The 54,570-nt window shown below is 64.9% G+C and carries 57 protein-coding genes and 4 pseudogenes (1 of these 61 only partly in view); 32 read left to right on the forward strand and 29 right to left on the reverse strand.

What is annotated here, in order from left to right; all coding sequences use genetic code 11:
* Positions 1-321, reverse strand: a pseudogene (locus QTI45_RS31240) (hypothetical protein); the annotation flags it as partial.
* 543 nt (positions 322-864) lie between these two features.
* Between QTI45_RS31240 and QTI45_RS31245 the strand changes: the two are divergent.
* The 10 genes and pseudogenes from QTI45_RS31245 to QTI45_RS31290 all read left to right on the forward strand — a co-directional run bounded on the left by QTI45_RS31245 (position 865) and on the right by QTI45_RS31290 (position 7,735).
* Entirely contained in the window at positions 865-1,131 is a 267-nt protein-coding gene (locus QTI45_RS31245; RefSeq protein WP_286374432.1) for a hypothetical protein, read from the forward strand.
* 14 nt (positions 1,132-1,145) lie between these two features.
* Positions 1,146-1,886: a DUF3047 domain-containing protein gene (locus tag QTI45_RS31250; RefSeq protein ID WP_286657125.1), complete on the forward strand. Its 741-nt coding sequence runs from the start codon at positions 1,146-1,148 to the stop codon at positions 1,884-1,886.
* Positions 1,887-2,024: 138 nt separating this feature from the next.
* Positions 2,025-2,609, forward strand: a complete 585-nt coding sequence (locus QTI45_RS31255; protein WP_286374430.1) for a hypothetical protein — start codon at positions 2,025-2,027, stop codon at positions 2,607-2,609.
* Positions 2,610-2,667: 58 nt separating this feature from the next.
* Positions 2,668-3,435 carry a DUF2092 domain-containing protein gene (locus QTI45_RS31260; RefSeq protein WP_286374429.1) on the forward strand — a complete coding sequence of 256 codons (768 nt, stop codon included), beginning with the start codon at positions 2,668-2,670 and terminating at the stop codon, positions 3,433-3,435.
* Between the two features lie 322 nt (positions 3,436-3,757).
* Positions 3,758-4,081, forward strand: a complete 324-nt coding sequence (locus tag QTI45_RS35550; RefSeq protein WP_444813231.1) for a hypothetical protein — start codon at positions 3,758-3,760, stop codon at positions 4,079-4,081.
* Between the two features lie 291 nt (positions 4,082-4,372).
* Positions 4,373-4,748 (forward strand): annotated as a pseudogene (locus tag QTI45_RS31270) (hypothetical protein).
* 94 nt (positions 4,749-4,842) lie between these two features.
* Entirely contained in the window at positions 4,843-5,235 is a 393-nt protein-coding gene (locus QTI45_RS31275; protein ID WP_286374427.1) for a hypothetical protein, read from the forward strand.
* A gap of 647 nt (positions 5,236-5,882) precedes the next feature.
* Entirely contained in the window at positions 5,883-7,016 is a 1,134-nt protein-coding gene (locus tag QTI45_RS31280) for an AI-2E family transporter (protein WP_286657126.1), read from the forward strand.
* Between the two features lie 49 nt (positions 7,017-7,065).
* Positions 7,066-7,278, forward strand: a complete 213-nt coding sequence (locus tag QTI45_RS31285) for a hypothetical protein (protein WP_286374425.1) — start codon at positions 7,066-7,068, stop codon at positions 7,276-7,278.
* A 16-nt stretch (positions 7,279-7,294) separates the two neighbouring features.
* The gene (locus QTI45_RS31290; protein ID WP_286374424.1) at positions 7,295-7,735 is read left to right on the forward strand and encodes an ion channel; all 441 of its coding nucleotides are present in this window, start codon (positions 7,295-7,297) and stop codon (positions 7,733-7,735) included.
* A gap of 122 nt (positions 7,736-7,857) precedes the next feature.
* On the opposite strand, the gene QTI45_RS31295 is transcribed toward QTI45_RS31290, so the two are convergent.
* A complete protein-coding gene (locus tag QTI45_RS31295) occupies positions 7,858-8,151 on the reverse strand; it encodes a hypothetical protein (protein WP_286374423.1) in 294 nt (97 codons plus the stop codon).
* A 110-nt stretch (positions 8,152-8,261) separates the two neighbouring features.
* Here QTI45_RS31295 and QTI45_RS35555 point away from each other — a divergent pair, with 110 nt between their 5' ends.
* Positions 8,262-8,837: a DUF8612 domain-containing protein gene (locus QTI45_RS35555; RefSeq protein WP_444813333.1), complete on the forward strand. Its 576-nt coding sequence runs from the start codon at positions 8,262-8,264 to the stop codon at positions 8,835-8,837.
* Positions 8,838-8,882: 45 nt separating this feature from the next.
* Positions 8,883-9,011 carry a DUF4143 domain-containing protein gene (locus QTI45_RS35580; protein WP_506555406.1) on the forward strand — a complete coding sequence of 43 codons (129 nt, stop codon included), beginning with the start codon at positions 8,883-8,885 and terminating at the stop codon, positions 9,009-9,011.
* A gap of 597 nt (positions 9,012-9,608) precedes the next feature.
* Here QTI45_RS35580 and QTI45_RS31305 read toward each other — a convergent pair.
* Positions 9,609-9,785, reverse strand: a complete 177-nt coding sequence (locus QTI45_RS31305) for a DUF3606 domain-containing protein (protein ID WP_286374421.1) — start codon at positions 9,783-9,785, stop codon at positions 9,609-9,611.
* A gap of 111 nt (positions 9,786-9,896) precedes the next feature.
* On the opposite strand from QTI45_RS31305, the gene QTI45_RS31310 reads away from it, so the two are divergent.
* From QTI45_RS31310 to QTI45_RS31320, 3 genes and pseudogenes are all read left to right on the forward strand, one after another.
* Positions 9,897-10,523: an ATP-dependent DNA ligase gene (locus tag QTI45_RS31310; protein WP_286657128.1), complete on the forward strand. Its 627-nt coding sequence runs from the start codon at positions 9,897-9,899 to the stop codon at positions 10,521-10,523.
* A gap of 1,182 nt (positions 10,524-11,705) precedes the next feature.
* Positions 11,706-12,989, forward strand: a complete 1,284-nt coding sequence (locus QTI45_RS31315) for a phospholipase D-like domain-containing protein (RefSeq protein ID WP_286374419.1) — start codon at positions 11,706-11,708, stop codon at positions 12,987-12,989.
* Between the two features lie 629 nt (positions 12,990-13,618).
* A pseudogene (locus QTI45_RS31320) lies at positions 13,619-13,948 on the forward strand (DUF3597 family protein); the annotation flags it as partial.
* Here the strand turns inward: QTI45_RS31320 and QTI45_RS31325 are convergent.
* The 4 genes from QTI45_RS31325 to QTI45_RS31340 form a co-directional block, all read right to left on the reverse strand.
* Positions 13,863-14,237, reverse strand: coding sequence for a type II toxin-antitoxin system VapC family toxin (locus tag QTI45_RS31325; protein ID WP_286374418.1), 375 nt, complete (start codon positions 14,235-14,237; stop codon positions 13,863-13,865). The pseudogene QTI45_RS31320 and the gene QTI45_RS31325 sit on opposite strands and share 86 nt — an antisense overlap.
* Positions 14,234-14,440 (reverse strand): type II toxin-antitoxin system VapB family antitoxin, encoded by a 207-nt coding sequence (locus QTI45_RS31330; RefSeq protein WP_286374417.1) that lies wholly within the window; start codon positions 14,438-14,440, stop codon positions 14,234-14,236. The genes QTI45_RS31325 and QTI45_RS31330 overlap by 4 nt, the downstream gene beginning before the upstream one ends.
* A 717-nt stretch (positions 14,441-15,157) precedes the next feature.
* Positions 15,158-15,571 carry a type II toxin-antitoxin system VapC family toxin gene (locus tag QTI45_RS31335; RefSeq protein ID WP_286657129.1) on the reverse strand — a complete coding sequence of 138 codons (414 nt, stop codon included), beginning with the start codon at positions 15,569-15,571 and terminating at the stop codon, positions 15,158-15,160.
* Positions 15,568-15,834, reverse strand: a complete 267-nt coding sequence (locus QTI45_RS31340; protein ID WP_286374415.1) for an antitoxin — start codon at positions 15,832-15,834, stop codon at positions 15,568-15,570. The genes QTI45_RS31335 and QTI45_RS31340 overlap by 4 nt, the downstream gene beginning before the upstream one ends.
* Before the next feature lie 220 nt (positions 15,835-16,054).
* On the opposite strand from QTI45_RS31340, the gene QTI45_RS31345 reads away from it, so the two are divergent.
* The gene (locus tag QTI45_RS31345) at positions 16,055-16,435 is read left to right on the forward strand and encodes a hypothetical protein (protein ID WP_286657130.1); all 381 of its coding nucleotides are present in this window, start codon (positions 16,055-16,057) and stop codon (positions 16,433-16,435) included.
* Between the two features lie 303 nt (positions 16,436-16,738).
* Here QTI45_RS31345 and QTI45_RS31350 read toward each other — a convergent pair whose 3' ends face one another.
* Complete coding sequence (locus QTI45_RS31350) at positions 16,739-17,206, reverse strand: RES family NAD+ phosphorylase (protein ID WP_286657131.1); 468 nt, start codon at positions 17,204-17,206, stop codon at positions 16,739-16,741.
* Positions 17,203-17,724: an antitoxin Xre/MbcA/ParS toxin-binding domain-containing protein gene (locus QTI45_RS31355; protein ID WP_286657132.1), complete on the reverse strand. Its 522-nt coding sequence runs from the start codon at positions 17,722-17,724 to the stop codon at positions 17,203-17,205. The genes QTI45_RS31350 and QTI45_RS31355 overlap by 4 nt, the downstream gene beginning before the upstream one ends.
* Positions 17,725-18,064: 340 nt before the next feature.
* Between QTI45_RS31355 and QTI45_RS31360 the strand changes: the two genes are divergently transcribed.
* The 4 genes from QTI45_RS31360 to QTI45_RS31375 all read left to right on the forward strand — a co-directional run bounded on the left by QTI45_RS31360 (position 18,065) and on the right by QTI45_RS31375 (position 20,677).
* Positions 18,065-18,328, forward strand: coding sequence for a hypothetical protein (locus QTI45_RS31360; RefSeq protein ID WP_286657133.1), 264 nt, complete (start codon positions 18,065-18,067; stop codon positions 18,326-18,328).
* 404 nt (positions 18,329-18,732) lie between these two features.
* Positions 18,733-19,728: a 2-hydroxyacid dehydrogenase gene (locus QTI45_RS31365; protein WP_286657134.1), complete on the forward strand. Its 996-nt coding sequence runs from the start codon at positions 18,733-18,735 to the stop codon at positions 19,726-19,728.
* Between the two features lie 189 nt (positions 19,729-19,917).
* Entirely contained in the window at positions 19,918-20,502 is a 585-nt protein-coding gene (locus tag QTI45_RS31370; protein ID WP_286657135.1) for a serine hydrolase, read from the forward strand.
* 46 nt (positions 20,503-20,548) lie between these two features.
* The gene (locus QTI45_RS31375; RefSeq protein WP_286657136.1) at positions 20,549-20,677 is read left to right on the forward strand and encodes a hypothetical protein; all 129 of its coding nucleotides are present in this window, start codon (positions 20,549-20,551) and stop codon (positions 20,675-20,677) included.
* Positions 20,678-20,987: 310 nt separating this feature from the next.
* Here the strand turns inward: QTI45_RS31375 and QTI45_RS31380 are convergent, their stop codons facing one another.
* The 9 genes from QTI45_RS31380 to hisD all read right to left on the reverse strand — a co-directional run bounded on the left by QTI45_RS31380 (position 20,988) and on the right by hisD (position 30,157).
* Positions 20,988-22,208, reverse strand: coding sequence for a TAXI family TRAP transporter solute-binding subunit (locus tag QTI45_RS31380; protein ID WP_286657137.1), 1,221 nt, complete (start codon positions 22,206-22,208; stop codon positions 20,988-20,990).
* 375 nt (positions 22,209-22,583) lie between these two features.
* On the reverse strand, positions 22,584-23,078 hold the full coding sequence (locus tag QTI45_RS31385; RefSeq protein ID WP_286657138.1) for a Fic/DOC family N-terminal domain-containing protein: 495 nt from the start codon (positions 23,076-23,078) through the stop codon (positions 22,584-22,586).
* 359 nt (positions 23,079-23,437) lie between these two features.
* Positions 23,438-24,232 (reverse strand): HpcH/HpaI aldolase family protein, encoded by a 795-nt coding sequence (locus QTI45_RS31390; RefSeq protein WP_286373771.1) that lies wholly within the window; start codon positions 24,230-24,232, stop codon positions 23,438-23,440.
* A gap of 18 nt (positions 24,233-24,250) precedes the next feature.
* The gene (locus QTI45_RS31395; RefSeq protein ID WP_286657239.1) at positions 24,251-24,949 is read right to left on the reverse strand and encodes an RraA family protein; all 699 of its coding nucleotides are present in this window, start codon (positions 24,947-24,949) and stop codon (positions 24,251-24,253) included.
* A 7-nt stretch (positions 24,950-24,956) separates the two neighbouring features.
* Positions 24,957-25,994 (reverse strand): Bug family tripartite tricarboxylate transporter substrate binding protein, encoded by a 1,038-nt coding sequence (locus QTI45_RS31400; RefSeq protein WP_286657139.1) that lies wholly within the window; start codon positions 25,992-25,994, stop codon positions 24,957-24,959.
* Between the two features lie 25 nt (positions 25,995-26,019).
* Positions 26,020-27,012 carry a Bug family tripartite tricarboxylate transporter substrate binding protein gene (locus QTI45_RS31405; protein ID WP_286657140.1) on the reverse strand — a complete coding sequence of 331 codons (993 nt, stop codon included), beginning with the start codon at positions 27,010-27,012 and terminating at the stop codon, positions 26,020-26,022.
* Between the two features lie 48 nt (positions 27,013-27,060).
* Positions 27,061-28,074, reverse strand: a complete 1,014-nt coding sequence (locus tag QTI45_RS31410) for a LacI family DNA-binding transcriptional regulator (RefSeq protein WP_286373768.1) — start codon at positions 28,072-28,074, stop codon at positions 27,061-27,063.
* Positions 28,071-28,832 (reverse strand): SDR family NAD(P)-dependent oxidoreductase, encoded by a 762-nt coding sequence (locus QTI45_RS31415; RefSeq protein ID WP_286373767.1) that lies wholly within the window; start codon positions 28,830-28,832, stop codon positions 28,071-28,073. The genes QTI45_RS31410 and QTI45_RS31415 overlap by 4 nt, the downstream gene beginning before the upstream one ends.
* A 2-nt stretch (positions 28,833-28,834) precedes the next feature.
* Positions 28,835-30,157, reverse strand: coding sequence for a histidinol dehydrogenase (gene hisD, locus QTI45_RS31420; protein ID WP_286657141.1), 1,323 nt, complete (start codon positions 30,155-30,157; stop codon positions 28,835-28,837).
* Here hisD and QTI45_RS35405 point away from each other — a divergent pair.
* On the forward strand, positions 30,156-30,506 hold the full coding sequence (locus QTI45_RS35405; RefSeq protein WP_353621353.1) for a helix-turn-helix transcriptional regulator: 351 nt from the start codon (positions 30,156-30,158) through the stop codon (positions 30,504-30,506). The two genes, hisD and QTI45_RS35405, sit on opposite strands and share 2 nt — an antisense overlap.
* Positions 30,400-30,729: a hypothetical protein gene (locus tag QTI45_RS31425; protein ID WP_286657142.1), complete on the forward strand. Its 330-nt coding sequence runs from the start codon at positions 30,400-30,402 to the stop codon at positions 30,727-30,729. Before QTI45_RS35405 ends, QTI45_RS31425 begins: the two co-directional genes overlap by 107 nt.
* 87 nt (positions 30,730-30,816) lie before the next feature.
* On the opposite strand, the gene QTI45_RS31430 is transcribed toward QTI45_RS31425, so the two are convergent.
* Both QTI45_RS31430 and QTI45_RS31435 read right to left on the reverse strand, forming a co-directional pair.
* The gene (locus QTI45_RS31430) at positions 30,817-31,128 is read right to left on the reverse strand and encodes a type II toxin-antitoxin system RelE/ParE family toxin (protein ID WP_286657143.1); all 312 of its coding nucleotides are present in this window, start codon (positions 31,126-31,128) and stop codon (positions 30,817-30,819) included.
* Positions 31,125-31,412 carry a YlcI/YnfO family protein gene (locus tag QTI45_RS31435; RefSeq protein WP_286657144.1) on the reverse strand — a complete coding sequence of 96 codons (288 nt, stop codon included), beginning with the start codon at positions 31,410-31,412 and terminating at the stop codon, positions 31,125-31,127. The genes QTI45_RS31430 and QTI45_RS31435 overlap by 4 nt, the downstream gene beginning before the upstream one ends.
* A gap of 219 nt (positions 31,413-31,631) precedes the next feature.
* Between QTI45_RS31435 and QTI45_RS31440 the strand changes: the two genes are divergently transcribed.
* Genes QTI45_RS31440 through QTI45_RS31445 form a run of 3 tightly spaced genes read left to right on the forward strand, consistent with a single transcriptional unit; the run spans position 31,632 to position 32,643 of the window.
* Positions 31,632-32,207, forward strand: a complete 576-nt coding sequence (locus tag QTI45_RS31440; protein WP_286657145.1) for a GNAT family N-acetyltransferase — start codon at positions 31,632-31,634, stop codon at positions 32,205-32,207.
* Positions 32,147-32,380, forward strand: a complete 234-nt coding sequence (locus QTI45_RS35410) for a GNAT family N-acetyltransferase (protein WP_353621354.1) — start codon at positions 32,147-32,149, stop codon at positions 32,378-32,380. The genes QTI45_RS31440 and QTI45_RS35410 overlap by 61 nt, the downstream gene beginning before the upstream one ends.
* The gene (locus tag QTI45_RS31445; RefSeq protein ID WP_286657146.1) at positions 32,377-32,643 is read left to right on the forward strand and encodes a hypothetical protein; all 267 of its coding nucleotides are present in this window, start codon (positions 32,377-32,379) and stop codon (positions 32,641-32,643) included. Before QTI45_RS35410 ends, QTI45_RS31445 begins: the two co-directional genes overlap by 4 nt.
* A 3-nt stretch (positions 32,644-32,646) precedes the next feature.
* Here QTI45_RS31445 and QTI45_RS31450 read toward each other — a convergent pair whose 3' ends face one another.
* Positions 32,647-33,996, reverse strand: coding sequence for a type II toxin-antitoxin system HipA family toxin (locus tag QTI45_RS31450; protein WP_286657147.1), 1,350 nt, complete (start codon positions 33,994-33,996; stop codon positions 32,647-32,649).
* Positions 33,997-34,000: 4 nt separating this feature from the next.
* On the reverse strand, positions 34,001-34,273 hold the full coding sequence (locus tag QTI45_RS31455; RefSeq protein ID WP_286657148.1) for a helix-turn-helix domain-containing protein: 273 nt from the start codon (positions 34,271-34,273) through the stop codon (positions 34,001-34,003).
* 189 nt (positions 34,274-34,462) lie between these two features.
* On the opposite strand from QTI45_RS31455, the gene QTI45_RS31460 reads away from it, so the two are divergent.
* A complete protein-coding gene (locus QTI45_RS31460) occupies positions 34,463-35,419 on the forward strand; it encodes a class I SAM-dependent methyltransferase (protein ID WP_286657149.1) in 957 nt (318 codons plus the stop codon).
* 90 nt (positions 35,420-35,509) lie between these two features.
* Positions 35,510-36,565, forward strand: a complete 1,056-nt coding sequence (locus QTI45_RS31465) for a competence protein CoiA family protein (RefSeq protein ID WP_286657150.1) — start codon at positions 35,510-35,512, stop codon at positions 36,563-36,565.
* Here QTI45_RS31465 and QTI45_RS31470 read toward each other — a convergent pair.
* The 5 genes and pseudogenes from QTI45_RS31470 to QTI45_RS31490 all read right to left on the reverse strand — a co-directional run bounded on the left by QTI45_RS31470 (position 36,487) and on the right by QTI45_RS31490 (position 40,342).
* Positions 36,487-37,410: a hypothetical protein gene (locus QTI45_RS31470; RefSeq protein WP_286657151.1), complete on the reverse strand. Its 924-nt coding sequence runs from the start codon at positions 37,408-37,410 to the stop codon at positions 36,487-36,489. The genes QTI45_RS31465 and QTI45_RS31470 overlap by 79 nt on opposite strands.
* 177 nt (positions 37,411-37,587) lie before the next feature.
* Complete coding sequence (locus QTI45_RS31475; RefSeq protein WP_286657152.1) at positions 37,588-38,232, reverse strand: hypothetical protein; 645 nt, start codon at positions 38,230-38,232, stop codon at positions 37,588-37,590.
* Positions 38,233-38,321: 89 nt separating this feature from the next.
* Positions 38,322-39,350 (reverse strand): annotated as a pseudogene (locus QTI45_RS31480) (ISKra4 family transposase); the annotation flags it as partial.
* A gap of 51 nt (positions 39,351-39,401) precedes the next feature.
* Positions 39,402-39,755 carry a hypothetical protein gene (locus tag QTI45_RS31485; RefSeq protein ID WP_286657153.1) on the reverse strand — a complete coding sequence of 118 codons (354 nt, stop codon included), beginning with the start codon at positions 39,753-39,755 and terminating at the stop codon, positions 39,402-39,404.
* A 5-nt stretch (positions 39,756-39,760) separates the two neighbouring features.
* A complete protein-coding gene (locus QTI45_RS31490) occupies positions 39,761-40,342 on the reverse strand; it encodes a plasmid pRiA4b ORF-3 family protein (protein WP_286657154.1) in 582 nt (193 codons plus the stop codon).
* Positions 40,343-40,397: 55 nt separating this feature from the next.
* Here QTI45_RS31490 and QTI45_RS31495 point away from each other — a divergent pair, with 55 nt between their 5' ends.
* The 3 genes from QTI45_RS31495 to QTI45_RS31505 all read left to right on the forward strand — a co-directional run bounded on the left by QTI45_RS31495 (position 40,398) and on the right by QTI45_RS31505 (position 44,105).
* A complete protein-coding gene (locus QTI45_RS31495; protein WP_286657155.1) occupies positions 40,398-40,592 on the forward strand; it encodes a hypothetical protein in 195 nt (64 codons plus the stop codon).
* A 131-nt stretch (positions 40,593-40,723) separates the two neighbouring features.
* Entirely contained in the window at positions 40,724-42,088 is a 1,365-nt protein-coding gene (locus QTI45_RS31500; RefSeq protein ID WP_286657156.1) for a lipase/acyltransferase domain-containing protein, read from the forward strand.
* A 7-nt stretch (positions 42,089-42,095) separates the two neighbouring features.
* The gene (locus QTI45_RS31505) at positions 42,096-44,105 is read left to right on the forward strand and encodes a CHAT domain-containing protein (RefSeq protein ID WP_286657157.1); all 2,010 of its coding nucleotides are present in this window, start codon (positions 42,096-42,098) and stop codon (positions 44,103-44,105) included.
* 1 nt (position 44,106) lies between these two features.
* Here the strand turns inward: QTI45_RS31505 and QTI45_RS31510 are convergent, their stop codons facing one another.
* Positions 44,107-48,498 (reverse strand): CHAT domain-containing tetratricopeptide repeat protein, encoded by a 4,392-nt coding sequence (locus QTI45_RS31510; RefSeq protein WP_286657158.1) that lies wholly within the window; start codon positions 48,496-48,498, stop codon positions 44,107-44,109.
* 3 nt (positions 48,499-48,501) lie between these two features.
* Positions 48,502-49,926 carry a tetratricopeptide repeat protein gene (locus QTI45_RS31515; protein WP_286657159.1) on the reverse strand — a complete coding sequence of 475 codons (1,425 nt, stop codon included), beginning with the start codon at positions 49,924-49,926 and terminating at the stop codon, positions 48,502-48,504.
* Between the two features lie 1,144 nt (positions 49,927-51,070).
* Here QTI45_RS31515 and QTI45_RS31520 point away from each other — a divergent pair.
* Entirely contained in the window at positions 51,071-54,220 is a 3,150-nt protein-coding gene (locus QTI45_RS31520; protein WP_286657160.1) for an ATP-binding protein, read from the forward strand.
* Positions 54,217-54,570, forward strand: partial view of a cytochrome P450 family protein gene (locus QTI45_RS31525; RefSeq protein WP_286657161.1) — the start only. Its footprint extends 954 nt past the window's final position; the window shows 354 of its 1,308 coding nt (coding positions 1-354); it begins with the start codon at positions 54,217-54,219; its stop codon lies off the right edge, out of view. Before QTI45_RS31520 ends, QTI45_RS31525 begins: the two co-directional genes overlap by 4 nt.

Below are 54,570 nucleotides of genomic sequence, written 5' to 3' on the forward strand. Positions count from 1 at the left end.
ATCGAGCGTGCCGCTCCAGTTCTTGTATTTGTCGGTGCTGTTGAAGGCGCCGAAGCCGGTGCCGAACTTGCCGTCGAGTTCCTCGTACTGGCCGCGCAGCTCGATGTTCCAGCTGGGACTGATGGGCTTGCCGACGGCCAAGCCGCCGCCCCAGCCGTTGTCGGCGTTGCGGTCACCGTCCGGATGGACATAGCTGCCGAAGGGCGTGATGTACCAGCGGTCGTCGAAGTACTGCTCGGCGCTGAACGTGGTCTGCGCAAGGCAGGCCCCGTACGGGACGGCTAGCGCGCAGCAAGCGGCAAGGGTGCGTCGGTGGAACATGAAAGCCTCCTCACGGAGTTATGGAGCGGTCAGTTTTGGTGTGACCTTCGATCGAGGCCAATATGCCGAAGGATAGATAGGCAAGCCGAAGAAACGGCGTATATGACTGAAGCAGGCGCCGAACAGGTGATGTGCCAGCGGCTGTAGTCGTACGGCCCGGATGCGAACGTGGTCCGGGCGGTTGGACTTCCTCGCCTTGTCAAGGGTCGGTGAGTTGACCTGCGAGTGGGCGCAATACCTTCAGTTTCAATTGATACGGCGATCGGGTGGCTCGAGTTGCGCTTCAGCAACTTCCAGTGAGTTCGTGGTCCATGCTGGATGTCGAGTAGAAGACGCGCCCGCCCGTGGACTGGCGTCAAATCAAGTCTCCAGTACCCGCGTTGACTGACAAACGTCAATGCGCGGATCTGCGAGGGAAAGACAATTGCTGTCCGCCGGCTTTCCCCCCAAAGCGGCGTCGAGTGTGTCTCACTGCTTCTCTTCGAGGTCGTCATGGAACCCCGGGACAACCACTGTCGCAATCGAAAGAAAAGGAGAATTTAAATGGTCGAAGGATATGGACTTTGGAGCCGGCCCGCTGGCTTGTTGGCCGCAGCCGTGCTCCTGGCGCTTTCGAGCGTTGCCCTGGCCACCGATCAGTCGCAACAGCGACAACAGGGCAGGAGTGCCAATCAGGCCACCAAACAGGACGCCCGGTCGGACAAGGTGGACTGCCGGGCCGAAAACCAGAAGAGCAACGCCGCGTGCCGGCAGGACAAGCGCAACACGAAGCAAGACGGTCGGCAGGAGAAGCGAGACATCAAGTACTGACGGATGTCGATCCCGTGACCAAATCCCCGCGCGTCCTTGTGACGTTGATGTCGACGGTTTTCGTGACGGCCATTGCCGCGACGCCAGACCCGGGATCGCCTTGCCGGTCCCGCGATCTCGCATTCGATGACAAGAGCGCGGCCTGGACGCACGTTCCTCTATCCAAGTTGAAGCGTGACACGAAATACGACGTTGTGCACGAGGGCGATCGCTCAGTGGTACTGCGTGCCACCGCAGACCGTTCTGCCTCGCTATTCGTGGCGCGGCTCAAGCCCTCGCTGCGCCCGTCCATGACCCTCAACTGGGAATGGAAGACCGACGCATTGATTGCGGGCGCTGACAACCGCGACAAGGACCGCGAGGACGCGCCACTGCGTGTGCTGGTGGCCTTCGACGGCGATATCGCCAGCCTCTCCGAGGCGGAGCGAAAGCGATTCAGTCGGGCGAAGAATCTGACCGGGCGTGAAATACCCTATGCCGTGCTGATGTACATCTGGACCGATCAGGTCCCGGTTGGCACGTTGATCCCCTCTGCGCACACGAGCCGGGTCAAGATGCTTGCCGTCTCCTCAGGGTCAGGCGACCTGGGCCGCTGGCAATCGGTTCGGCGCAATCTTGCTGACGACTACAAGAAGGCTTATGGCGCCGACCCCGGCCCAGTGTCGGGTGTCGCCGTGATGACCGACACGGACAACACCGGCACCATGGCGGTGGGAAGCTACTCCAACATCCGCATCGACTGCGAGGGCCGCTGACTTTTGTGGCGCAGGCTCTCTTTGACACACCGGTGCGGCATGGCTGGATAGTTCCCGTGGATTGACGAAAGTCAATGTGGAGGCCGCACAGACGCCCAAAATTCCGGCGTGGCTGTCCACTTCGGGAAAGGAATTCGCATGAAGCTCCTCACATCGCTCACGGTCTCGGTGGTGCTCGGCACGTTGCTGCCTGTCGCCTTCTCGAAAGACCAATCCGGGACCGAGATCACCGCTTCGACCAAGCCCGGCACAGGAACCATCAAGGAATTGGTCAAGGTCACTGGTGTCGTCGAGGCCATCGATCTCCAGACTCGCCATGTCACCGTCAAGGATGCGACTGGCAAGCTGATCCCGCTGGCCGTCGGCCCTGAGGCGCGCAACCTCGAACAGGTCAAGGTGGGCGACCGGGTCACGGTCCGCTACGCGCAGGCCTTGACGCTCACGTTGGTGAAGGACGGCAATGAAATACGCAGCAGGGTCGACTCTCCTGTGACCGGCAGCAGGACCGTGAAAGGTGAACGCCCGGGCGGGTCGTTGGGCAGGCAAGTCGAAGTCACTGCGAATGTGGTCGCCGTGAACCGAAAGACCAAGATGATCACGCTGCGCGGGACGGAGTATGAGGTCGACCTGAAAGTGCGAGATCCAGATCAACTGAAGATGATCAAGGTCGGCGATCAAGTCCACGCCACCTACACCGAAGCAGTGGCGCTCTCGATCGACTGACAAGCGCATCAACGTGAGAAGGGCGCCGGGGAGGGCACGCATCCCTCAAGGAGTACCAATGAACACCGGAAGACTCGCAGCCTCCGTGCTCGCGCTGGTGCTGACGGCACCTGTCATCGCACAAACCGCGTCAGCCCCTGCTGCCCCGCCCGCCGGCAACGCCGTCGACCCGGCGTCAATCCAGGCCCTCAAGGACATGGGCGCCTACCTGCAGACGCTGGATCGCTTCCGGACATCGACGTCGCTGACGGCCGAACGAGTGCTGAGCGATGGCCAGAAACTGATGCACACCGCATCGGCTACGGTCGAGGCGGCGCGTCCGAGCAAGCTGCGCGCCCGTATGTGGAGCGCTCGCTCAGAGCGCGAAATCCTCTATGACGGCAAGACGGTCACGCTGTACGCGCCCGCTCAAAAATACTACTCGACCGTCGAGTTCTCCGGGCCCAACAGCGTGCTCGTCGACCAGCTCGAAGTGCAATACGGTGTCGAGGTTCCCATGTCCGATCTGTTCACGTGGGGTACCCCCGCGGCGCCGGTCGACAAGATCGAGTCGGCCATGAATGCCGGGCAGGACATTATCGGAAACAGTCTCTGCGACCACTACGCGTTTCGCCAGGGCGACTTCGATTGGCAGATATGGATCGCGACCGGCGGAAAACCATTGCCGCTCAAGCTCGTGATCACCAATCGCGGTGACGATGCGCGCCCGCAATCGATCAGTCTCATCGAATGGAAGGTGGATCCGTCGTTCAATGAAGCGACGTTCAAGTTCAAGCCACCGAAGGGTGCGACGCGCATCGAAATTGTCCCGGTCAAGGCCAGGTAGGGGAGGGGTAACCATGAGGCGATCATTCAGCAGGGTGCTTGCGGTTCCCGCAGGCGTACTGTTTCTTCTGAGTCTTGCGTTGACCCCTGCGGCCGAGGCGGCGCGCGACGGCAGCGGAGGAGGGAGAGGCGCAGGAGGTGGTGGAGGTGCTCGCGCAAGCGCGGGCGCAGGAGGAGGGGGCGGTGGTGCCCGCGCGAACGCCGCGGGCGGCGGTGCTCGCGCCGGTGGCACTGGGGCTGCATCGTCTGGCGCAGGCAGGCAGGCTGCCCAGATCAACAACAACAGGGCCGACGTGCGGACCAACGACGTCCGCAGCACCAGCGTGAACAATGTCAACAGCAATCGCAGTGCCAACGTCAATGCCAATCGCAACACAAACGTCAATGCCAATCGGAGCGTCAACGTCAACGTCAGCGGCAACAACAATTGCTGTGGCGGGTGGGACAATGACTACCATCCTGTAGCGGGTGCGGTGGCCGTTGGGGCCGCTGTCGCCGTGACCTCGGCAGTGGTCGGCTCCGTCGTGCGCTCCGTGCCGGCCAACTGCGTCCCCGTCAACTACGGCGGCATGGTGTACCAGCAATGCGGCAGCCAGTGGTATCAGCCTCAGGGGTCTCAATTCGTGATGGTGAATCCGCCCTATTGAGGTTCCGGGCACGCAGGAAGGAGCGACCATGAGCGCGAGGCAAGAAAAGTACGATCGCCTGATAGAAGCCTGCGAGGCGCTGCCGCCACACCGACGCCCGTAGTGCACCCCTTTCGACCAAAGTTCACCCGAAGGCATGCGAGAGGCGATGAGGCTGGGCTTGATCGCACCGATCGTCGTCGGTCCGCGTGCCCTGATCGAAGCTGCGGCAAGGACTTTCAATGTGGACATCGCCGGCATTCCGATCGTCGATGCGCCCGACAGTGTGCATCGCGCCGATGCTGGGACAAGATGGACATCGTGCAGAAGGCCATCGACCTGGCGCGCGCCCTGGGGCGGGAGGAAGCGCGCACCCACAACGTGGGCTATGCCCGGTCCGCGGTCGGCCACCGGGTCGAGCACGGCGGAATCGCGTTCTCTCAGGCGGTACGGATCACACGGACGTGGTCTCCGAGCGCACCAAGCCGAATCCCCCTGGCGCCTCTGTACCTGCCGCACGACCTCAAGCCCATACAGATCCTCGCGCAGCAGCGGCCGGATGCCCCAGGTGGCCTGCGTCGACACCGCGTTCCATCGCTCGCAGCCCGAGTCGGGCCAAGCCGTTGCCCTGCCGGCTTCGTTCACGCGGCTCGGCGTGCGGCGATTAGGATTCCACGGTCTGTCCTAAAGTACATCGCGAGCGTTCTGGCCCAGTCGACCCGAGAGCAGCGGCGGGCCGCACCACCGTCGCGCACCTGGGCAATGGCGCCAGCAGGTGTGCCATGGCCGCCGGACGGAGTCTCGCCAGTACTATGAGAGGTTCATGCCGTCGACGGGCTGCCGATGGGCACGCGCTGCGGCAACCTGAACCCGACCCCGGCGTGATCCTCTACCTGATGGACGAGCTGCGAATGGTTGCGCGTGCGACCCAGGACCTGATCTACAAGGTGTCCGGCCTGCTGGGCGCGTCGGGTTTCTCGAGCGAAATGCGAGCCCTGCTGGCCAGCGATGACGCGCGCTCCCGCTTCGCCAGCGACCTCTATGTCTACCGAATCGGCCGCGAACGCGGCTCGCTCGTCGCGGCGGCGCCGGGTATTGATGCTCTCATGTTCACCGCGGGCATCGGCGGACATGCAGCGGTGCTGCGCGAGCGCCTGTGCCGCGAAGCCGCCTAGCTCGGAGCGGAACTCGACTCGGCGGCGGATCTCGCGGATGAGCCGCTCATCAGCACGGCGTCGAGCAAGGTGGCGGCGTGGGTCCCCCTCGAACGAAGAATTGATGATTGCGCGGCATTCCCGCGAGGTGCTCGGCCAGAAGGAGTGACCGAGACGGGTCGTAGCCATATACAAGCCACACCCTTGCGGACCCGGCGCTTCTGGCGACACTGCGACGCACGGAATGTGACCGTGCGCGAAATCCACACGACCCCAAGGACGCGCTGACGGCGGCAGTCAACAGGATGTCGGCCGACTCGCGCTACTCGCGCTTCATGACCAGTATGCGCGAACGTCCGACGATGTCGACGCCGCTATCGTCCGCGGCGCGCGCTACGGCGTCGGAAGCCGGCTGCGGCACCTGAGAGTTCGCAACCACGGTGGTCGATGACTGGCAGCACCTCGACCTGGCGCCGCGTCTGACGTAAACGCCAATAGATCAACGCGGCCGTTCCTTGAGCCATCGCGGCGGTCCCTGGATCGCGCCTGATTGCCGGGAACTGCGCGCGCCCAGGCAGGGATGAATACCGCGGTGTTGAGAGTCGTCAACTCGAAGGCAAGGAAACTCAGGAAAATTCCTACGTCGTCTACTTTTCGAAGGTCGACCCATGAACATGCTCGCAAGGCCCGATCTCGTCCTCGAAACCCGGCTGTCCAGGAAGCTCATGGATGTGTACATCCGGGTTGGTCTGGTCCTGGCCCTGACGCTGCTGTGCTATCGGATCTTCGCGCCATTCATCACGATGATGGCCTGGGCGCTGATCCTGGCCGTGACGATCTATCCGGGCCATCAGGCGCTAGCCCGCAAGCTGGGCGGCAAGCAGGGGCTGGCAGCCACCTTGCTCGTGCTCGGCGGCATTGCGCTGATCGTCGTGCCTACGGCGGTGGTGTTTGGCTCGATGGGCGATTCGGTCCACGGGACGATCGAGCGCGTAAGAGCCAACGCGTTTGCGGTTCCCGCGCCGCCGGCGCGCGTCGCCGAATTGCCAGTCGTTGGCCCGAAGCTCCATGGCTTCTGGTCGCTTGCGCATACGGACATGCCAGCGGTCATTCAGAGGATGCAGCCGGAACTCGGCGAACTGGCCGCCAAGGCGCTGGGGATGGTGGCGAGCATCGGCGGAACCATACTGCTCTTCATGTTTTCGTTCATCATCGCCGGCATCATCATGGCCTTTGGTGAGTCGGGTGCCAAAGCCGCCCAGTCCATCCTCGGGCGCATTGTCGGCAGCCGGCGAGGCGAGGAGTTCGCTGTTCTGGGCACCTCGACCATTCGCGCAGTGGCGCTGGGCGTCGTCGGCGTGGCCTTCATCCAGGCGATGGCTGTGGGCATCATCATGATCCTTGCCGAGGTTCCCTTCGCCGGCGTGCTGGCCGTGATCGTGCTGGTGCTGGGCGTCGCGCAGGTGCCGGCGCTGCTGGTCACCGTGCCGGTGATTGCCTACGTCTGGCTTAGCAAAGACTACGAGACCGTGCCGGCCGTCGTCGATACGGCGCTTCTTCTGGTCGCCGGCATGCTCGACAACGTGCTGAAGCCGCTGCTGCTGGGCCGGGGCGTCGATGCGCCCATGCCGGTGGTGCTGATCGGTGCGCTGGGCGGCTTGGCGGGCGCCGGCATCCTGGGCATGTTCCTCGGCGCCACGGCACTGAGTCTGGGCTACCAGATCCTCATGCGGTGGGTGGCGACCGACCCCGACATCGTCGACATCGCCGAATTGGAGGGCGAGTTGCCGATCGTCTCTTGAACCGATGCCCGCGATGCCTTCGAGGGGGTCGAGCTTGCGAGCCCAGGCCTTGGCCGGTGCCGCCGCCGCGACGCTCGGAGGCTGCACGACCGTGGGCCCTGATTTCGAGCGCCCCCGCGTCCCCTGGCTGTCCGGCGGGAGCAGCGGTTCAATCGATGCCCTCGCCGCCGACCTCCAGCGCCCGCGCCAGGGCGCGATGCCGCAGTGGTGGCGCAACTTCAACGACCCCGTGCTCGACACGCTGTTCTTCAAACGGAGCTGAGCGGAGGAATCACGCGATGCTGATCAATCTCGCGATCGGGCTGCCGACCGTCCTGCTGTGCCTGGTACTGCAGGCGGCCTTCACCTTCTGGAGCGTTCGCTACTACTACCGCCAATCGAACCGCGAGACCGCCGTCGCAGGACCCTTCGTCCAGATCCGCTCGCTGCTGGCCGTGATGGTTGTACTGGTGCTAGGCAACTTCCTCCAGATCATGATCTGGGGATCGCTGTTCATCGTGCTGGGCGAGTTCAGCGAGTTGTACGAGGCGGTGTACCACTCCGCGGTGAACTTCAGCTCGCTCGGCTACGGTGACGTGGTGATGACCAAGCGCTGGAAGCTGCTCGGCCCGCTCGAGGCCGCGAACGGCGTGCTGATGTTCGGCCTCACGGGCGCCGCATTGATGGCAATCTTGCAGCAGATGGTCAGGACGCTGACCGAAAGGGCCGGGGAGAAGTAGGGCCTGCGCTGCCACTGGTCGTGCGGCCCCGGTGCTCGGAGCCAAGTGCTTTCGCTGCGCACGCGTGCTCATCGTCGGCATCGAGGCGCTCGTCTGTCCGGGCGCTCGGATCCGCCGCGCGACTATTTCTTGAAGTGCCCTTTCTCGCACCAGAACTTGGTTCTGATATCAGGGTGGGCCTGGAACACGGCCCTTGCCGCTTCGCAGTTATCGCGGTTGTATGCGTCGCCGTCGGCCGCGTCAAAGGTCGCGACATGGACGCGCTGGGTGGGGTCTACCACGCTATCACGGTACAGCGTATATCGATCGTCACGGCCAGTGCAACCGACAGCGGCAGCGCACAAGGCGATGCCGATAGCGGCGCCTGCGGCGGCCTTGCGGCTGCGGTCAATGGTGCGGGGATCGCGGATGCTCATGAGGGGCGGTGTCCTGGCTGCTATCGGGAGTCGGAAAAGGCGCATCTGCACGGAATCGTACTTGGCGGCGGGTGAGACTGCCGGCATCTTGGGCTCCCGGCGGGAACCTGATGCACAAGGCCGGAGTTTCCCAGACGTGTTCGCAAACGAAGAGACTGCAAGCAAACGCACCGAGTCGCACGAAAAGTACGACAACCCCGTGCCGCGTGCAAGCCCGCGGACTCGAGAGCCCTGCCTTTCTCTCTAGCCGAAGTTGCGCGCCTGCACCCGGTCAGTCGCTGCCACAAACGCTCCTGACGGGCATCTTTCCGCGCCTCCACGACCAAAGCCTGGACCCTTCGCAGGCGCTCGGTGACTATTTCGCGACCTACGTCGGGCGCGACCTTCGCCAATTGGCCGCCGTCCACGACCTTCAGCGCTTCGAGCGCTTCGTACGGCTGTGTGGCGGGCGCGTCGGCCAACTCGTCAATCTCACGAGTCTGGGCAATGAAGCCGGTCATTCACACGCCACCGCCCCGGCGTGGCTTGATTTGCTCCACACCAGCTACATCGTGCAAGTCCCGCCCCCCTGGTTCACCAACACGTCGAAGCGGCTGGAGCCCAAAGTTTTCCTTTACGACGTGGGTCTGGCCTGCTGGTTTGTCGGGGTTGCGCAGCGCCGAACAGGTGGCGCGCGACCCGGGTGATCATGGAGGCTCTCAAGACCCGATTCAACCAGGGACTCGGCTGAGATGTACTTTTTCCGCGATGCGACCGGGCACGAGGTCGATCTGCTGATTCCTGAAGGACGCCAGCTTCGGGCTGTCGAGATCAAGGCGGGTGACACCCATCAACGTCGAGTACTTTTGGGGCCTTCGTAGTTCTGCTGCTGCCTTTCCCGACGCGCTGGAGGAGGCAGCGTCGTTTACGGCGGCGATACGGATCAAGCGCGAAGCGACTGGCCGGTCGATGGCTGGCGACGCCTGCAGCATCCGCCCTGACGATAGCTTGACGGCGCTAACGTCGAGCAGCATCGAGCGCCCGGCGCAGCGGGTCACTTCGGGATGGAGAAGCCGCCGGCGCCTTGGCGGCTGGCCAGCGAGTTGTCGCATCAAGGCGTTTCGGCCAATCGATCCGCGAGTCAGTTCGTTGCCACCTTCCATTGCTCTTGACCGGATCGCGCTTTCGATTGGAGGAGCCATTCCTCGCCCCAGAGCTTCTGATCGAGTCCGATCAGCAAGTGCTAAACGGGCGCTCAAGCCCTAAGTGCAACTTTTATGGTCGACGACCGCGGGCGGGTGACTTCGACTTGGCGCGGGCCAGCGCCTTTTGCCCCAGCGCAGTGACCTTCGCTGCACTGTCGGTGGAGCCTTCCTTCGGCGCGCGCCGCACTGGCTTGCGCGGCGTTGCCTTCAAGGATGCGGCGGCCTGTTCAAACGCCGGGCCGCCCGGGCCCGCGCTCGAGGCTCGGCCGCCGGTCATTTGTTCCGGAGGTACTCGCGCACCTTCTCCGCTGAGTTGCCGACCGCCGCCACGGCCGCCTTTAACGTCTTCTCGTCGACGCCGAGCGATTCGGTCCAGCTGCGGATCTCGTGGGGTTCCGTCAGGGCGATCAGTTTCCGATCGAGACCGGTCTTCTTGGGGTCATCTGCCATGTGAGTCTCCTAACAAAGACGTCATTTCGACCCGCGCGCGACGACTTTGCATTCAGCAGAATGCGCCTATTGCTGACAGCCAGTGCCCTACATGCGTCGCACTGTTCGCCCATGGACCTCGATGACTACCCGCCGATGCTCCTCGACCACCGTCCCCTCCCGCTGACGGCGCCTGGCTGGATCTACGAGATCAAGTATGACGGGTACCGGCTCACGGCGTTGTTTGGAGACGGTCAGTGTCGGCTGCGCACGCGCGGCGGCGCCGATGCCACCCGCTGGTTTCCAGAGGTGGCCGAGTCGCTGGCCGCGGTGCGCGGCGGGCCGTATGTGACGGACGGGGAGATCTGCGTCTTCGATGACATCGGCCGGTCGGACTTCAAGCGGTTGCAGGACCGCGCGCGCCGGCGCCGCTGGTCCGAAGGCTGCGCCCCCGTGTCCTACGCCGTCTTCGACCTCATGGTAGACCACGGCATCGACATTACCCAGCGGCCGTTGTTCCAGCGCAAAGCACTCCTCCGCGAGCTGCTCGACCCCAGCCCCAACAACGTGCTGGCCGTGGGCCACTTCGACTCGGACATCCCGCGCATCTTCAACGACGCCGTTCTGGGCCTGAAGCTTGAGGGCCTGGTTGCCAAGCGGGACGACAGCCTCTACCTGCCCGGCACGCGCAGCCGCGACTGGGTCAAGGTCAGGCGGACGGGTGCGGTGCCCGCAGTGCGGTTCAAGCGGCCGCGGTGATTCAACTGCCTGGTTTCATGCGAGCCAGCCCGCCAGCCGGCGTAGCGCCTGACGCCTGAAGCGCGGCATCTCGTTCGGGCGTCCCGCCGGCCCGGGCCTCGAGATCGCCAGCGCCTTCGAAGGCAGGGCGGCATCGTCTACCTTCGGTGTCTCCTGAGGAGGCGGGGGCGGGTCATCGTGCTCCGGAACACTTGGGCATCAGCCATGGCCGTTGTTCCTGGCCGTCCACGGGCGCGAGGCAAGCCGGTTTTGGACGTCCTCATCAGCAGCGTGCCGCGCCGCCAGAACCGAGACTTGGCGCCGACGCTAGCTCAGCGAATTGCACTCCCGCGTCCCTTTCAGACCACCACGAATTCGCGGCGGCGCCGCGCGCCTGGTCGCCGCCTCCTGCCGGAGGATGGCGCAGAGCGCCTCCAGTCGTCCAGCCTCCACTCTCGCCCGCCCGGCATGCGCGGCCGCACTCCAGGGCGCCCTTGGATTTCTGACCGAGGATTTGCCTGGTGCTCGACGGAGACGCCGGCCGAGCCTGGGACCACGTCGGGCCAGGACGGACAGCGCCATGAGGTCAGGCACCAGGGTCTAGCGCACCATGGGCCTCGCTGAGACGCCCTCCGGCAGCAGGTGCACGGCGGCCGCGGCCTCTTTCATGAAGTCGTCCCATCAGGCGAGGTCTTGACGCCGCAGCGTCGTTTTCGGGTCTGATGACTTAGGAGCCTGCCTGCGATGGGAGCGGTCCTCTGCAAGAAAAAGCCCGCCGAAGCGGGCAACCCGACACTCGTTCGGGGTAGGAGGACCTGATGGTGGATGCGTTGGCAGCGAATGTCAAAACCCATATTGCAGAACGGTCTCTACGGCTTGAACTCCCAATAAGCTCCTGCCTCGGTACTCCGCTTGAGCAAGCCAAAGCGAGCGTTTGCGCTCTGGCCTCTCCATGACGCGTGAGTCTCCATACATGAAGTGCCCGAGGAAGTCGGTATTGCCATTCGTCGCATCGAGGGTCTCTATGCCACTCATCTCAATATCGCGTCCTCTCTCGATCGTGGGAAGTGCCATCCCGACCCTCTCGCGGCGGCGTCCTACCGACATTGGAGACCCGCCGGTTGCCAAAGGCCAGACATTCGGGGCGAAACTTCCGTGGAGGCGTCGTTCCTCTCAAGACCACAAGACACGTCGCACGCCACCATGAACTCCCTGAGAAATCGTACGCAAGTCATCCTTTGGACGCTCGTGCTGTCGGTGGCCGCGACCACACTTGTGCTCGCCTTCACCGGCGGTGAGAAGAAACTCGACGAGCAGGTGAGCCGTGAATACGCGCTGCACGACGCCCAGTACCAGCGAGCTCTCGGCGTCATGCTTGGACCGCCCATCACGGAGGGCAATCGATTCGAAGCGCTGCACAACGGCGACCGGATCTTCCCTCCCATGCTGGCTGCCATTCGAAGCGCTCGGCAGAGCATCACTTTCGAAACCTACATCTACTGGTCGGGCGACATCGGGCGTGCGTTTGCCGATGCCTTGTCCGAGCGGTCGCGAGCCGGCGTCAAGGTGCACGTGCTCCTCGACTGGGTCGGCAGCGCAAAGGTGAACGAGGAGTTCGTGAAGGAGATGGAGGACGCGGGCGTACAGATCCGCAAGTTCCACAAGCCGAACTGGTACGACATCACCCGCATGAACAACCGCACTCACCGTAAGCTTCTGGTGGTCGATGGCCGTGTCGGCTTCACCGGCGGAGTCGGCATCGCCCCCGCATGGACAGGCGATGCTCAGGACGCGGAACACTGGCGCGATTCCCACTTCAAGGTCGAAGGGCCCGTTGTCGCCCAGATGCAGGCCGTGTTCATGGACAACTGGATTAAGGTTTCGGGCGACGTGTTGCACGGCGAACGGTACTTTCCGCCGATCGCCAGCATGGGTAGCGGTCGAGCTCAGATGTTCAGCAGTTCTCCTTCCGGGGGGAGCGAGAGCATGCACCTGATGTACCTGCTGTCCATCGCCGCGGCGACGAAGAGCATCGATCTCGCCAGCGCCTATTTCGTGCCGGACGATCTGACAGTCAAGGCCCTTGTCGCGGCGATGCAGCGTGGTGTACGGGTGCGCATCATCACGCCGGGCCCGATCATCGATTCCAAAACCGTTCGCGGCGCGTCACGTGCCGCCTGGGGCCCACTACTCGAAGCTGGCGCAGAGATCAGCGAATACCAGCCGACCATGTTCCATTGCAAGGTCTTCACGGTCGACGGGTTATTGGTCTCGGTCGGCTCGACGAACTTTGACAACCGTTCGTTTCGTCTCAACGACGAGGCGAACCTCAACATCTACGATGAAGCGTTCGCATCCATGCAAAGGATCCAGTTCGAGGCGGATCTGAAGCAGTCGAGACTCATCACTCTCGACGAATGGCGCGAGCGCCCCTTGTCAGAGAAAGCACTTGAGCATCTGGCCTCCCTGCTGTCCGCGCAACTTTGAAGCGATTCAAGTCTCGACACGATGCGTTGGCTGGCCCCGATCGGGCGGCGCACCTGCTGCCCGTTCCTCAACGCGGCGGTGGCGCGTTTCGCCCCGACATCTTGGAGATCGCGATGCCGCATCCGTGCCCGTGGGATCCGCTGGTCAAGCTCACCAAGCTGTCGAGCAGGTCGAAATGGGTCTTGCACCCGCCGTACCCATCTTCGACGATCACCTGATAGACCCCGTACCCACGTGACCCAGCCGAAAGCGTCTTCGTGATTCTGAAGGGGTGCGGGTGGAGGGGCGGCGCGCTCATGTCTGACTCGATGGATCGACGGATCCCAACGTGAACCATGGGCCCGATCACCCACCCAATGAACGAGGCGGCGCTCATCGACCTTCCTTGTGATGCAGTCGACCAGCGCAGGCGCGATTGCCGTCCAGGGCGCGCTTGCCGGCCAAGGGAAGGCCAAGTCCCACACGCCTCACGGCTCAGGCGACCAGACTCGGCGTTTTTCAAGGAGAACACCATGGATTTCCTCGGCAACATCTTCAGCAAGATATTTCCCTCTTAGCATGCCGCGAACGCGCCCACGTCGGGCGCCCCAGCCAGCCCGCCTGCGGCGACGCCAGCATCGGCGGGCGCGTCAGGCGCCGCCGCCTCGGCGGCCCCCGCCGCCATGGCCGAGGTCGATGTGCAAGCGCTGCTGGACGGCCTGGCCAGCAAGTCGAGCGAGAAACACAACTGGAAAACCTCGATCGTCGACCTCATGAAGTTGTTTGAACTCGACAGCTCGCTGGCCGCCAGAAAGGAATTGGCGCAGGAGCTTCACTACACGGGTGAAAACGGAGGAGCAAAGGTGAGAGAAACCCAAACGACCGACTGGACTTTCAGTGGAGGCCATGCGCGACCTCGAATCGCTGCGCCAGTTCCAACAAGCGCCTGTCAAGGGTCCATAGCCGTGCGCCTGGGGTGATGAGGGTCGACGCAAGTAGCGCCATGTCGACCAATCCGCACCCGAGTCCGTACAGCTTTTCGCGCTCGATCAATTCGTGCACTTCGTCCAACGTGGCCTGATTGCACGACCTCAGCAGGCTCAGGCTGCCAAGCGTTTGCTCTCGCGGAGAGGGCGGAGTTCCGCACGCCAGTTCGACGATCACCATTGGATGGGTCAAGGCGAGGTCCAAGCCGACCAAGTTCACAAGGGCGGCGTTGCCGCTGCGGAAATGGTCGATCCAGACGGAGGTGTCCACGATCACGCTCATGGCGAGATCAACTCGCCTCGACGCCGCGGGACGTCCTTGATGTCGGGGGCGGCCCCTCCGAGCGCAATGAGGCGCTTGCCTGCCTGAACACGCACGAACGTACGGATCGCTTCTCGAAAGATCTCCGCCTTGTCCATGTCGGGATCGGCCAATTCCAAGGCTTTCTCGAACAGAGAGTCTTCGATGGTGACGGTGGTGCGCATGGCTGGTCCTGAATCACTGATGAGTCAATTTTGCATCAACTTTAGCATCTCTGTCAGAGCAGCCTTCCAACGGGAGGCGCGTCGTGCTTTGGCTGGATGTAGAAGTCACAACCTCGTTTGGGCCGTTCGCGGGAGGTTTTGAGGGTTCCAGCCCCCCGATCGCGGGGAGCGCCGTCCCGACCCTCTCGCGGGCGGCGTCCTCCCGCATTGGAGACCCGCCGGTTGCCAAACACGGGACATTCGGGGCGCAAACTCCGTCGCGCCCGCCGTCGATTCCTCTCCAGTCCGCCAGACACGTCGCCTCATGAACTCCCCGCGAAGTCGCGAGAAAATCATCCTTTGGACGCTCGTCCTGTCGGTGGCAGCGACTTGTGCTGCGCAGCCTCTTTCGTGGGAGCTGGCTGTTGTTTTCCATCTAGACGTGACCCACTAACTCCGTCTTTCCCATCCAAACGGTCCTCGATGCGGAGGTCGCTTTGGGCACCGAATGACCGAAAACGGAGTGGTGAGCCCCAGTTCATCCAGCGACCGGTAAAGGCAGCACCACGTCTGCGGAGTTCGGGCCACAAAGGGGTGGGCGACAGCGACGGCCCAGTGGCTCCACTTCATGGCCGACCACAACGCAGGTTCACCAATCCTGCCGCGACTGAAATATTTCCGGATCCGAGATGCGGCCAGCATGGACCGATCTCGACCATCCGGTTCACCGACCTTGTGTCAGTGACCAGCCGGCCTGAGCCAGTTCTCGATCACAAGACCCGGCACACGCGCAAAGTGTCGCGTGTTGTCCGTGATTACCACGGCGCCGAGGGCGAGGGCGTGCGCCGCGATCTTCTCGTCGAAGTCGCCAATGGGGGTGCCGCGCGCCTTCAAGTCGGCACGCAAGGCACCATGACGGGTCGCCGCCAGGGCATCCCAGGGCAGGATGGGCACGATGCGCAAGAACTCGTCCACGATCCGGTGCAGCCGCACGGCCTCGGGACGCTTGGCCACGCCGTAGCGGATCTCCGAGCAGGTCACGGCGGAGATGCACCACTGACCGGGTGGCAGCGACTGCAGTTTCGCATCGAACGCCGGGTGGCCACGCATCGCTTCGCTCGCCGCGTTGGTGTCCAACAGGTAAAAGGTCATTCCTTCCAGCCCTCGAAGGGATCGCGCTGCTGCTCCGCCTGCTCGCGCTCGGCCAGGAAGTCTTCAGGCACTGGGCCCAATTGCTCGCGCAGGTGCATGAAGGCTCGCCAGTCGACGGGCGAGCGCGCCGAAAGAATGATGTCGCCAGTGATCTCGTCTCGGCGAATGTAGACCTCGGTTGCGCCCTCGAAGCGGAATTCAGCCGGCAGTCGTACCGCTTGGCTGCCGCCAGTGGCGAAAAGTTTGGCGGTGGTCTGCGGCATGGTTGGGCTCAAGGACTGATGTATATACTAGTGTATCTACATCGTGTCATTTGTCAATCCGCCGCGAGCACAGGGCAGGGGCCCTAAGCGAGCGAGCGCAGTCCGTGAGATCAGCTAAAAACTCGTCCAAAACTTGGTTGACGTGTGGTCGTGTCGTGTGTGTCACGCGTTTCCTACTGCTTGAGGTGTGGGTCATGGCAATCGTGGTCTTTTCGACTCCGTGCCAAAGGACGCCTTCCAATTTGGCTACAGGACGCAATTCGATGCCCGCAAGGTGTCCGAGGCGCTTCGCCTGAAAAAGGAAGATGTATCGCACCTGGCGTCGGTCTCCGTGAAGTCGGTGCGCTACGACGACGCAAATCCGGAGCAGGTTCGTGGGCGTCTGGCGGAGATCGCCAACACCATGAACCTCGTCGCCTCCACGTTCGCCGGCGACGTGGCCAAGGCAGCCACTTGGTTCCTTACGCGCAATCCCATGCTCGGCGACGTTTCCTCCCGCGACATGATTCGCCTTGGGCCCTACGAACGACTGCGCCGGTTCATCATCGACGCCCTGCGCGAGCGCGATACACAGCGCTACGAGCCCACCGAGGCGGCCTGACGCGTCGCGATCCATCCGAGACGTGCCAAGAAGAAACATACCGTCGCCCGCTCCCACAAGGCGCTCGGCCCTCCGGGTCTCTTGGAACTCGATCGATCCAGTGCCGCGAGCCTCCAGGAGTGGATCGAGGCCTCGCGCGCTCTCGATCAGCTCAGCGCCTCTCTGTACTTCGAGACCGAGCCTGTTGATTTCCATCGCGTGCTTCAAGCGTCGTGGACCCGCTTCACCACCTCCGGCGAGGTGCTTGCGGGCGCAACGATGCCGAACGGCGAGTTCTGCACGATTTCCATGCTCAGGGCCAGCTCAAGGAAACATTCGGTCGTCGAACTCGAATGGATTGCGCTCGACCGTGACCGCCACCTGCTCGAAAGCCGCATGATCGGGGTTCAGAACGATGTTGCTCTCGCTCGGTTCGACGGCCGACGGAACCCATAGGCCGAGTGCCCCTCCAGCCTTGCGCCAGGCCACGCCGATCGATTGGGTGAGCGCTTCTTGGTCGATCCAGTCCGCGGGAAGGTCATCGCGAACATCCTGCAGGTCGGCGCCGTCGGGCAGATCGAAGCGAATCAGGGCTTGGCCGATCGGCTTCACGCCGTTGCAATGGACGCGCTTCTCGAGTTGGCAGATCGCGCGACTGCCTCCCGCGTAGATTACAGGCAGCCCGTCCGGGGACGGCAAGTGCCACCGCCCCGGTGACAGCGTCGAGCCGTAGCTGAGTTGGTCGCGCCGCAAGTCCTTGGTCGTGCAGATGCGCCAGACCGACAGCGTCAAACGACGCCCCCGTGCTTGATTGCGCTGAGGATCGCGCGCACCTTCTCGCCGCCATATTCGTTCGTCGCGAACTCGATGGGCGTCTTTCCGTCGAGCAGGGGATGGGGCTTGGTCATCCAGGTCGGGCCCTGCTCCCCAAACACTTCGGCCGCCCGAACCAACAGGTCCGACTGGCGGAACAGGCGCTCGGTGACGCCGGGCTCCAGGGGCGTCTCGGGGCGCGTGCGCGAAAGCGTCGACGCATTGACGCTGAGGGCCGTGAGGAGGTCTTTCTTGCGCGGAAGTCGCGATGCCTCGAACCACTCGTCCAAGCAGCGAGCAGGCACGCTCCACGACGCGTAGCGCGCGGCAACGCCTCGATTCAGTCCCCAGGCCGTTTCACTGACGTGGAAGAAGCGCGTTCCCGCTCCACGGAAATCGTCCTTCCCGCGCGAGAAGGCATGGACGAACACGCCTTCGAAGGCCTTCGCCATGACGCCAGCGGCGGACATTGCTGCAGGGTTGGGTGTGGTGCTCATGGGGACAACATAGCATACTTGCATTTGCAATGCTAGCAACGTGCAATTGCATGGTAGACAACCAGCGGGCGAATCTTCCCGACGAAGCTGCGAACACTCTGAGAATCTGGCATTCGGACTTCAGCTGGGGATTGCTGTGTGCGTCCACCCACTGCAGCGCTGCTGGCGGACGGTGGACCTTGATCGACCGCACCAGGGGTGCGAGGCATGGCGCCGGCGCGGGCTGCTGTCGATTGGCTGAGCCCCTACTCGTCGGTAGACGGCTGACAACGGCGAGCCGACAGGATATATTTTTCATCCGGAGGGAGAGGGTAGGCACTCTCTGTTGGAGGTCTTTGCGATGCCATCCGACGCTGCACTTCATCGGTTTGAATACGACGGTTGGTTTGTGGTGATTGAGTTGGACGGGTCAGGTTTGGATGGCGTGTCTTCAGGGCACGCTGACCTGCACTGGAAGAACGGGCACCGATGTCGCATTGCCCTCGCCGGCAAGTACGAGGATCGGGCGAGCGCAATCGCGGCGCTCGCCCAGAGATCGCGCGCCTTCATCGATGACTGGGACATCACGCGAGCACAGCGCGCTTCACCCTTCATCGATCAGTAGGTCCGAAAGGGGCCGCCGCAAGATGCGCAGATGTGCAATCACTACAGCTCAGCAAGTCCCGACCGCGACCGCCTGCAGTCTGCCAAGACCCGCCCTTCGCTCCGACCGCGGTTTGGACTGCTTCAAACCTGGTTGAAGCTGTTCGCCTTCGGCCTATCGAACGTCGGCGGCTGACGATAGCAGCCATTGACGATTGCCTCCGCGAACCGTCGCTTGCTTTGCAAAACTTGACCTTCGCGGACGTGGGTGCGGTGACACCTTTGCCACGGATCGTCCCCGACCAAAGCCGAGTGCGGCAACGCCGTCGAGATGCAACGCCTCGACGGAAGCGCAGTCCCGCGGTACAACGGGGCACTTGGTCCCCGTTTGCTGAGATCAGCGATCGCATCACGCCAGGAGATCTCATGAAGACAGCTGTGTTCAGTACTCGAAGCTACGACAAGACCCTGCTGACGGCGGCCAACACCAGGGCGTTGCATGAACTGAGGTTCCTACAAGACAGGTTGACGGCCAATACGGCGTCGCTGGCCGCCGGCTGCGAGGCTGTCTGTGTTTTCGTGAACGACAGCGTCGATGCCGAAGTGCTGGCCATACTGGCCGGGCAGGGAACGCGGCTGGTCGCCACTCGTTCCACCGGCTACAACCAGATCGACGCTGCGGCTGCCGCAAGGCTGGGCATCGAGGTCGTGCGCGTCACCGACTATTCGCCGTATTCGGTGGCCGAGTTTGCCGTCGGCCTGCTGCTGGCGGTGAACCGCAAGATCGCGCGGGCCAGCGCGCGCACGCGCGACGGCAATTTCGAACTCGACGGCCTGATGGGCTTCGACCTGCACGGCAAGACCGTAGGCGTGATCGGTACCGGCAAGATCGGCACCATCTTTGCGCGCGTCATGCTGGGCTTCGGGTGCACGGTGCTGGGCTATGACCAGTACCGCAACCCTGCCTTCGAGGCCATGGGCGGGCACTATATGAGCACGGTGGACCTGGTGCCCGACTGCGACGTCATCTCGCTGCATTGCCCCCTGACGCCCGAGACAAAGCACATCGTGAACGCCGAGTCATTGGCACGCGTGAAGCGCGGCGCTATCCTCATCAACACCAGCCGCGGCGGCTTGGTTGACACTGAGGCTGCGATCGCCGCGCTGAAGACCGGGCAGCTCGGCGGACTGGCGATCGACGTCTACGAGCAGGAAGCCAGCCTGTTCTTCCAGGACCTGTCGTCGACCATCATCGAGGACGATGTGATCCAGCGGCTGGTGTCGTTCCACAACGTGATCGTGACGGGCCATCAGGGCTTCTTCACCCAGGAGGCCATCGGGCAGATCATGCAGACCACGATCGAGAGCATCAGTGCCTTCGAGGCGGGGACCGAGTTGGTCAACCGTGTTCCGGTTTCCTGACCACCTTGACAGCGTGGGCGCAACCGCAAAGAAGCCTCCGTTCCCTCGTGTTCGAGGAGCGCGGCCCGCCCGGCAATCTGTGGGACAGGGATGGACCTGACAGCGTAAGTTTGGCCAGCGACCGTGAAGGACAGGCCCAGCTTGCTTGCCGGATCGCGGACTATGGCGAGGGACTGGAGCGGGCCAGGCGTGCCCGCTGGCAACCTGATCGATCTGGCCGATCTCGCCGGCAACCAGAGCGGACAGGCCGACTACTCGATGCTGCCGGGTTTCTTCGAGGTCTTTGCCAAGGACACGCTGCACATCTGGACACCGCAGGAACTCGTGGCCTTCTCGTTCGCCGTGACGCCGGCCTTTCTTTCCGGCGAGCACTACCAGTACAGCAACACCAACACGGTGCTGCTCGGCATGGTGATCGAAGCGGTGACCGGGCCGCTGCTGGGCGAGGTGCTGGCCGCGCGCGTCTTCAGGCCGCTTGGGCTGAGCGGCACGAGCTATCCGACGTCGGCCAAGCTGCCGCCGCCCACCCCACGCCCTATGCGGTCGACGTCGTCACGGGTGGCATCGACGATCAGCCGCTCGTCTGCCCGACTTCACTGGCGGGTTCCGGCGCCATCGCATCCACACTGTCCGACCTGCTCGTGTGGGGCGACGCGCTGGGTCTCGGCTCGCTCCTCAGTGCGCAACGCCAGGGTCTGCGCAAATCGCGCGCGAAAAGGTCACCAACGGCCCCGAGTACGACCGCTACGGCCTGGGGATCGGGCAGATCGGTGACTGGTGGGGACACACCGGCAGCGGCGTCGGATTCCAGATCACCACCATGAACCTCGTGTCCCGCAACGCCACGGTCTCGGTGATGGTGAACGCCACGCCCGAAGGCGCTCGCCGCGACCTCAACCTGGCGCAGGAACTGTTCGAGAAGCTGGCCGCGGTCGTCCAGGCGGCCTGACGATCAAGAGGTCGGCTGGCGTCACCCAGGCGCTGCGGCTACCAGAACCGCCACCATGGCCGACGCTGCCGCATGTGCAGAGGCCGCAGGTCGAGGCGATCGATGATGCTGGCCGCCGCGCCGAAACGGCTGGCAGGCCCGGGCTCCTGATCCAATGACGCGCGGCCGCAGCGGGCCCGGTCCTGCATCGGACGCCGGTCGTTGCGATTTAGCGGAGAGGAGGCGGTGTCCGGGGAGGGCATGGCCAAACAATAACCGACTCTTGCGTTGCGACTGCGTGCATTTTCGAGCGGCGACCCGCGTTGCTCGCCTACTTGATTGGACGTGCCGGCACCGCCGCTGCCGCGCCTGACTCTATCGTATCGAGCCCCTTGCCCGCAGCGATGTGCAGGGGGATCAGCAGGTCCTTGCGCGCCGTGGCCGCGGAAACCTGCGTGCCCTGCGCGCTGCCGCGCGCCGCGAAATCACGGCCCTTCTCGAACACTTCACGCGTTAGCGTACCGACCTCGGCATCGGAAAGGCCGGTGCCGGCGACCAGCAGTGCGGCGGTCGCGACGGTGCGCACCCCCTGGTTCTGGGTGGCATAAGCGCCCGGCGAAATCGGGTAGGCAACGTAACCGCGGTTCGCCGCGACGAGCGCGGCGATCGCCCGCTCCGAGAGTGGGATGAGGCGCAGCGGGATCTCCGTGAGTGCGTCGCGGATACTGTCCGCAGGGACGCCGATCACCTGGATGACCGCATCCGCTTCCTTCCGCCGCAGCGCCACCAGCGCATCGCCGAGCGAGAACTCGAGCGGCTGAATGTCCTTGATGCCCAGCCCGTGTGCTTCGAGCACGCGCAGGGCCGTGGTGCGCGACGCGGAGCCCGGTTGGCCGATGGCGACCCGCCGGCCCCGGAGATCCGCCACCAATGCCGGGGCGCCATCGGCGCGCGTCAGAACGTGCACCGGCTCGGGGTAGAGGCTGCCGACGGCTCGCAGCGCGGCGTGCGGCCCGTCCGCGGCGAAATTCTCTTTGCCGGTGTACGCGTCGAACGCTGCGTCGCCCTGCGCGAGGGCGAGCGAAACCTTGCCCTCGCGTACCAGTCTCAGGTTCTCCTCGCCGCCGTGCGTGATGAGCGGCACCATGCGCGAGCCCTCGGCGAACGCCTGCGCGAAACGCAGGTACTGGCCGTGCTCCGGGCCGGCGGCGATGGCGTAGCCGTCCGCGGCGCGCGCAAGCCGCGCCCGGATCGTCGCATAGGCCGCCCCCAGCTCCTCCTCGATCACGGCACGCTGGGCGGGATCAGCGCCGCGCGGGACGGAATCAACCACCTTGCGCATCGCGTCGAGGATCGCCGCCGCGCCCTGCGGCGCGTTCGTGGCGTATGCAGGCGCCGTAGCCTGCGTGTAGCCGCCGGGCACGGCCGCCACCCAGCGGTCTCCATCGCACTTGTATAGCGCCGTGCCGTGCGCGCGCACGATGTCGCCGGCCTTGTTGCCGCCGGCGTTGATGCCGCTGAGACCCTTCGGCCCGGCGCCGAGTGCGGACACGAGGCCCGCCACCCCCGGCGCATCCCACGCGCCGAAATCGAATGCGTTTTCGAGCTTGAGGTCGATGTCGTAGTACAGGATGCGCCGCGTCTCGCCCGCAGGCGCCTTGGTGTCGGACTGGGAGCCCCAGCGCTCGAACGCGGTGACCGAGACGGTCCCCGGGGCAGCGCCTGGGCGAGGCGTTCGCTGACCCCTTGCTCGTCCTTGGTGCTCACGATGTGGCGGCTCATGTAGAGCACCGGCACCCGCAGCAGCCCCTGCTTGACGAGGTACAGCACATTGAGGATGCGGCCCGTGCGCCCGTTGCCGTCATAGAACGGGTGGATGCTTTCGAATTGGTGGTGCATCAACGCCATCTTCACCAGTGGTCCGCGTTCAGCAACGCATCATCGTTGATGAACCGCTCCAGGGCGCCATCAGTCGCACGATCTCGGCGGGGTCATGCGGCGGCGTGTAGACCGTGCGCCCGTCCGAAGCCAAGAGCTTCGTGCCTGCCTGCGTCCTGGAGCCTGCGTCATTGCCCTCCAGGGTGCGTTGGATGGTGAGGATCTGATTCACCGTGAGCAGCCGTGAGCTCAGAACATCTTCGAAGCAAACGCGAAGCGCAGCCCGGTAGTTCTCCACCTCCTTGGCTGCCGGCCCCGCGGCTTCGGACCGCTCGCCTCGGAACACCTCGGTGATGATGTTTTCGATGGCCGAGTTATCCTTGGCTTCCTGGATGCCCAGCGTGTTGAGCAGAATCCCCTCGTTGGGGACCGTCTCCGCCACCCCCTTGAGCTCGGCCAGACTGCGTGCGGCCTTGGCAACGGCCTTGAGGATGTCGGGCCGGTCGAACGGGGTGGGGTCCAGATCGAGCAGGGATTGAAGCATTGATGGGGCAAACGTGTATAGAAAAACGTCATTACCTATACATGTCCCTTGCCACGTGTATAGAAAACCCCGGCTTCGCACGTACCGCGGGTAAGCAAGCGCCACTTCTGCGCCTCTTGGCGTCAGCGGAATCTAATGGCCCAATGCCGTTAGCGTAAATTTCTTCTTGGAGAAGTGGGTTACTCCCATGCGTGGCAATCACACCGGGGTCGCCCACCATGACGCCCAGGTCCCATGGAATGCCCGAGGAAGCAGTGTTGACCTTCGCCGTGTTGAGCGTCGGGCGCCCCTGGCTTTTTTTAGCTCCGCGGCGTGCCCATGCTCCAGGCGAAGACGCGCGTGAAATGATTCATCGTCGATCAATAGGTCATGCCTTCGACCGGCTTGGCCCGCCCGCCCGCGGTCGACGCTTGCCGCAGCGCCTGCGTGATCACGCTCGATACGACCGTCGCAAAATAGCGCGCGCCCCATTGCCCGTACCTTGCTTCGTCCTCCGGCGTCAGGGCGATGATGCCGGCGCAGTTGCCGGCATCCGAGACCGCGCGCAGCGCCCGCTCGATTGCTGCTTCGACAGCAGGCGACTTCCAGTCGTTGCCGAAGCCCATCGAATGCGAGAGGTCGTTGGGCCCAACGAAGACCGCATCGACTCCGGGGACCGCCGCGATCTCGGCCGCCTGCTCCACGGCCTCGGGGGTCTCGATCATCACGATCAGTGCGATTCCCTCGTTGCTGCGCTGCGTGTGGGCGGCGCCGGCGAATGCGCCATAGCCCGCGGCGCGCGAGCTGAACGCGCTGCCGCGACGCCCGATGCCAGGGTAGCGCACCTGTTGCACCAGGTCCCGCGCCTCGGCGGCGCTCTCGACCATCGGGATCTGCACGGCGCTCGCCCCCATGTCGAGCACGCGTGCGATGTCCTGGCGCAGGCAGCGCACCACGGGCACGATGCCGCTCGCGCGCGCGGCGCGCAGCATGTGTTCGGTGGTCTCGTGGCCCGCGCTGCCGTGCTCGTTGTCGATCACGACAAAGTCGAAGCCGGCATAGCCGCACATCTCGACGATGGCAGCGCTGGGCAGTGAATTGAAGATCGCGCGCAAGGGTCGGCCGCTGCGCAGCATGGCCGGCAGGCGCGTGTCTAGAGGATGGCGAATGTCCATGGTGTGTGCTTCGGGTAGTCAGTGGATGTCGTCGGCCGCGCGCATCGCCCGCTCGAGCGCAGCGAGGTCGAAGGAGCCGCTGCGCGCGGCCGCCAGCAATGGCGCCTCCTTGCGCTGGACGAGTTCGATGCAGGCCGGCAGTGCGTGCAGGCATTCGGGCGCGATCCGGACCGCGCCGTGGCGATCGGCGTGGATCAGGTCGTCGTTCGCAATGCGCAAGCCGAACACTTCGACGGGCTCGCCGATGTCGACCACGTGCACGAAAGCATGCGAAGGGCCGACGCTGCCCGCCAGGATCGGAAAGCCTGGCGCGAGGTCGCCGAGGTCGCGCACCGAGCCGTCGGTCAGGACGCCCGCGACGCCCAGCGCCTGATGCACGGCCGAGTTGACCTCGCCCCAGAACGATCCGGTGCCGCGGCGCTCGTCGAGGTCCTGCATCACGACGAGGGTCGGCAGGCCCGGCGCTGGCGCGACATGGCGGTAGTAGTCGAGCCGCAGCTGGCGCAGTTCCGCGGCTGGAAGCGGGGAGGGCGCCGCGGCGCGGATGCGCGCGGTGCGCGCAAAGCCGAGCATGGGCGCCAGGGGTTGGGGCGCTGCGATCAGCGTGCCGTGGGTAAAGCCCTGCGCGCTTCGACCACCCATGGCGAGTTCGAGCGCATTGCAGATCGTCGGCGTGTCGACCGAGCGCAGCTTGCGGATCAGTTCGACGGTGAGCATCGTCAAACTAGTCGATCGTGATGTTGTTGGTCTTGATCAGCTCGGAAAACTTGACGGTCTCCGCCTGGATGAACTTGCGGAACGCCTCCGGCGTCATCGGCTTGGGCGTGAAGCCCTGGGCCGCCAGGCGGCTCGTGACCGACGGCGATTCGAGCACCGAAACCACCTCCTTGTTGAGCCAGTTCACCACCGCGGGCGGCGTGTTGGCGGGTGCGAGCAGGCCGAGCCAGGTCACGGCCTCGAAGCCGGGCACGCCCGCCTCCGCGAGCGTCGGCAACTCGGGCTGCAGCGGCGAGCGGGCGAGACTGGTCACCGCGAGTGCCTTCGCCTGGCCGTTCTTCGCGAAGGCGAGCGCCGTCGTCATATTGTCGAACTGCATGTCGATCTGGTTGCCGGCAAGGTCGACCAGCGACTGGCTGCTGCCCTTGTAGGGCACGTGCACTGCCTTGGCGCCGATGCGGTTGAGCATCATGAGGGTGGTCAGGTGCTGCGAGGTGCCGTTGCCGCTGGTGCCGTAGGACAACGCGTCCGGCTTGGCCTTGAGCAGGGCGATCAGCTCCTTCACGTTGTGCGCGCCCGACTTGTTGCCGGCCAGCAGCACGAGCGGCGTGCTCGCAAGCTGGGTGACCGGCGCGAAGTCCCTGTCGACGTCGTAGCCGATCTTCTTGAGCAAGGTCGGGTTGACCGACAGCGCGGTCTGGGTGCCGAGCAGCAGCGTGTACCCGTCGGGCTTCGCGCGCGCGACGTATTCGGTACCGATGCCACCGCCCGCGCCGGCCTTGTTGTCGACCACGACCGCGGTGCCCCAGCGCTTGCCGAGCTCGTCGGCGACCAGGCGCGCCACGATGTCGGTGGCGCCGCCGGCCGCGAAGGGCACGACGATCACGACGCGGCCCGTCGCCGGATAACCACCCGGGCCAGCGGCCGCGGGAGCGCTCTGTGCGATGGCGGCGCTGGCGAACGCCAGCACCGAAAGTGCCGCGGCTGCATGCCGCAGCAGGGCGCCGCGCGTGAGCGGCAGGAAAGGAGTTCTGTTCTTCTTCATGTCGATGGGTCCGGGTGGGATGGTTTCATTCGGCCTGGATGCCGGCGTCGTGGATCACCTTGCCCCACTTCGCGATCTCGGCGCGCTGGAACGCGGTGAAGGCTTCCGAGCTGCGGCCGTCGGGCTCGACGCCGAGCTTGCGCAGCTTCTCCTGGACATCGGGCAACGCGACGATTGCAGCGATCTCGCGGCTCAGGCGGTCGACGATCGGCTTCGGCGTTCCAGCCGGCGCGAACACGCCCTGCCACGATTGCATCTCGAAATCAGGCACCCCGGCTTCGGCCAGCGTCGGCACGCCCGGCAAGCCGGCCAGGCGCCGGCTCGAGGTCACGCCGAGCACCTTCACGCGCTGGCCGTCGATCATCGGCCGTGCAGCAGCGACGGTCTCGAACACCATGTCGATCTGGCCGCCGACCAGGTCCACCATCGCCTGCGAGCCACCCTTGTAGATGATCTGTCGCATGCGGGTGTGGGTGATGCTCTGGAACAGCTGGCCCGACAGATGCTGCGAGGTGCCAGCCCCCGCGGTGCCGTAGGTCAGGCTGTCGGGCGTGGCCTTGAGTTCAGCCACGATCTGCGCCACCGAACTGAAGCGGCTGCCCGCCGGCACCACCAGCACGTTGCTGACCATGCCGACCAGATTCACCGGCACGAAGTCGCTCACAGGCTCGTAGCCCAGGTTCTTGTTGAAGAAGGGATTGACCGCGTGGGTCGTGATGGTGCCACCCATCAGCGTGTAGCCATCGGGCGCCGAGCGAGCGACCGACTGTGTGCCGACGATGCCCGAGACGCCCGGCTTGTTCTCGATCACCACGGGCTGGCCGATTCGCTCGCCGAGATGCTGCGCCACCAGCCGTGCCACGCCGTCGGAGACGCCGCCGGCCGAGAAGGGCACCACGTACTTGATCGGTTTGGTCGGCCAGGCCGGCGCCTGCTGCGCATGGGCCGATGCCGGGACGGCCGCCAGCGCCAGCAAGGCCAGGCCGGCCACGGCGAATGCGCGGATGCGTGGGATCATGAAAGTCTCCTGTTCGAATGGATGAAAGATGAAACAGCGCGGACCGGCTCAGCCGGCCGCGCGCACCGAGTCGCGCTCGACGACGCGGCATGGAATCACGACGTTGCGCGGGTGCGTGCCCTCGCGCATCTGCTCGTGCAGCAGTTCAACCGTGGCCTCGACCATGTCCTCGACGCTCTGCACCACGGTCGTGAGGCGATAGGCGCCCCAGGACGCCTGCGGCACGTCGTCGAAGCCGACCACGCTGACGTCCTCGGGCACGCGCAGGCCGAGTTCCTGGCGCAGCACGTCCATCGCGGCGATGGCCATGTGGTCATTGGCGACGAACACCGCGTCGGGCAGATCGGGCCCGGCGAACAACTCGCGCGTGGCCTCCTTCGCGAGCTCGAAGCTGTAGTGGCCGACAGCGCGGCGGAACACCGCGACGCCCGCCGCTTCCAGCACCTCGTTGAAGCCGCGCTCACGCTCCAGGTTGGTCGACGATTTTTCGAGGCCGGCCAAGAAAGCGATGCGGCGATGGCCGCGCGCCAGCAGCAGTTCGGCCACCATCCGGCCGCCACGATGGTTGTCGGAGGTCACCGAGCTGGTGCTGTGGCGTGCGAATGCACTGATGTCCGGCACCCGGTTGAACAGCACCACCGGCACGCCCGATTCGGCGCATTGCCGCGCCAGGTCGGGCGACAGCATGGCCGAGGCCATCACGATGCCGTCGACCTGGTACTGCAGGATCTCGGCCAGCACGCCGTCGGTCTCCTCCAGGTCGCTGATGAACATCAGGACGTGGTAGCCCTGCTTCTGCAGGCTTTGAGAGAGCTTCTCGATCACCAGCGGATAGAACTGGTTCTGCAGGTAGCTCATCACCAGCGCGATGATCCGGCTGCGTCGCGTGATCAGGCTGCGCGCCAGCGCGTTGGGCCGATAGCCCAGCGTCTTGGCGGCGGCCAGCACGCGGTTGCGCGTGTCTTCGGACACGCTGGCACCCGGCGTGAAGGTCCGGCTGACGGCCGACTGCGACACCTGCGCGAGCCGTGCCACTTCCTGGGCAGTGGCGCTGGACTTCATGCGGCGCTCCAGCCGCCATCGAGCATCAGCGCACTGCCGGTCATGAGGCTCGCGGCGTCACTCGCCAGGAACACGATGGCGCCCATGATCTCTTCGACCTGGCCCAGCCGGCCCAGTGCGATCCTCGAGGTGACCCAGTCGCGGAAGCTCGCATCCGCGAACATGCCGGCCGTCATCGCGGTCTCGATGAAGGTCGGGCAGACCGTGTTGACGCGGATGCCCGCCGGCCCCAGCTCCCATGCCAAGGCCTTGGTCATGCCTTCCATCGCGTGCTTGCTGGCGCAGTAGAGCGTGCGGCGCGGACTCCCGACCACGCCCATCTGGGACGAGATGTTGATGATCGAGCCCGGCAGGCCGGCCGCCAGCAGCCCGCGCGTCACCGTGCGGGTCACGTAGAAGGCGGCCTTCACGTTGAGGTCGAAAACGGCGTCGATGTCGCTGTCTTCCACCTCCACCAACGGCTTCGGCCGGTTCAGGCCGGCGTTGTTGACGAGGATCTGGAACGGCCCCGCCGCGGTGAGCTTTTCGTTCACCGCCTGCGCATCGGTCACGTCCAGCACCAGGTGGTCGCAGCGACCGCCCTCGGCGCGGATCTGCCGGCAGGCCTCGCGCAGCTCGCTTTCGGAACGCGCGGCAAGGGTCACGGCGGCACCGGCCTGCGCCAGCGCCGCGGCGGCAGCCAGGCCAATGCCGCGCCCGGCGCCGGTCACCAGCGCGCGGCGCCCGTCGATGCGGAAGTTCGGCGCACGCGGCAGCATGCTCAGGCCTCCAGGGCCGGAACCGGCTGATACCACGGCACGTCGGCCCGGGTGCCATAGCGGCGCACGCGCAGGTTGGCCTGCTCGCCGTGGCCGGCGAAGTTCTCCATGTGGCACAGGCGCGAGCAGTACTCGCCCATCAGCGCGCTGGCCTCGTCGGTCAGCACCTTCTGGTAGGTGCAGGTCTTGAGGAACTTCCCGACCCACAGTCCGCCGGTGTAGCGCGCATTGCGGTTGGTCGGCAGCGTGTGGTTCGTGCCGATCACCTTGTCGCCGAAGCTCACGTTGGTGCGCGCGCCCAGGAACAGGCCACCGTAGTTCGTCATGTGCTGCAGGAAATAGTCGGGGTCGCGCGTGATCACCTGCACGTGCTCGAAGGCGAGCTCGTCGGCCTTCTGCAGCATCTCTTCCTGCGTGTCGCAGACGATCACTTCGCCGTATTCGGCCCAGCTCACCGAGGCGATCGCGGCGGTCGGCAAGATCGCGAGCTGACGTTCGATCTCGGCCATCGTGTCGCGTGCGAGCTGTTCGCTCGTGGTCAGCAGGACGGTGGGCGAGGTCGGTCCGTGCTCGGCCTGCCCCAGAAGGTCGACCGCGCACATCTCGCCGTCGGCGGTCTCGTCAGCGATCACCAGCGTCTCGGTCGGCCCGGCGAACAGGTCGATGCCGACGCGGCCATACAGCTGGCGCTTGGCTTCGGCCACATACATGTTGCCGGGACCGACCAGCATGTCCACGGGCGCGATGCTTTGCGTGCCGACGGCCATCGCGACCACGGCCTGCACCCCGCCGAGCACCAGGATTTCGTCCGCGCCGGCCATCGACATGGCGGTCACGATCGCCGGATGCGGCGCACCCTGGTAGGGCGGCGCGGTCGCGACCACGCGCTTCACGCCCGCCACCTTGGCGGTCAGCACGCTCATGTGGGCGGAGGCCAGCAGCGGGTACTTGCCGCCGGGGATGTAGCAGCCGACCGCGTTCACCGGGATGTTCTTGTGGCCCAGGATGACCCCTGGGAAGGTCTCGACCTCCACGTCCTTCATCGAGTCGAGCTGGATCTGCGCGAAGTTGCGCACCTGCTTCTGGGCGAAGGTGATGTCGTCGATCTCCCGGGCCGAGAGACTTTTTCGCGCCTTCTCGATCTCGTCGGTCGAGAGCCGGAAATCGGTCGGGTCCCAGTTGTCGAACTGGCGGCTGAAGTCGCGCACGGCTGCATCGCCGCGCGCCTCGACGGCCTGGATGATGCCCTCGACCGTGGCACGAACCTTGGCGTCATCATCGGCGCGGACCTGGACGTCCTTGCCGCGCTTGAGATATCTGATCATGTGTTTTCCTGCTTGTCCAAAGTTTGCATACGTATGCAATGTGGGAGACTTGCATACGTATGCAAACAGGGAAAACCCTAATGCGAAATATGAATCGGTGCAGCGACCGCATTTTTGGGGAAGCGCTGAACTGGGCCTGTCCCAAGCGCAGTTGGCGCACCAGACCGGCCTGTCTCGTCAAACCTTGGTCGGGCTGGAAAAGGGCGCGCTGAGCGACCTGGGTCAACCGCGTGGGGCAGATGATGGCAGTGCTGGGCCTGGACAGCCCCAAACCGGATACGCAGGCGCGGCGCAAGAAGCGCGGCCTGTGGATGGCGGCCAAGACGGCCAGTGTCAGCTATGCGCGTGAACTGGCCCCCGAGGCGCTGGAGCAGGCCCTGGCGAGCGGTGAGGTGCCGGCGTCGTTTGCACCGCACTTGACCCATTTGCTGGATGAGGCGCCCGTGCCGATCGTCGTGATGGCCGTGGAGGAGGAGGCCTCCCGCGCCCATCTGCCTCCTCGACAGGTCTGGCGAAACGTGGCGAAACTGGCAGAGACCTTGTCCGTGCACCGGCGGGCGCTGTGGGCGTGAAGTCCGGGGCGCTGCCCGGACCCGCAGTTCGCCTGCAGCTTCGGTCCAGCCCTGCGCCGAGGTGCGCGTGATGCGATCCTGCAGGAGCTAGTGGTAGTCATCTTCGCGCTGATGACGGATGGCTGCGATGGCGACTTCTTGATCACTGATGATGCGAAAGAGAGCCACGTAGCCCGATGCGCCGAAGGGGATGACCAACTCGCGTTCAAGCCGATCGTTGTCGGCAATGCGGCAGGTAAACGGATTGGTCTCCAATATCCGGAACTCGGCTCGAATCGCTTCCACTGCGCGACGCGGGAGATCAAGGTCCCCACGCTGCAGCGCAGCCTCGACAAGGAAGTCCTCGAGACGGATCAGATCCTCAAGTGCTTCGTGCGTCAGCACGACGGTGTAAGTCACGAACTTGCGGCGCTGTCTCGCTTGTTTCGCAGGCGTCCATCCAGGCGAGCCTGCATCGCATCGAGCGCGTCGTTGACAGAGTAGTACTGACCGCTACGCTTGGCCCGTTCCAGCGACTCGCGACCCCGCTCGAGAAACTCCTGCTGCGCCTTGCGACGCTGCGCAGCTTGCACCGTAGCCTGCTCGACAAACTGCGACAGCGATTCGCCTTGTCGCAAAACACTTTCGATTTCCGCGCGCACAGACGGCTCGACGCGCACGGGAGGCAACTGGGCGGTTTTCATTGGGCGATTGTAGCGCAATTGCTATGCATGCAAACGACTCAGTGGAGTGGCTTGACGGCCAGCCCTCTCTCAAGCTTCGAGCACACCCCGTCCCCGCAGCGGCAGGGAGCGGTACGAGGGCAAGATTCACGATGGCGGCGCGATCCTGGGCGCTCCGTTGCTGGCCCAACGCGGCAGATCCCGGGTACGGCGAACGCAAGCCGCGCGAAAATGCCGCGCATGGAATGCTCCATCCGCACCATGAGCCGCGACGAAGTCGCGATGACCATCGAATGGGCCGCGGACGAGGGCTGGAATCCCGGCCTGCACGACGCCGCCTGCTTCCACGCCGCCGACCCCGATGGCTTCCTGGTCGCCGAATGCGACGGCAAAGCGGTGGGCTGCATCTCCGCCGTCTCGTATGCCGGCCGCTTCGGCTTCATCGGCCTGTACATCGTGCGCCCCGGCTGGCGCGGGCGCGGCATCGGGCTTCGCCTCTGGACGGCAGGGATGCAGCGGCTATCGGGCCAGGTCGTGGGCCTGGACGGCGTGCCCGCGCAGCAGGACAACTATCGCAAGAGTGGTTTCGTGCTGGCCTGGAAAACGTCCGCTTCGCCGGCGCGGCCGGTGCCGCAATGCTCGACGCGAACGCGCCCATCGTGCCACTCGCCGACGTGGACTTCGCCGCACTGTGCGCCGACGACCGTCGCGTCTTCCCGGCCCCGCGCGATGCCTTCCTGCACTGCTGGACGGCGATGCCAGACGCCACCGGCCTGGCTTGGCTCGCGGATGGAAAGCTCGCGGGATGGGGTCTGATCCGCCGCTGCCGCGAGGGCCACAAGATCGGCCCGCTGGTCGCCGACACGTCAGGGATCGCAAACGCGCTGTACGCCGCGCTGTGCGCAGCCGTGCCGGCCGGCGACACGGTGTACCTCGACGTGCCATTGCCCAACGCCGCCGCCGTGGCCGGACGGTACGATTGCGCATGAGCGGCGCCACCGAAACCATCCCGTTCGTCTACGGGCCTGATGACTTCGAGGTCAACGACGCTCGGATCCTGCGCGCCGCACGCACCCCGGGCGTGGAGGGAACGGCCGTCTTCGGGCGGACAGCCGACGGCTGGACTCGCGTGGTCGTGACGATCACCGGCGAACCCGAGCCGATCCGCATCGCCCGCGCCAGCCTGCCGTTGGAAGCCCAAGCTCTGAGCGGCGATCCACCGAAAGCGATCAGGCCCCGACCGAAGATGTGAGCGTCAGTTCGAGATCTTGCTGGCGGCTTCGTGAAGCCCGCTGAGGATGGGCTGGGCCAAGAACTCCGGAAAATCCTTCGGCAACTGCGCTCGCACCTGCTGAATCACCTGCGGCGTGCGGTTCACCAACTCGTCAATCACGAAACTCACGCCGCGCCCGTCTGGGGTCGTCACCCCGTGCCGCTCTCCGACAGCCAGCCAGTGCCGGCGCAGGATTTCGCGCATCTTCCAGTGCGCATTCTTGGAGCGGATCGCCATAGCCATCTTGGCCTTGAAAGGGGACAGCTTCCCCGGTCCATCCCCGAGGATCGGGTAGGCCGACAGCACGTCGTACAGCGGCGTGAGCTGGTATCGGCCCCCGGGCCGCAGAAACAAGCTGAAGTTCTTCGCGTGCCCGTCGGTCGCGCAGAGCATCCAGAAGAGCACTTGCGCTTGGAAAAAGGTCCGCTTGTCATCCTCACGGGACATCGACCCATCCAGCACCTCCATGATGCTGTCAATGCCCGGGCCGCCGTCCGCCTCGTACTTTGCATACGGCGACACGCCTTTGGCCTGGCACATATCTTCCTGAGGAAGTCGGATGAGCCGCATGTCGCCTGCGGGGCTTTTCCACCAGCTGCGGTCGAAGCGCTCCACCGCCAGGACCTTCACGTCCTCGAACTCCAGCGGCTCGCAAGATGCCACCGGAAGGCCGTAGGCCTTCAGGATCAAGGCACAGAGCCACTCGTTTTCGACTGAGCCGCTCATGTCGTACTTCATCCCGCCAACCAGGCCCAGTGGGAGCTTGAAGATGTGCGTTGTGGGCGTGTCTCCGTGGGGCATGCACCATCTGCCATCGAAACGCAGGAGTGCGGTTTTCTCCTGGGCGCCCGCGATCGAAATCCGGAACGTGTCGTCATCGTCGCCAAGACTTTGGAGCGCAGGCGACACGGTGTTGCGCAACACCTGCGCGACCATGCTCTCATCCAAAGGTGATGCTTGCACTGGCCCCACGCCTGCCGGGACTTCGCCGTCCGGAAGAATCTGCAATGCGCCTACACAGTCGCGTCCAATCTCGGCGAGCAGCGGGAAGGCCTCGGTCGACTTGGTCTGGTACCGCCTCGCGATCCTGGCTCGAATGTCGTCGCTGTCGGGCAGCAGATTTTCGAAGTAGGTTCGAACTCGTTCGCCGCGATGCGGCGCACCACCCGGCATGAAGGAAAGGGACAGTGACAGAGGGCGGCCCTGCTCTGCAACGGCCCAATGCGCGTCGTACTCCAGGACGTCGCCTGTCTGAGGGTGGATGCGCCAAGTGCCTACGCGGGCCCCATTCATCCAGAGGCCGAGCGCTTGGGTATGAGAACGGCGACCCATGGGCTTACCAGATCGGAGTGGGGTCGCCGGCGCTGGCCGACTGGGGAGCTGCGGGTGCTTCGTCCTTGCGCAGCACCAGCTCAACACCCAAGATGCTCAGCAGCTTCATCAGGCGGGCAGCGCTGACCTTCTCCGCGTTCCGCTCCAGTGCGGACATCGTCTGCTGGGTCACCCCCAGTCGAACGGCGGCCTCGGCCTGAGTCATGCCGCTCTGCTTGCGAAACGCCTGGAGGAGGCCGGGCAACTGCTCGGGCGTGCGAACGACGAAGTCAGGCATACAAGGTTTGAGCTGTTTTTTGCGATTACAAACTATAGGCTGTTCTGCAGAAATACGCAACGCAGTTTGTTTTTCATGTTTACAGCCTCCAGTTTGTACCGGATCGCAAGTGCGTAGCGGCCCAAAGTGGGATGGCCGCGATCCACCGTGCCTTGCGCGAATGCATTCGACCTTGCTATTTTGATTTGCATGTATCTCGCATCCGACGCCGCCGACGTTCCAGCCCTTGCATCATCCGGCAGCAGCAGCGCCACCACCGTGGAGCTGTTCCCAGAGGGTGAAGTCAACATCCTGGCCGGCGAAGACTGCTTCGCCGATGCGCTCAATGCAGTCGTCCGTTCCACGGCCGAACAACGAGGCCAAGCCCGCGGCGACGCCATGCGTCAGCAGGGCACCTTTCGGCCTCGCATCAAGCCGATCTCGCTACCGCGCACGAGTCCGAAGTGCCGCACACCCAAGGGCATGCCCTTCATATCGACAGCGACCGCCGGCGCTCTACTCGCGTCGTGGAAGGCCGAGGCGGCCCGCCAGGGGCGCGGCGAGATCGGGGGACGCAACGCGCACCGAACCGTCATCAGCCTCTTCGACGCATCAGGCGTGCTCGCGCAGCCCTGGGTGGACGCGGGCTACAGCGTGGTCACTTACGACCTCCAGACCGGGGGGGACATCAGCCTGTTCGACGCGGAGAACTTGCTCGAGCAGCACGGAAACGACGACGTCTGGGCCATCCTTGCTCAGCCCCCGTGCACTGACTTCGCAAGCAGCGGCGCGCAATGGTGGAGGGTGAAGGACGCGGACGGCCGCACGGCGGCAAGCAACGAACTCGTCCGCCAGACCCTACGCACGATCGAGCTGTTCCGGCCGCCTGTCTGGGTGATGGAGAACCCGGTGAGACGTATTCGGAAGCAGAACAAGCTCCCCGCGCCCCTGCTGAAATTCGATCCCTGGCACTTCGGTGACAACTACACCAAGCGCACTGAGCTCTACGGCAACTTCCGCAATGAGCTGCCGATCGCACCGGTGGAGCCCATCGAGGGATCGAAGATGCACAGACTGTCGAGCAGCGCCAAGTTCGAGCGCAGCCTGACGCCCGAGGGCTTCGCCTATGCCCTGGGGGAACCGCCGCCTCCTCCGCAGCCCGGCTGAGCGTCTAGCATGCGACTTGGGGCCGCGAAACTGCGGAGGCAGTTTGTTGCAGCCCTCTCGCGTGCAAACTGGACCTATGAGACGCCCCAAATGAACTCCCTGTCCATCTTCGCTGGACTTGATGCCGACGGCGTGATCCGCTTCGTGGGCGATGTACCACGCGGGGCCGAGTGCGGCTGCCGCTGCGTTGCCTGCGGGTCTCCCTTGGTGGCGAAACAAGGCGATGTGCGCAGGTGGTACTTCGCCCACGAAGCCAGCCAGGAACGTCCCGACTGCTTCGCCGGCGCCGTCAACCTGCTCAGGCGCATTGCAATCGAGCGGCTCCAGCAACGGGTCTTTCCCACGCTGCCGGTCTACAGGGCGACCGTGAGCACACGTCCTCCGCTACCGCAGTTGCAGGAGACCGTCACCTGGCAAGCCGGGGAAGGAAGGGTTGAGATGTGGGAGCCGCGCTTCCTGCAGCATGCCCCGGTCGGGCTCCTGCGCCTTTCAAGCGGGACCGCTGTGCGCCTCTACGTCGAGGTGGATTCGGTCTCGACGGCCAACTTGAGGCCGGCCCCATCGCATGAGGGCATGCTTCTCGTCAACGTCCCTCTTCCGCCAGGCGCGGAGGCCCTGAAGGACCTGTCGTCTGCCGTTCAACACATCGACGCCGCTGCAACGCTCGAATGGATTCGCCTGCCAGATGCGAACTCCAAGATCTCGGAGGTCAGCGAGCAGGTGAAGGAGCGGGCTAAGCGCCTTCAACACGAACGCGCGCAGTTTGCGGCGCGGCCCACGCAGTGGACGGACATGCCGCCTCCTCCACAGGGCTCCCCGTCGCCACCAGCCGAGGAGGTCGATGAATCCCCATGGGCTGCTTGGAGGAAGCCACGGTCGGCCTTCGTCCACTACGGCCTGCGGGACGGATCGGCCTGGGTCATGTTCACCCACGGGGACGGTCGTCACGTCATGGCGCCGTGGCCAAGCCCCGGGGAAGGCTGGGACGAGGAGCTGCCGGCGCGGCTCGGCGAGCCCGACCTTCAGCTTGGCGTCTACGTGCTCAAGGACCAGACCCAAGCCATGATCTACCTAGGGCAAATGCGCCCGAAGGTCCGGAGCGCAAGCAACTGGGCGGAGCTTGTTTCTATCGGTCCGGCCGCATAGCGCGCCTTGCTCAGCCCTTTTGAGGGGTAGCCGCCGGCGATGAGCCGCCCCGCAGCCGATCCATCAGCACCGCCGTCGACTCGCCGGCGTGCTCCACCTGGCGAACGCGGTCGTTGATGGCGCTCAGCAGCTCGTGCTCGCCGCAGACCAACGCGGCGCCTGACCACGGGCCGCCGTCGGTCATCTCGCCTGGGAAAGACAGGTTCCAGTAGGGCCACCCTACGGGCATGACCTTCGATGTTGTAGGCGTCGGCCAGCGCGAACGCAGGGATCCACTCCGGCATGTCGCGCGTGATCTTCTTGAGGGTCTTGACGCCGCGCTCCCGCACCAGCACCGAAAGCTCGGTTAGGTCCGGGCACCGGACCCGCGCGGCACCGCAGGACATGCGCAGCTGGTCGGGATTCGCCGGCGGCCGGGGCTGCGAGGGCGCGCGACCTTTGACGATCTTGTCTTTCAGCCCCGTCACCGCCTGGGCGAGCGGCAGCAGTTCCTGCAACACGGCGCGCATCGCGTCGACGGCGGGCCCTTCGGCCTTCGTAGCTGCCACGCGCTTCGCCGCGGCGTGCACGCCGTGCAGCCCGTAGACGTTCACCTTGTAGTAGAGATCCTGAAGCTCGTCGGTCATGCTGCCGCTGCGCCACGACTCGCCCGAGAAGTGCCGATCGTTGACGTACCGACCCCATGCTTCATGTACCGCGTTCGAGAGGACCGACTTCGCCTCCTGGAGAGCCACGTTGCGGATCTCGTCGGCCCAGACGGCCTGAGCGATGGTGGGCAGGGCGGCATCGAGCCTGGACGGGCTGCGCGCGGCGGCGCGAAGGAGGGGGAAGTCGTTCGGGTCCATGCGGGAACTGAAGCACCGCCTTCGAATTTTTTGACGAATGTTTGCTCGCGCGCTCCGGTCACCGCGCCATTCAGGGCTCCTGTTACGACTTCAAGCTTTGCTGGATGATCTGCTCCACCGCAGAGCGGTCACGCGGCGTTGGCATGTCGAATTGAGGGGTTCCTAAACATGCGATCGTCACTTTTTGGCTAAGAGAAGGCCCAGCAAGGTCCCAGCCACGGAGAAAGCGGCGAAGTAGTAAGGAATGTTGAAGCTGGAAAGGTCGTCGCGCATCACGAATAACCCGGTAGCCCAAGCAGAAACTAGACCGACGAGGGCAATCGCGACAATCTGACGATCCCGCGCTAGTCGAATGCAATATCCGTAGGCAAGTGATGCAAGTACAAACCATGCCTTGAGGCTGCCTTCAGCTTCCAACATTCCAGTGACAAGCTGAGTCAACGTCATCGCCCCGATGGCGGCAAGTACTCCGCCGATGTAGGCAATGGGCGTGGAACGCTCTGGCGCGATCATCCAGCGAACCAGGGACGACCAAGCAGCGATGACGATCACTGCCACAAGGAATGCGACAAAGATGGCAAGCGTTCCGACAATTCCAAACTCACCTACCATGTGCCCAACGGCATGGAGACCATTTGCAATATCATGGGCGGTCATCGTCAATTGGGTCGCTAGCGTGTCGTGCAGGAGCCGACTGCGCACGGTACTACCGGTAGCCTTCATGAGCGCGGCCGAGCTCGTCAGCGTGTCGCAGGCGGCAGACGGCGGGGCAAATTTTGCTGCCAGGAAAGCACGCCCCCCGCGGAGAGTGACGATCCTCATGCACGAATCATGGCGGAAATGGGCCTCGGGGGGCCAGAGTGCCCCTCGCGAAACAGCACCAGGCGAGACTGGAAATCGCATGCAGCGGGTCACCGCAACCGGCGACTCCGCGCGTGTCGCTGCCGGGGGCGCCTGATCCTGAGCGCCGAGGCGCGGGACCACCTCTCGGAGGACGCTCGTAATTCATCATTCAGGACCTGGGTGCGAACCTGGAGCAGCAGATGTGCTCCGCGCGGCGTCCAGCGCATCTGCTGCTTCTTCACGAACCGCTTGGAGATCACCTGGTTGACCGCGGACTCGACAAAGCCGGTGGAGATCCGTTCCCCGCATCGGAACCTCTCCCCGCAGTTGACGATAGCGCCGGCATTGTTGTCGACGTAGGTCGCGAATTCATCCAGCGCCCGTTCAAGCTTCTTGAGCACGACCGAACTCGGCAGGCCCGCTTTGCGCTGCTCCTCGCGTACATCTGCGATGTCCTCAAGCAGGTTGTACAAGGTTTCGTCGGCGCGAAACACGTTTCCGTGCCACAGGAACCATTTGACGCGCTCAATGCTTTTAAGGAGCTCTTCCTTCTCTGCGCCTTGCACCCCTCGTGTTGTCTGCAGGAGCTGTTCGATGCGCATGGCGACATGGAACCAATCCAGGATGTGCTCGGATCGCGGGTGCACGAACGCGCCGAGTTCGCGCACCGTGTCGCCGCCGTCACAAAGGAAGGTGATGTGTTGACGAGGGAGAATGCCTTGCGACTCAAGCACGGCGCGCAACCGCCGCTTGGGTTTGCGGTCTACTCGATGAACGAAGGCGAAGACCTTGGCCACACCCTCTTGCGGAATGCTCTTTCCGGCGATGACTTCGAAACAACCGTTGGCGCCAGGCAGGCGGTCTCGGCCTCGGATGTAGCCTCCATCCAGCCCCACCGTGATCGGAGCGGCAGGCTCCGGCGAAGCTTCGATCTCGCGCTGGGGGCCGCCGTCGTGAGCGAACTGCTTCGGGCCGAGCTGCGCCTCGAGACGCTCTGCGGTGGCCATGACGTGCTGGCGGATAGTCTCTTGATGCAATCCATGTTCGATCGGCAGCACCTCCTGCAGCAGCGCCCTGACGGCCGCGAAGGAGACTTTCGCCGCCCACTTGGGCTTCCAGGTACGCCAGTTCCGGCGACGTGTGCACCGTCAGGAGGTCGCTCGCGGGCAGAACGTGGCTTCCCGGCATTGCTCGCAGCGGCAGCGATGCCAACGGGGACTGCGCAGGGCGATGTCCCCGTTGGCAGTGCGAAAACGCAGCGGGTGGTAGCCCTTGATCGCCCGCGGCCTGCCGCAGTGCGCACAGCCCCTGCGGTCTGCCAGGTAGCGCTCCAGCTGCTGGCGCACAAGCGTTTGCTGGAGCTTGCCGAGATTGGACTTGGCGTCACCGAGGCCGAGTCCGACATCCTGCAGCAGATCACATGGATGATCGATGGTGTGAAGGGGCACGGTGACAGGGCGCGACTCGGCCCCCTCAATGCGAATCTGAACGATGACTCTCATGGGGCTCACCTTTCCTGAGATCGCGCAGCCAAAGCGGCGAGCCTTCGGTTGACGGCGCGCCGATCGAAGCGGTCGGGGTGGTAGTGGCGCAAGACGTCCCATTCCTCGTCTTCTACCCCGTCGAGAAGATCCTCGAACTCGTGCCGGGACCAGCTCTCGCCGATCAAGATGTACTCGAACCGAGTGGCCATGAGCGCATGCGGACCGCCGCAATCCTCTGGGGGTGCGGCGCGCCGGCCTTCGATGCACACCGGATAAACCCGGTTCGGGTCCAGAGGGTGCACCCACAAATCGCCGAAGTCGTACTCGTAGGTGAATCGCTCAAGGCGCCGCAGCTTCAGTTGGCCGATCAGGGCTTCGTGTGCGTCGGTGTCGAAGAAGATACCGCCCTCCTGGTGGACTCCGTACTCGCGACCTCGAATCTCGAAACGGTGCAGGTGCATGTCCTGCCAGCCGAACGCGACCTGCAGGATCTGATGAAGCCGGGCGACGCTCGTATCGCCTCGCAGCAGAAGGCGCCGCCAGATCAGCGGGCTGATGCTCCGCAGCACTGCGCGCAGCTGCAGGACCTCCTGCCCGGAAGACACCCCAGTTTCCATTCCCGAAGCTTACTTTGCTGCACTGCACACCCCCAGGAAATGGATGGACTCCATCTTCCGCATTGCCCTGGTGGCGCAGCCGCGTTGCCACGCCAGCCAACCACTCGCTCGTTCGCAGATCCAGCGGTTCGGGATGGCAGTCGACGATCCGGCGTCGGAGCGCCGGCGCGTTCGCCAAGCTGAATTGGAGGAAGGCTTTCATTCGGTCGGAATCCGTCTCGGGATTGCTCCTGACTGAGAAGGAGCGCTGCAGCGACGCGGCTCGAACCGATTCGCAGGGCCCTCCGTTTCGGCTTGCTACGCTCCGGTGGCCTCATCCATAATCGTTGAATCCTTGCCGTCGGAGACGACATGCCTGATAGAGAAAAGATGTCCGATGTGATCGTGCTCCTGCCAGGCATTACGGGGAGCGTGCTGCAGAACGGGGATGGCAAGGTCGTCTGGGGCTACTCGGCCGGAACCATCGCGAAGGCACTCTTCTCCGGGGCGGCGACGATCCGGCGCGAACTGGCACTTCCGCATGACGACCCGGAGGTCGACGATCTGGGCGACGGCATCCATGCCAGCGGCCTGATGCCCGATTTGCATCTGCTCGCGGGGCTGTGGAAGATCGACGGCTACACGGCGATCGTCGACATGCTGCTGGCGAACTTCGATCTGACCGAGGGCAAGAACTTCTTCCGGTTTCCGTACGACTGGCGGCGCGACAACCGGGTCGCTGCGCGCAAGCTCGCGCGGTCGACGCACGGCTGGCTGAAGTCCCGGCGCGAGGCCGGGCATCCCAACGCGAAACTGATCCTGCTCGCGCATTCGATGGGCGGGCTGGTAAGCCGCTGGTTCATCGAAAACATGGAAGGCTGGCGAGACACGCGGGCCTTGATCACGTTCGGCACGCCGTATCGCGGTTCGTTGAACGCGCTGGACAATCTGGCCAACGGCATGAAGAAGGGCCCGATGGACCTGACGCCGCTGGTTCGCGAGTTCACGTCCGTCTACCAGTTGCTGCCGGTGTTCGAATGCTGGGACAACGGCAGTGGTCAACTGGCGCGGGTCGGAGAAGTCAGTGGAATTCCGAGCGTTGATGCGGCGCGAGCGGCGGAAGCGCTGAAGTTTCATCGCGCGATCGAATCCGCCGTGAAGTCGAACAGGGAACTGGATGCGTTCAACGCCGGCGGGTATCAGACCATCCCGATTGTCGGGACAGCCCAGAAGACGTTCCTGTCGGCGACGGCCAACGGCGCCGGCGGCGTGACGTTGAGCGAGCTCCACAAAGGGCAGCTTTTGGGCGGCGACGGAACCGTGCCGAGGGTGTCGGCGATTCCGGGCGAGATGAGCGGCCCCGCGATTCCCGCTATGTATGCCGCGACGCAGCATGGCTCGCTGCAGAACGCCGAGGCGGTGCTGGCACATCTGAAGGGTGTGTTGACGGGCACCACGATCGACTTGGGCGGTTTCCTCAAACCCAAGACCCAGGTCGCGCTCGAGGTCGAGGACATCGTCGAGCAAGGCTTGCCGGTCACGGTGCGGGTTCGGCCGGTGCGCACCGATGTGGCGTTCGAGCTCGTGTTGCGTGGAACTGCAGGCGAGCAGCGCGCCAAGGCGCGGATCGGCCGCGACGGTTGGTTCGATGCGGAGTTCGCGCCGCCGCCCCCTGGTGTCTACCGCGTGAGCGTGGTCGGACCGGCGGTCGAAGCCGCCGAAGACAGCTTCGTCGTGGCTGCGGCCGAGGGCTGAGATGGCGGTGGCAGATTCGATCAACTGGTCGGTCGCACCGAAGGTCATCACCGCAAGCGCAAGGGGCTCGCTCGCCAGCTTGCTCGAGCGCATCGCCGCCGAGTGTCCCGATTGGGTCGTGATCGTGCGCGTGCACCCCGCGTCCGGGCTGACCTACCACTACGCGTGGCGAGTTGCGGAGATTCGGCACGTGGCCGACGGGCTGTCGGCACAGCAATGCCAACGCGATCTCGAAGCAAGCCTCCAGCTGCACGAGCGCGGCTCGAGTCGGCGCTCGCGCGGCAGGCGCATCGAGCCCTTGCCGGCAGGCGTGTCGGAGGAAAGGGCCGCGCGCACCGTCGACCTGGATGCCGACGGACAAGTGGTGGCGATCGGCGAGCCGGCGACCACGATGTCGGGGCCTTCGACGGGACGGTCGGGAACGCGCGGCGGATTTGCGATGCGCGAGAACTTCCCGGGGGCGAGCGTCGACGCGGCAGCAAGTCCGGTCCCGACGCCGGCGACCATCGGGACCACGATCTCGGCTCAAGCGCCGGCTGAGGTGCAGCTGCAGCAGTTGCAGCTGATCGAGTTCCGGATCGAGGTACGGGATACGGACGCGAAGCCGCTTCCGATGCGTGTTTCCGCGCAGGTGCAGCCCGACAAGCCGATCGTGGTCGACCTGTCCGTGGCGCGCCCGCTTCTCGCCGTGGTCGGGCCGAGTCAGCAGGTGGTGCCGCCGCCGTTGCCGGGTCAGCCCCGGGTCGGGTTCTTTCAGGTGTCGGGACAGGCGGTCGGCCTGGTCCAGTTGTCGCTGACATTCAGGCAGGGCGCGAGCGAGCTGGGCAGCATCGGCCTGGCGGTCGACGTGGTCGCAGCCGGCGCATCGAGCGCCCAGGTGTCGGCGCACGGGCAGGTCTCCACGCCCGATGCGAGCGACGACGACATGCTGCAGTTGCTGATCGAGCAGCGTCTGGTGGATGGCAAGCTGCGATACGAATACAAGCTCTACAGCGAAGCGCTGGGGTTCAACTTCCTGACCTTGCAGAGCAACGCGCTGCTCGATCGCGGCGAGGGCGAGGCGAAAACACTGCTTGACTACGTGGACCGGATCTACGAGCGCACGACGGCCGAGGTGCGCAGCGTCAAGGACCTCGAGGAGCTGCAGCGCAAACTGCGCGCGCTTGGCGGCAGCCTGAGCCTTGACCTGTTCGACAAGGATGTGGCGCGTGCGCTGTGGCCCTTGCGAGCGCGGATCGGGTTGATTCGAATCACCTCTTGGGAGCCGTACATTCCGTGGGAATTGCTGCGCCTGCACGATCCGGACCGGACGGGTGAATTCGACGAGCGCTTCCTGGCTGAGTACGGATTGATCCGATCGCAACACGGCGCGGCACCGGCGCGAGAATTTGCGTTGAAAGACTGGTGCTGGATGGCGGCGGAGTTTCCGCTGGGCACCCACCTGCCCGCCGGTGACACCAGCTGGTTCAGCGACACATTGCCGCAGGTCCACGGACTGTCGTCGATCAAGGTGGCTGCCGACGCCTCCGCATTGCTGAAGGTCCTGCACGACGGGGCGTTCGATGTCCTTCACCTCGCCTGCCACGCGGAGGCCGCGCAGAACAAGATTGACCGTGCGACCCTGATCATCGGCGACCGTGCATACGAATCGGGCGCGCCCGAGCTGATCCAACTGGCGCCGGAGGACGTCAAGACCGAGGCGCGCTTGAGCGGTCGGCGTCCGCTCGTGTTCCTCAACGCTTGCGAGTCGGGGCGGCTTGCGCCGGACCTGACCGCCTGGGGCGGCTGGCCCGAAGTCTTCCTCAAGGCCGGGGCGGGCGCGTTCGTCGGGACCTCTTGGGCCGTACGCGACAAGCCGGCCACGGTGTTCGCGCGCACGTTCTACGAGGCGCTGCTCGCCGGAAAGCGGCTGCATCAGGCGGCTGACGACGCGCGTGCGGCCGCACGCGCGCTCGGGGACTCCTCATGGCTCGCGTTCAAGGTGTACGGGCATCCGTTCGCGACGCGTGCGCCGTGATTCACGGCGCGTCGGGAAAACCGGTCAGGTAGAACGCGGCCCAATGAACCGAATCGGCAAACGGGCGATTGGCGGCCGGGACCTGTCGCAGTCGCTCCCTGCCCAGCTCGATCGTCGGCTCGTCGATGCCGCGTGCGCACCATTCGTCAAGGCGCGCATCAAGTTCGGCGCGGTCGGCGCGGCGAAGCCACCGTGCCGCATGAGCGATCGCACCGGACCAAGGCAGGTCGCCTCCCATCCACCGTGCCATTGCTTCATCCACGAACAGACAGGCGGCAAGGTCGTCCACCCGCCACATCGTCGCCAGGACGCCGCGGCAACCGGCTGCCAGCAGGGCGCCGGGAAGGCCGATCGCATCGTCGAGCTCGTCGGCATCTTCAGTGCGGCCAGACTCGCAGGATGACAGGATTGCGAGCCGGCATCGGATGTCGGCAAGGTCGATCACGCGGCGCACACTGAGTTCGCTGCCGGTTCCGGCGGGATCGGGCGCGCAGTGCAAGCGCGATTGCAGGGGATCCAGCGGCTCGAAGCTGCCGTGCCCGCAGAAGTGCACCAACTCGGTGTCGACGAAGAGCGACAGCGCCGCATCGGGGGTCGCTTCGCTCTCGCTTCTCGCGCTGATCCGGCTGCCGGACATGTGCCCTGCAGCGAGCGCGGCCTCGGCCGCCGCAAACGGCAGATCGCCGTTCGGATCGATGGCCTGGCCAAGTGTGGCGCTACGGCTGATCGGGTCGCTCCGGCTCGCTCGGTCGAGCAGACGTAGCGAGGGGGCGTAGCGCAGCTCCCATCGGTCTTGGGCCGTCGCGTGGTCGTCAAGACGGGCAGCGTGCAACGGGAGCATGTTGAAGCCCGCGCCGGGCGAGAGGATCAATCGGCGTGTCCGACCGCCGAGTAGGCCCCCGATCTCGGGCCACAACAGCGCTCCCAGTACTTGGGCGCAGTGGGCCAGGGCCGGCTGCAACTGCTCGGCGTGGCTGCCGCGCAATGCTTGAAGGATGCCGGTGTCGCCGTAGAGAATCTCCGCCACATGTTCCCTGCGCAGGCGGTCGCTGACCATGCCGACGCTCCAGGCGACGCCCCTTTCGTCGCGGCCGGCGCAGGTGATCAGCGTGTCCGGGTTGCCGAGGCCGAGGTAGACGACGGCATGCCCGGGCGGGATGGCGCGAGCGAGTGTCGCGAAGTCCTCCAGCCCGGCATCGGGCGCAGGCGGCGCTGGCGGCAGCAATCGGGCCAGCGAGTCGCGGGTTGCGAGCGAAACGGCGAGTTGCTCACGCAGGACGGTGTCCTCGCGCATGGCGCCGACGCGGCGCCGACGCTGCAGCCGGTCGATCTGGTCGAGCACGACCTCCCAGCGTTGCACGATCGCGGGCGACGCCGACGCGAGTTGCTGCCGGCGCTGGGTAATCACGGCGTCGTAGTAGCGGCCACGGCCGGCTTCGATGAAGCCGATCGCGCTGGCCGCATCGTTTGCCAGCAGAGCGTCTTCGACGGCCTGGCCGAACAGCGCCTGATACCGCAGCGAGCGGCGTCGGTGTTCGCTCGGCGATTCGTTTCGCAGCGCGTCTCGGCGCTGGCGAAAACCCTCGCGATAGATCTCGCGAGCGGTGCGCCAGTCGTTCAGTCGCGCCTTCAGGCGGGCCCGCACGCCGGCCAGCATCGACGCCAGGTCGCCAAGGTCGTGCGCGTCGATGAGGGCGCGGGCTGCTTCGATCTGGGCCGCCGCGCGATCGTTCTCGCGCAGCTGGAAGTAGGTCGTTGCGAGGTTGATGCGGTCGATCGCTTCGTCTTTCCATGCCGTCGCACCCTGGTGCAAGTCGATGGCGCGGCACTGCAGGTCGGCGGCGGCGGCAAATGCGCCATGTGAAACCCTCAGATGGGCGAGCAGGTCGAGCGCGTGGGCCTCGGCCTTGACCAACCCGTGCTGGCGTGCCAGGCCGGCCGCCTCGAGGTACAGCGCCTCAGCCCGCGCGTCGTCGTGCCGGGCCTTTGCGACATCGGCCAGTCCGAGCAAGGCAGGTGCTTCATCGGGGGCGCTGCCGCTGCTGCGGGCGATCTGACGCGCCGCCGCGAACATCGCTTCGGCGGCGTCGTGTTCGCCGATCGCGGCGTAGGCCATGCCGAGGTTCGACGCGATGGCGCGCTCGTGCCCCGACCGGCCGGCCGCGCGAGCGCTCGCCAGAGCAGTTTCAAGCAGCGCGATGCCGGCATCGGTTGCGCCGGATTCGACTTCGGCCCAGCCCAGCGCATTGCCGAGTTCGGGGCCGAGTTCGACGCCAGAGGCGAGTTGCCGAGCTTCGTGCAGATCGGCGCCGGCCTCGTCGTGGCGGCGCAGCGCCTGAAACGCCTGCGCCCGCGCAACCAGGAGACGGACGAGTTCGGTGCCGCCTGCGCTGCGCTGCTCCTCGATCAGCCGTGCATAGGGAGCAAGTGCCTGCTCGGGTCGACCGGCGGCGACGTTCGCATAGGCCAGCGAGAACTCGGCAAGCGGTCTGCGCTCGATGGCCAAGGATTCGCCGAACGCGGCCAGCGCGCGATCGACTCGGTCGGTGTCGATGCACAGCTGTCCCAGGTGCAGCAACGAGGTCGCCAGCAATGTGCTGCGCCCGTGTTGCCGCGCGAGCTTCACTGCCCGCTCGGCGTGGGCGATGCCCGCGGTCTGCGGGCTGACGTCGGGGCTCGCCAAGTACTGAAGCGCACGGATCTGCTCGTCAACGTCGCCGAGTTCTTCGAACTGCCGCAACGCCGTCAGCATCTCGGCCCGGCAACCGGCCAGGTCGCGTGCGTCGAACAACAGGCGAGCCAGGTTGGCATGCGCCTGCGGCTCGCGCCAGTAGGCCGGCTGGCCGGACAAGCGGCGCAAGCCCTCGCGGTAGCGTTCGATGGCCTCGTGCCGGTCGGCACGCAATGCGAGCGCTTGGGCGGCGTTGAACCAACGGTCGGGGTCGAACGCTGGCTCCTCGAACACCGCAGTGTCGATCTGTCCCAGAGCGTTCAGCACTGCCACCATGTTCTCTTCGGTGGCGCGCAGGCCCTCGAGGTCGTGCGCCGCCCGCTGTCTGGAGGCCAGCGCCTCGTAGGCCTGCAATTGACGCTGTGGCCCATCGTTCCTGCGGGCGTTGATCTGGGTGCCCTCGGCCCTCAGGGAGAGTTCGACGTCCCCGACTTGGTCGGCTAGTTCGCGCGCGTCGGTCGCGAGCTTCAACGCAAGATCGAATTCGTGCCGCTCCAAGCGCCACTCCGAAAGCCGGATGAGGAGGTCGGCGCGCAGCGCGTCGTCCACGCCGGCCGGCAGGCGGCGCTCGGCGATCAGCAGGATATCGGAGGCCTTCGCGGGCTTGCCGCTCCGGCGATAGCAATATGCCGCCAGCCGAGCGCAACGCGCTGCCAGCTGCACGTCCCTGGCAACGCGTGCGACCAGGTCGAGCAGGCCCGGCAAGTACCTCGCATCGCGCAAGCCCGGCACGACGAGGAGGAAGCATAGGTCGTCGTCACCGACACCACAGGTGGCGGCAGCTTCGGTGGCCTCCGGCACGCCGATGCGTCCCCTGCCCAGCAGCTCGGCAAGCAGGAGGATCGCGGCCGGCCCACCGCGGGTCGGATGACTGGCATCGCGCTGTACCGAGGCAGTGGCGTCGGCGGCCTTTTTGTCGTCCCACCCGAATTGAGCCTGTGCGGCGAGCACTGGTTCGGCCATCGCGGGGTCGGGGGGCGCGGGACTGGTGTCGTGCCGGCGCCGCCAGCGAGCCAGCAGCTCGTCGAACTCGGGTGCTTCCAGGGCCAGCATCGAGGGCAGTTCGAGCGAGACGGTGCCAGACGTTGGGTCGGGGCGCGGCGGAAGGCGCGAGGCGAGGCTCGGATCGATTAGTGTCGCGAGGCGCTTCGCGAGGTCCGCGTGCCCCGCCTCGAGAGCAGCATGCGCGGCTTCCGCCAGCACGGTTTCGAGGTGCTTGCGCATCTCGGCGCTGCGTTCGGGCTTGCGCCGGGCGTGCTCGTCCAGTGCGATCAGTGCGTCGGCCAATGCCCCCGCTGCAGCGTCGCTGTCGTGAAAGCCCTTCCACCAGACGATGCCAAGGTGGAGCCGTGCCAGCACGCGGTGTTCGATCGCCGCACGCTCGGTCAACTCGACGGCGCGGCGGGCATGCTCGAGTGCCGGCGCGAGATCGCCCTTCTTGAGCAGCGCAGGCACGAAGTTGAGCAACAGTACTGATTCGTTGCGGGCATTGGCCACACGGCGGACTGCCGCGGTGGCGTGCTCGAACAGGTCGAATGCGTCCGAGTCGCCGTTGGCCAGCGCGAGAATCGCCATGTTGTTGAGCGCAGTCGCTTCGGCGCGCGCGTCGCCCTCGGCGACCGCTTGCCGGAGCACCTGCAGTGCTTCGTCCCGGGTTTGCATGGTTCACAGGTCGAGGCGATCGGCGGCGGCGCGCAGATCAGTCGCAGCCGCCTTGTCGCCGAGCCGGTCGAAGCGCTCGGCTGCCGCATTCAGCGACGCTGCGGCACTCATCAGGTCGTTCTGTTCCTCTTCGATCTTCGCGCGTTCGAGCAGCAGGGCGACCGCGATACGCTGATCGTCATCGTCGTCAGCTCTCACCGCCTCTAGTCCGGCGGCGATATGCTCCAGAGCGACCTCATGGTCGTGGCGCTTGCTGCCGGCTATGGCGGCATTCAGGTGCATCTGCAATTCGCGCTCGCGCCAGGCTTCGCGAGTCGGGCCCTCGGCGCCGAGGCGTGCACTGGCCATGCGTTCAAAAGCCTCCTGATGGCGCCCATCGTGCTGCAGCATCGCCGCGAGGTTGCCTTCCGCAATTGCGATGCGGTCGGACTCGCCGGTGCGATGCGCCGCCACCGACGCCTCTTCCAGTAGCACGCGGGCCTCGCGAACGTCGCCGAGGTTCAGCAACAGCGATCCGAGGTTGCCGCACCAGCGCGACAGGTTCACGTCGTCTTTCTGGATACGACAAAGCTCAATGGCGCGCGCGTAGGTTTCGAGCGAGGCGCGCTGGTTGCCAAGCCGGCGATATGCAACTGCCATGTCACCGAGCAGACCGCATAGCAGCGCTCGGTCGTTCCGAGCGGATGCTAGCGCTTCCGCGTGGCGGAACCATTCCAGCGCTTCGAGCGTTCGCCCGGCTTCGAGCAGGTCGCCGGCGTGTCGTTCGGCGACCTGCGCGGAGTCGCCGGCGGGCCGGTCCGCACGCAGTGCGGGTAGCAGCGGCGCCAACGTCGCTTCGAAGCCGAGCTTGATCGCCAAGTCCGCGAACTGACGCGCGGTCTGCAAGTCGCCGCTGATCGCGTGATAGCTGGTGCCGTTGACGACGACCTTGCCGAGCAGGCTGGCGAATGCCGAGTCGGCCTTAGCCAGCGGAACAATGCGGGCAAGCGCATTGTTGAGGGCGAGCAGTGCAGACCGGATGTCGCCTTCTTGGTGGCGCAGCTGCGCGTCGAGCAGTTCGAAGTAGGCGCGCAGTCCCTCGTCGCCGAGCTGGACCGCCAAGGCCGCACCTTCGTCTACGTCGGCCGACGTGAAGGCCTGGGGGGCGGAAGCGATCCGGTCGTGGACCTGAAAGACGCGCAGCGTGAGGACCTTTTCCGGCGAATCCTTGATATGGTCGTCCAGGGCTTCATACACGGCTGGATCCGCCTGCCCGGGTCCGCGATAGGCTTTGAGCAGCTTGTAGACGGCTTCGGCTTCTTCCCAGGAGACCCCGCCGTAGGGCGGCGAGCCGCCTACCGACCAGATGAGGTCGTTGAACGCCTCCTCGCTCGCAAGCGCGGAGAAGCGCCGCATCCAGTGCGGCCACGCGATGTCTTGGGGCGCCACATCATCTCCCGCGGTTGCCGGCAGTGTCCATCGCTTTTGCGAGCGGCGCAAGCTTGCATTCGGTCTATATCCAAGCAGCTGCCAGCGCGGCTCGAAGCGACACGAGTCGCTCCAGTACCGCTGCGAGAGGCAGGTTAGTCATCGCACGCAAGCTGTTGATTCTCAGAGGAAAATCTGTCGCGATCGCATCATTAAGCAAAGTCCGAATGCCCCAATAAGTGCGGTTTATCGAAATAACTGTCGAAACGGTGGCAATCGCTTGCCTCTCTGCCAACGACTATTAGGGGACAATTATGTTGATTCACCTACCTGGCTCCGTCGAAGGCCGCGGGGAAAAACGGCAGAGCGGGGAGGGCGGCGGAAAGGGTCGATCCGGCCGAGGGAGTGGAGGGGCTTTGATCCGATATCCACTCCGGGAAAACCGGCACGGCATAGCAAGAGAAGGGCGCCGCGGTCTGGCGCGGGCCTGCGACAAACTGTCGCGGGCTCGCCGGAGTCAGCATCGCTGGCTCTCGCACGTCTGGCACCTTCCCAAGGAGCCCCGTCATGCCATTTCTTGCGCCCTCGTTCGCCCGTCTGCCACCCCTAGCCTATCCGCCTTGGTGAGCGTGAAGTACTGCTGGACGTCGAACTCGGACAGCCTGGCAGGAAGATTGTCGGCTCCGACATAGCGATGAGCGAAGGTCATGGCGCGGTCCAAGCCTTTCCAAACGGGGCGCCAATTTACGCCAACCATGGACGCCGGACGAACCGCCCATCAGTTCGCGGTGGGGCGCACACCGGACACCCGGGATGCAGGCGTATCAATCTGCACGAAAAAGCCGATTACCCTCCGGTGGAGGCCTGCACCAGCCCGGCGCGGATCGCCCGGCTCGGGGCGAGCGGTGTGGAGTTTCTCGGCTAGTCTAGGGGTGGAGCGGGCAGTCCTGCGCGAATTGGGTAGCCGTCGGCCAGCGAAGAGTCACCGACGGCCGCGTCCTAGGAAGCACATCAATAGCTCTAAAGTACTCATCTTTTATGATGACGCGCGCTTGAAAACCCTGGAAGATGCTGTGCGGGAATCGCCCTGACACGGAGGATTGGGAAAAATGAGTACCCTGTCGCGCGCGCTCTCTGGCCTTTCGTCACGGCGGACAGGTCAAGCATGAGTTCGTGTCTGTCCTGCGGCGTTCGCGGCGCCCGCAATCATCGTTTCTGCGCCCAATGCGGAGCCCAGCTTCCGGCTGGAGGCATAGACGCCGCTACTTCCACATCGAATGCGCGGTCGCCGTCCAAGGTCTGCGTTCAGGAGGAACTCAAGTATGTGAGCGCCTTGTTCGTCGATGTCTGCGACTCTACGGCGCACGTTCGCGGCATGTCGCCAGAGGGGGCGAGAGCATATCTTGACGAGGCGCTAGGCCTCATGACCGACGCCGTGAAAACCTATGGGGGCACCGTAAGCCAGTTGCTTGGCGATGGGCTGGTAGCCTTGTTCGGTGCGCCGGTCGCCCACGAGGATCATGCGCTGCGTGCCTGCATGGCCGCGCTGGCGATGCAGAATGCTGTGCGAGTTCGTGTGCCAGCGTCGGATTTTCCGCTGATGCTGCGCATTGGCGTCCACTCCGGCGAGGTCATCGTTGGCCTGATGGGCAAGTACCGCTGGTGTCAATATCGCGCCGACGGGGATACTATTCATCTTGCGTCGCGTCTAGAGCGCTTGGCACCGCCAGGTGGCATCTTGTTGAGCGCGGCGACTCACCGGCTGGTCGCCGAACAGGTCGACACCCGCGAAATCGCGCCACAGCGGATTCGCGGCTTCGAAGGCTTGACCAATGTCTTTCAACTCATCGTCGCCACCGAGGGTTCGGCAGCGGCTCCCCTTACACGCCGCTTGCGCTGGGCGCCGTTGGTGGGTCGCGCCGAGACACTGGGCGCTCTGGAATCCCTGGCCCACAGCGTACGCAACGGCGTGATGCGGGTCATCGGTCTGCGCGGCGAAGCAGGCATTGGCAAGTCTCGGCTGATCGCGGAATGGTGTGTAAGTCCGGCCCTGCGGGGATTCGACGTCTGCATCACACATGCTCGCGGTCATGCAAGTTTCAGTGCATACAGCACGATCGCCGACTTGGTTCGCAGTCTCCTGTGCTTGCCACGAGAGGACGTAGCGAACGAGCAAGCTTCGGCCGAACACCGGCTTTCTCACGACTGGCCATCGATGGGCACGAATCATCAGGCGGCCGTGCGAGACTTGCTCGAGATGGGCGGAATGGACGGAGAGTGGATGTCATTGAATCCGGCGCAGCGGCGCCGCCGGACCGCGGAAGCGCTGCAATGGCTCATAGGCGAGCGCCTGCGCCATCGGCCCTTGCTGCTGGTGATCGAGGACATTTTCCTAGCCGACCGCGAGAGCCAGCGACTGCTGGAATGGCTGATGCCGCGATTGCAGGACATGCCGGTCCTGGTTTGTGTCAGCTACCGTACAGAATTCGAACATCGTTGGGTTGACGTTTCCTGGTTCGTTGAGCATTGGCTAGCCCCGCTTCGGGAAGAAGACATGGCCACGCTGGCCCGCGCGATGCTGGGCGCTGATGCATCGATCGACGACATGGTCGGCGACCTGATCGACCGTGCGGACGGCAATCCCTTCTTCTTAGAGCAGTTGGTCATCACCTTGATTGACGAGGGCTCCTTGCTGGGAACACCCGGCGCGTATCACGCAACGCGGTCGCGTGCGGAATTGCGCGTACCTGGGTCGATCGCTGCGATGATCGGCGCTCGAGTCGACCGGTTGCCGCCGGCCGCCAAGGCCGCTCTAGAGGCTGCTGGCGTGCTCAGCGAGCCAGTCACATCGATTCTGCTCTCCGCCATGCTCAGGGTCGATGCCGAAGAGATGGAGCGCCTCCTGCGGCTCGGAGTAGCGGCGGGGCTGCTCAGTGCTTCGTCGATTGACGCCGGCGTCGCCGCCAATTCCATCAGTTTCCGTCACGCATTGGTTCAGGAGGTTGTAGTAGGTGCGCTGACCCGGCACCGACGGGAGGCGCTGCATCGGCGCGCCCTCGAAGCGCTCAAGGAACAGCAGGGCGTCCCGGACGCCTCGGCACTAATGCGCCACGCCATCGCGGGCGCGATCTGGGGCGAGGCCGCCACCTACGCGGTCAAGGCCATGGCAAAGGCTGTGTCACGCTCAGCGAACCGCGAGGCCTTGCGACTTTTCGACCTCGGCGTGGATTCCGCGCGTCGCGTAACGCGTACCGACGAAGCGAAATCACTAGAGCTCAACCTGCTGCTCGAAGCGATCGGAGCCCTGATGGCGCTTGGCCACATCGATGCGATTTTTGAGAATCTTGAACGTGCCGATGCTATTGCGAGCGAACTGGGGGACCAGCGCTGTCGAGCGACAGTGTCGCTGCAGATGGCAGTGTTCCTGTGGATGCGAGGCTGTTATACGCAGGGTCTGGTTCGCGCCGCGCAGGCATTGGAGGCTGGCCGCATAGCGATGCGTCGCAAGCTTGAAATGGCTGCACGCCAGACGAGGATGATGATGCTCCACGGCCTCGGCCGCTATCGCGAGTCGGCGACCGAGGCCCTGTTCGTCTTGCGCGAGTTCAACTCTGAGTTGCGTGAGAACAGACTGCTTGCCGGCTGGGCCACCACGCCCGTAATCAACCTCCACTCCTTTCTCGCAAGTACGATGTGGCGCTTGGGTGACTACCAAGAAGCGCAGCGTGCCTGTGACTGCGCCTACGACGCGCTCTACGCCTTCGATCATCCCTATTCGCGCGGGCTGGTCGACTTCGTGCAGAGTCAGATCTGGAACGAGCTCGGCCGCTTCGACGAGGCTGAGCGACTCATGCGACGGAGCGTCGAAAGCTGCGCCGCGCATGACGTGCCCACCTTGTTGCCTTGCTGCGTGTCCATGCTGGGGAGTGCGCTGGCGCGTGGCGGTAAGGCCCGAGAGGCTGCGAACCTTCTTGAGCAGGCGTTTGCCGACCGAATCTTCGTCGCGGGAGGAACCTATGGAGAGTTTTTCATGCGGGTGAACCTCGGTGTGGCGTTCCGAAATCTTGGGCAATGGAAACGCGCCATCGAGTGCGGCACAGAGGCGGTCCGCCTGGCCAAGGAAGGGGAACAGTACGGTCACGGGGTTGAAGCGATGTTCGAACTCGGCGAAAGCTTTAGTTGCGGTGGGGACGAATCTCGTGCGAGGGACTGGTTTAAGGCTGCATCGGAGCAGGCAAAGTTGTGCGAGATGCCCGTCTACCAAGCTCGCTGTGCTCAGGCACTGGAACAGCGAGCAGAAAAGGTCGTGCCATGAAAGCCCGCATTGGTTGGCCGGATCCGAGTCCTCCTGGTTTTCGCGCCGTCGTCTATTGGTTGTTCTGCTGGATGAACCGCCACCCGGGCGCGTGGCGCGCCATCGGTGCGCTATGCCGCTTCTGGCCCTTTCTCTGCCGCACCCTGGGCTTCGCTGCCCGCCGCAGTTCGGTTAAGCAGGTCCTCACGCGGCCGAAGAGTTTCTCAAACACTGCCCACAACGCTAACCTTTTCGCCGGCGAGTTCCTGATTGGCATGGATCCGGGGCAAGACTATGACGCCGACAAGGCCCTCTTTCACGGGCTGCTCTCGTCTTTGAACGTGCAAGCGGACGCTGATGCCGAGGCGCTG

The sequence above is a fragment of the Variovorax saccharolyticus genome, assembly GCF_030316765.1.
Taxonomy (GTDB): Bacteria; Pseudomonadota; Gammaproteobacteria; order Burkholderiales; family Burkholderiaceae_C; genus Variovorax; species Variovorax saccharolyticus.

What these genes read in the sequence shown, in the direction of transcription:
- QTI45_RS31315 (WP_286374419.1), top strand. Translation starts at nt 11,706, where the DNA reads ATGAACTCCCTGAGAAATCGTACGCAAGTCATCCTTTGGACGCTCGTG.
- QTI45_RS31305 (WP_286374421.1), bottom strand. Translation starts at nt 9,785, where the DNA reads ATGGCAGATGACCCCAAGAAGACCGGTCTCGATCGGAAACTGATCGCC.
- QTI45_RS31465 (WP_286657150.1), top strand. Translation starts at nt 35,510, where the DNA reads ATGAACTCCCTGTCCATCTTCGCTGGACTTGATGCCGACGGCGTGATC.
- hisD (WP_286657141.1), bottom strand. Translation starts at nt 30,157, where the DNA reads ATGATCAGATATCTCAAGCGCGGCAAGGACGTCCAGGTCCGCGCCGAT.
- QTI45_RS35405 (WP_353621353.1), top strand. Translation starts at nt 30,156, where the DNA reads ATGTGTTTTCCTGCTTGTCCAAAGTTTGCATACGTATGCAATGTGGGA.
- QTI45_RS31365 (WP_286657134.1), top strand. Translation starts at nt 18,733, where the DNA reads ATGAAGACAGCTGTGTTCAGTACTCGAAGCTACGACAAGACCCTGCTG.
- QTI45_RS31400 (WP_286657139.1), bottom strand. Translation starts at nt 25,994, where the DNA reads ATGAAGAAGAACAGAACTCCTTTCCTGCCGCTCACGCGCGGCGCCCTG.
- QTI45_RS31395 (WP_286657239.1), bottom strand. Translation starts at nt 24,949, where the DNA reads ATGCTCACCGTCGAACTGATCCGCAAGCTGCGCTCGGTCGACACGCCG.
- QTI45_RS31455 (WP_286657148.1), bottom strand. Translation starts at nt 34,273, where the DNA reads ATGCCTGACTTCGTCGTTCGCACGCCCGAGCAGTTGCCCGGCCTCCTC.
- QTI45_RS31325 (WP_286374418.1), bottom strand. Translation starts at nt 14,237, where the DNA reads ATGAGCGTGATCGTGGACACCTCCGTCTGGATCGACCATTTCCGCAGC.
- QTI45_RS31410 (WP_286373768.1), bottom strand. Translation starts at nt 28,074, where the DNA reads ATGAAGTCCAGCGCCACTGCCCAGGAAGTGGCACGGCTCGCGCAGGTG.
- QTI45_RS31310 (WP_286657128.1), top strand. Translation starts at nt 9,897, where the DNA reads ATGGACCTCGATGACTACCCGCCGATGCTCCTCGACCACCGTCCCCTC.
- QTI45_RS31280 (WP_286657126.1), top strand. Translation starts at nt 5,883, where the DNA reads ATGAACATGCTCGCAAGGCCCGATCTCGTCCTCGAAACCCGGCTGTCC.
- QTI45_RS31475 (WP_286657152.1), bottom strand. Translation starts at nt 38,232, where the DNA reads ATGAGGATCGTCACTCTCCGCGGGGGGCGTGCTTTCCTGGCAGCAAAA.
- QTI45_RS31470 (WP_286657151.1), bottom strand. Translation starts at nt 37,410, where the DNA reads ATGGACCCGAACGACTTCCCCCTCCTTCGCGCCGCCGCGCGCAGCCCG.
- QTI45_RS31520 (WP_286657160.1), top strand. Translation starts at nt 51,071, where the DNA reads ATGAGTTCGTGTCTGTCCTGCGGCGTTCGCGGCGCCCGCAATCATCGT.
- QTI45_RS31495 (WP_286657155.1), top strand. Translation starts at nt 40,398, where the DNA reads ATGGACTCCATCTTCCGCATTGCCCTGGTGGCGCAGCCGCGTTGCCAC.
- QTI45_RS31415 (WP_286373767.1), bottom strand. Translation starts at nt 28,832, where the DNA reads ATGCTGCCGCGTGCGCCGAACTTCCGCATCGACGGGCGCCGCGCGCTG.
- QTI45_RS31440 (WP_286657145.1), top strand. Translation starts at nt 31,632, where the DNA reads ATGGAATGCTCCATCCGCACCATGAGCCGCGACGAAGTCGCGATGACC.
- QTI45_RS31335 (WP_286657129.1), bottom strand. Translation starts at nt 15,571, where the DNA reads ATGACCTTTTACCTGTTGGACACCAACGCGGCGAGCGAAGCGATGCGT.
- QTI45_RS31355 (WP_286657132.1), bottom strand. Translation starts at nt 17,724, where the DNA reads ATGAGCACCACACCCAACCCTGCAGCAATGTCCGCCGCTGGCGTCATG.
- QTI45_RS31360 (WP_286657133.1), top strand. Translation starts at nt 18,065, where the DNA reads ATGCCATCCGACGCTGCACTTCATCGGTTTGAATACGACGGTTGGTTT.
- QTI45_RS31445 (WP_286657146.1), top strand. Translation starts at nt 32,377, where the DNA reads ATGAGCGGCGCCACCGAAACCATCCCGTTCGTCTACGGGCCTGATGAC.
- QTI45_RS35580 (WP_506555406.1), top strand. Translation starts at nt 8,883, where the DNA reads ATGTACTTTTTCCGCGATGCGACCGGGCACGAGGTCGATCTGCTGATT.
- QTI45_RS31460 (WP_286657149.1), top strand. Translation starts at nt 34,463, where the DNA reads ATGTATCTCGCATCCGACGCCGCCGACGTTCCAGCCCTTGCATCATCC.
- QTI45_RS31435 (WP_286657144.1), bottom strand. Translation starts at nt 31,412, where the DNA reads ATGAAAACCGCCCAGTTGCCTCCCGTGCGCGTCGAGCCGTCTGTGCGC.
- QTI45_RS31390 (WP_286373771.1), bottom strand. Translation starts at nt 24,232, where the DNA reads ATGGACATTCGCCATCCTCTAGACACGCGCCTGCCGGCCATGCTGCGC.
- QTI45_RS35555 (WP_444813333.1), top strand. Translation starts at nt 8,262, where the DNA reads ATGCACAAGGCCGGAGTTTCCCAGACGTGTTCGCAAACGAAGAGACTG.
- QTI45_RS31450 (WP_286657147.1), bottom strand. Translation starts at nt 33,996, where the DNA reads ATGGGTCGCCGTTCTCATACCCAAGCGCTCGGCCTCTGGATGAATGGG.
- QTI45_RS31275 (WP_286374427.1), top strand. Translation starts at nt 4,843, where the DNA reads ATGGCCGCCGGACGGAGTCTCGCCAGTACTATGAGAGGTTCATGCCGT.
- QTI45_RS31255 (WP_286374430.1), top strand. Translation starts at nt 2,025, where the DNA reads ATGAAGCTCCTCACATCGCTCACGGTCTCGGTGGTGCTCGGCACGTTG.
- QTI45_RS31485 (WP_286657153.1), bottom strand. Translation starts at nt 39,755, where the DNA reads ATGAGAGTCATCGTTCAGATTCGCATTGAGGGGGCCGAGTCGCGCCCT.
- QTI45_RS31405 (WP_286657140.1), bottom strand. Translation starts at nt 27,012, where the DNA reads ATGATCCCACGCATCCGCGCATTCGCCGTGGCCGGCCTGGCCTTGCTG.
- QTI45_RS35410 (WP_353621354.1), top strand. Translation starts at nt 32,147, where the DNA reads ATGCCAGACGCCACCGGCCTGGCTTGGCTCGCGGATGGAAAGCTCGCG.
- QTI45_RS31290 (WP_286374424.1), top strand. Translation starts at nt 7,295, where the DNA reads ATGCTGATCAATCTCGCGATCGGGCTGCCGACCGTCCTGCTGTGCCTG.
- QTI45_RS31385 (WP_286657138.1), bottom strand. Translation starts at nt 23,078, where the DNA reads ATGCTTCAATCCCTGCTCGATCTGGACCCCACCCCGTTCGACCGGCCC.
- QTI45_RS31260 (WP_286374429.1), top strand. Translation starts at nt 2,668, where the DNA reads ATGAACACCGGAAGACTCGCAGCCTCCGTGCTCGCGCTGGTGCTGACG.
- QTI45_RS31245 (WP_286374432.1), top strand. Translation starts at nt 865, where the DNA reads ATGGTCGAAGGATATGGACTTTGGAGCCGGCCCGCTGGCTTGTTGGCC.
- QTI45_RS31295 (WP_286374423.1), bottom strand. Translation starts at nt 8,151, where the DNA reads ATGAGCATCCGCGATCCCCGCACCATTGACCGCAGCCGCAAGGCCGCC.
- QTI45_RS31510 (WP_286657158.1), bottom strand. Translation starts at nt 48,498, where the DNA reads ATGCAAACCCGGGACGAAGCACTGCAGGTGCTCCGGCAAGCGGTCGCC.
- QTI45_RS31330 (WP_286374417.1), bottom strand. Translation starts at nt 14,440, where the DNA reads ATGCGCACCACCGTCACCATCGAAGACTCTCTGTTCGAGAAAGCCTTG.
- QTI45_RS31340 (WP_286374415.1), bottom strand. Translation starts at nt 15,834, where the DNA reads ATGCCGCAGACCACCGCCAAACTTTTCGCCACTGGCGGCAGCCAAGCG.
- QTI45_RS31425 (WP_286657142.1), top strand. Translation starts at nt 30,400, where the DNA reads ATGGCAGTGCTGGGCCTGGACAGCCCCAAACCGGATACGCAGGCGCGG.
- QTI45_RS31500 (WP_286657156.1), top strand. Translation starts at nt 40,724, where the DNA reads ATGTCCGATGTGATCGTGCTCCTGCCAGGCATTACGGGGAGCGTGCTG.
- QTI45_RS31375 (WP_286657136.1), top strand. Translation starts at nt 20,549, where the DNA reads ATGAACCTCGTGTCCCGCAACGCCACGGTCTCGGTGATGGTGAACGCC.